The sequence below is a fragment of the Alloyangia pacifica genome, assembly GCF_003111685.1.
Taxonomy (GTDB): Bacteria; Pseudomonadota; Alphaproteobacteria; order Rhodobacterales; family Rhodobacteraceae; genus Salipiger; species Salipiger pacificus_A.
This window is the reverse complement of the sequence record NZ_CP022193.1, coordinates 57672-113775: the sequence shown is the minus strand read 5'-3', so window position 1 is coordinate 113775 and position 56104 is coordinate 57672. Positions and strand designations below refer to the sequence as shown.

53 protein-coding genes (2 of these 53 only partly in view) are annotated in these 56104 nt (G+C 65.2%); 41 read left to right on the top strand and 12 right to left on the bottom strand.

Annotated elements, in window-relative coordinates:
* The 6 genes in view from CEW88_RS23035 to CEW88_RS23010 are tightly spaced (at most 12 nt apart) and all read left to right on the top strand, a layout consistent with a single transcriptional unit that may run on beyond the window.
* Nucleotides 1–87 carry the final stretch of a carbohydrate ABC transporter permease gene (locus tag CEW88_RS23035; protein ID WP_108970727.1) on the top strand. It extends 861 nt beyond the left edge of the window, so 87 of the gene's 948 nt are visible here — the last part of the coding sequence; its start codon lies beyond the left edge, outside the window; its stop codon occupies nucleotides 85–87.
* Entirely contained in the window at nucleotides 84–1022 is a 939-nt protein-coding gene (locus tag CEW88_RS23030) for a carbohydrate ABC transporter permease (RefSeq protein WP_108970726.1), read from the top strand. The genes CEW88_RS23035 and CEW88_RS23030 overlap by 4 nt, the downstream gene beginning before the upstream one ends.
* A complete protein-coding gene (locus CEW88_RS23025; RefSeq protein ID WP_108970725.1) occupies nucleotides 1019–1231 on the top strand; it encodes a hypothetical protein in 213 nt (70 codons plus the stop codon). The genes CEW88_RS23030 and CEW88_RS23025 overlap by 4 nt, the downstream gene beginning before the upstream one ends.
* 12 nt (nucleotides 1232–1243) lie before the next feature.
* Nucleotides 1244–2341, top strand: a complete 1098-nt coding sequence (locus CEW88_RS23020) for an ABC transporter ATP-binding protein (RefSeq protein WP_108970724.1) — start codon at nucleotides 1244–1246, stop codon at nucleotides 2339–2341.
* Nucleotides 2334–3329, top strand: coding sequence for an ABC transporter ATP-binding protein (locus CEW88_RS23015; RefSeq protein ID WP_108970723.1), 996 nt, complete (start codon nucleotides 2334–2336; stop codon nucleotides 3327–3329). The genes CEW88_RS23020 and CEW88_RS23015 overlap by 8 nt, the downstream gene beginning before the upstream one ends.
* 10 nt (nucleotides 3330–3339) lie before the next feature.
* A complete protein-coding gene (locus CEW88_RS23010) occupies nucleotides 3340–4962 on the top strand; it encodes a dihydroxyacetone kinase subunit DhaK (protein WP_108970722.1) in 1623 nt (540 codons plus the stop codon).
* 252 nt (nucleotides 4963–5214) lie between these two features.
* Here CEW88_RS23010 and CEW88_RS23005 read toward each other — a convergent pair whose 3' ends face one another.
* Complete coding sequence (locus CEW88_RS23005) at nucleotides 5215–6138, bottom strand: LysR family transcriptional regulator (RefSeq protein ID WP_159099710.1); 924 nt, start codon at nucleotides 6136–6138, stop codon at nucleotides 5215–5217.
* Between the two features lie 95 nt (nucleotides 6139–6233).
* On the opposite strand from CEW88_RS23005, the gene CEW88_RS23000 reads away from it, so the two are divergent.
* Genes CEW88_RS23000 through CEW88_RS22985 form a run of 4 tightly spaced genes read left to right on the top strand, consistent with a single transcriptional unit; the run spans nucleotide 6234 to nucleotide 10725 of the window.
* Nucleotides 6234–7196 (top strand): TAXI family TRAP transporter solute-binding subunit, encoded by a 963-nt coding sequence (locus CEW88_RS23000; protein WP_108970720.1) that lies wholly within the window; start codon nucleotides 6234–6236, stop codon nucleotides 7194–7196.
* A gap of 1 nt (nucleotide 7197) precedes the next feature.
* A complete protein-coding gene (locus CEW88_RS22995) occupies nucleotides 7198–9057 on the top strand; it encodes a TRAP transporter permease (RefSeq protein WP_108970719.1) in 1860 nt (619 codons plus the stop codon).
* Entirely contained in the window at nucleotides 9054–10391 is a 1338-nt protein-coding gene (locus CEW88_RS22990; RefSeq protein WP_108970718.1) for an acyclic terpene utilization AtuA family protein, read from the top strand. The genes CEW88_RS22995 and CEW88_RS22990 overlap by 4 nt, the downstream gene beginning before the upstream one ends.
* A 34-nt stretch (nucleotides 10392–10425) precedes the next feature.
* Complete coding sequence (locus CEW88_RS22985; protein ID WP_108970717.1) at nucleotides 10426–10725, top strand: AtuA-related protein; 300 nt, start codon at nucleotides 10426–10428, stop codon at nucleotides 10723–10725.
* Nucleotides 10726–10919: 194 nt separating this feature from the next.
* On the opposite strand, the gene CEW88_RS22980 is transcribed toward CEW88_RS22985, so the two are convergent.
* Both CEW88_RS22980 and CEW88_RS22975 read right to left on the bottom strand, forming a co-directional pair.
* Nucleotides 10920–11849: a substrate-binding domain-containing protein gene (locus tag CEW88_RS22980; protein WP_108970785.1), complete on the bottom strand. Its 930-nt coding sequence runs from the start codon at nucleotides 11847–11849 to the stop codon at nucleotides 10920–10922.
* Nucleotides 11850–11960: 111 nt separating this feature from the next.
* On the bottom strand, nucleotides 11961–12323 hold the full coding sequence (locus CEW88_RS22975; protein ID WP_108970716.1) for an NAD(P)-dependent oxidoreductase: 363 nt from the start codon (nucleotides 12321–12323) through the stop codon (nucleotides 11961–11963).
* Between the two features lie 160 nt (nucleotides 12324–12483).
* On the opposite strand from CEW88_RS22975, the gene CEW88_RS22970 reads away from it, so the two are divergent.
* The 9 genes from CEW88_RS22970 to CEW88_RS22930 all read left to right on the top strand — a co-directional run bounded on the left by CEW88_RS22970 (nucleotide 12484) and on the right by CEW88_RS22930 (nucleotide 22372).
* Nucleotides 12484–13224 (top strand): ATP-binding cassette domain-containing protein, encoded by a 741-nt coding sequence (locus CEW88_RS22970; RefSeq protein WP_108970715.1) that lies wholly within the window; start codon nucleotides 12484–12486, stop codon nucleotides 13222–13224.
* 12 nt (nucleotides 13225–13236) lie between these two features.
* Nucleotides 13237–14229, top strand: coding sequence for an ABC transporter permease (locus CEW88_RS22965; protein WP_108970714.1), 993 nt, complete (start codon nucleotides 13237–13239; stop codon nucleotides 14227–14229).
* A 60-nt stretch (nucleotides 14230–14289) separates the two neighbouring features.
* Entirely contained in the window at nucleotides 14290–15324 is a 1035-nt protein-coding gene (locus CEW88_RS22960) for a LacI family DNA-binding transcriptional regulator (protein ID WP_254694590.1), read from the top strand.
* Nucleotides 15325–15600: 276 nt separating this feature from the next.
* Nucleotides 15601–16521 (top strand): ArsR/SmtB family transcription factor, encoded by a 921-nt coding sequence (locus tag CEW88_RS22955; RefSeq protein WP_108970712.1) that lies wholly within the window; start codon nucleotides 15601–15603, stop codon nucleotides 16519–16521.
* Between the two features lie 96 nt (nucleotides 16522–16617).
* The gene (arfA, locus tag CEW88_RS22950; RefSeq protein ID WP_108970711.1) at nucleotides 16618–18126 is read left to right on the top strand and encodes an arabinosylfuranosidase ArfA; all 1509 of its coding nucleotides are present in this window, start codon (nucleotides 16618–16620) and stop codon (nucleotides 18124–18126) included.
* Nucleotides 18127–18235: 109 nt separating this feature from the next.
* Entirely contained in the window at nucleotides 18236–19495 is a 1260-nt protein-coding gene (locus CEW88_RS22945) for an extracellular solute-binding protein (RefSeq protein ID WP_108970710.1), read from the top strand.
* A 67-nt stretch (nucleotides 19496–19562) separates the two neighbouring features.
* Entirely contained in the window at nucleotides 19563–20456 is an 894-nt protein-coding gene (locus tag CEW88_RS22940; protein WP_108970709.1) for a carbohydrate ABC transporter permease, read from the top strand.
* Entirely contained in the window at nucleotides 20453–21295 is an 843-nt protein-coding gene (locus tag CEW88_RS22935; protein ID WP_108970708.1) for a carbohydrate ABC transporter permease, read from the top strand. Before CEW88_RS22940 ends, CEW88_RS22935 begins: the two co-directional genes overlap by 4 nt.
* Before the next feature lie 3 nt (nucleotides 21296–21298).
* The gene (locus CEW88_RS22930; RefSeq protein WP_108970707.1) at nucleotides 21299–22372 is read left to right on the top strand and encodes an ABC transporter ATP-binding protein; all 1074 of its coding nucleotides are present in this window, start codon (nucleotides 21299–21301) and stop codon (nucleotides 22370–22372) included.
* A 272-nt stretch (nucleotides 22373–22644) separates the two neighbouring features.
* On the opposite strand, the gene CEW88_RS22925 is transcribed toward CEW88_RS22930, so the two are convergent.
* The 5 genes from CEW88_RS22925 to CEW88_RS22905 all read right to left on the bottom strand — a co-directional run bounded on the left by CEW88_RS22925 (nucleotide 22645) and on the right by CEW88_RS22905 (nucleotide 26935).
* Nucleotides 22645–23952: a TrkH family potassium uptake protein gene (locus tag CEW88_RS22925; protein ID WP_108970706.1), complete on the bottom strand. Its 1308-nt coding sequence runs from the start codon at nucleotides 23950–23952 to the stop codon at nucleotides 22645–22647.
* Nucleotides 23953–23991: 39 nt separating this feature from the next.
* The gene (locus CEW88_RS22920) at nucleotides 23992–24657 is read right to left on the bottom strand and encodes a potassium channel family protein (protein ID WP_108970705.1); all 666 of its coding nucleotides are present in this window, start codon (nucleotides 24655–24657) and stop codon (nucleotides 23992–23994) included.
* A 430-nt stretch (nucleotides 24658–25087) separates the two neighbouring features.
* A complete protein-coding gene (locus CEW88_RS22915) occupies nucleotides 25088–25624 on the bottom strand; it encodes a lipocalin family protein (RefSeq protein ID WP_254694599.1) in 537 nt (178 codons plus the stop codon).
* 164 nt (nucleotides 25625–25788) lie between these two features.
* Nucleotides 25789–26112, bottom strand: a complete 324-nt coding sequence (locus CEW88_RS22910; RefSeq protein ID WP_108970703.1) for a PRC-barrel domain-containing protein — start codon at nucleotides 26110–26112, stop codon at nucleotides 25789–25791.
* A 361-nt stretch (nucleotides 26113–26473) separates the two neighbouring features.
* Nucleotides 26474–26935: an Lrp/AsnC family transcriptional regulator gene (locus CEW88_RS22905; RefSeq protein WP_108970702.1), complete on the bottom strand. Its 462-nt coding sequence runs from the start codon at nucleotides 26933–26935 to the stop codon at nucleotides 26474–26476.
* Nucleotides 26936–27078: 143 nt separating this feature from the next.
* Here CEW88_RS22905 and CEW88_RS22900 point away from each other — a divergent pair, with 143 nt between their 5' ends.
* The 11 genes from CEW88_RS22900 (at nucleotide 27079) to CEW88_RS22850 (ending at nucleotide 40156) form a co-directional block, all read left to right on the top strand.
* Nucleotides 27079–30540, top strand: coding sequence for an indolepyruvate ferredoxin oxidoreductase family protein (locus CEW88_RS22900; RefSeq protein WP_108970701.1), 3462 nt, complete (start codon nucleotides 27079–27081; stop codon nucleotides 30538–30540).
* 68 nt (nucleotides 30541–30608) lie between these two features.
* Complete coding sequence (locus tag CEW88_RS22895) at nucleotides 30609–31505, top strand: PaaX family transcriptional regulator C-terminal domain-containing protein (RefSeq protein ID WP_108970700.1); 897 nt, start codon at nucleotides 30609–30611, stop codon at nucleotides 31503–31505.
* 139 nt (nucleotides 31506–31644) lie between these two features.
* Nucleotides 31645–32850: a 3-oxoadipyl-CoA thiolase gene (gene pcaF / locus CEW88_RS22890; protein WP_108970699.1), complete on the top strand. Its 1206-nt coding sequence runs from the start codon at nucleotides 31645–31647 to the stop codon at nucleotides 32848–32850.
* 22 nt (nucleotides 32851–32872) lie between these two features.
* On the top strand, nucleotides 32873–33871 hold the full coding sequence (paaA, locus tag CEW88_RS22885; protein WP_108970698.1) for a 1,2-phenylacetyl-CoA epoxidase subunit PaaA: 999 nt from the start codon (nucleotides 32873–32875) through the stop codon (nucleotides 33869–33871).
* 25 nt (nucleotides 33872–33896) lie between these two features.
* On the top strand, nucleotides 33897–34184 hold the full coding sequence (paaB, locus tag CEW88_RS22880; protein WP_092428283.1) for a 1,2-phenylacetyl-CoA epoxidase subunit PaaB: 288 nt from the start codon (nucleotides 33897–33899) through the stop codon (nucleotides 34182–34184).
* The gene (paaC, locus tag CEW88_RS22875) at nucleotides 34184–35038 is read left to right on the top strand and encodes a 1,2-phenylacetyl-CoA epoxidase subunit PaaC (RefSeq protein WP_108970697.1); all 855 of its coding nucleotides are present in this window, start codon (nucleotides 34184–34186) and stop codon (nucleotides 35036–35038) included. Before paaB ends, paaC begins: the two co-directional genes overlap by 1 nt.
* Nucleotides 35039–35042: 4 nt before the next feature.
* Complete coding sequence (paaD, locus tag CEW88_RS22870; protein ID WP_108970696.1) at nucleotides 35043–35564, top strand: 1,2-phenylacetyl-CoA epoxidase subunit PaaD; 522 nt, start codon at nucleotides 35043–35045, stop codon at nucleotides 35562–35564.
* A 66-nt stretch (nucleotides 35565–35630) separates the two neighbouring features.
* Nucleotides 35631–36707 (top strand): 1,2-phenylacetyl-CoA epoxidase subunit PaaE, encoded by a 1077-nt coding sequence (gene paaE, locus CEW88_RS22865; protein WP_108970695.1) that lies wholly within the window; start codon nucleotides 35631–35633, stop codon nucleotides 36705–36707.
* The gene (locus CEW88_RS22860; RefSeq protein WP_108970694.1) at nucleotides 36697–37449 is read left to right on the top strand and encodes a Phenylacetic acid catabolic protein; all 753 of its coding nucleotides are present in this window, start codon (nucleotides 36697–36699) and stop codon (nucleotides 37447–37449) included. Before paaE ends, CEW88_RS22860 begins: the two co-directional genes overlap by 11 nt.
* Nucleotides 37450–37466: 17 nt before the next feature.
* Nucleotides 37467–39536 carry a phenylacetic acid degradation bifunctional protein PaaZ gene (gene paaZ, locus CEW88_RS22855; RefSeq protein WP_108970693.1) on the top strand — a complete coding sequence of 690 codons (2070 nt, stop codon included), beginning with the start codon at nucleotides 37467–37469 and terminating at the stop codon, nucleotides 39534–39536.
* 2 nt (nucleotides 39537–39538) lie between these two features.
* Nucleotides 39539–40156, top strand: a complete 618-nt coding sequence (locus tag CEW88_RS22850; protein WP_108970692.1) for a transferase hexapeptide repeat family protein — start codon at nucleotides 39539–39541, stop codon at nucleotides 40154–40156.
* Here CEW88_RS22850 and CEW88_RS22845 read toward each other — a convergent pair.
* The 4 genes from CEW88_RS22845 to paaG all read right to left on the bottom strand — a co-directional run bounded on the left by CEW88_RS22845 (nucleotide 40140) and on the right by paaG (nucleotide 43415).
* Nucleotides 40140–40739: a TetR/AcrR family transcriptional regulator gene (locus CEW88_RS22845; protein WP_108970691.1), complete on the bottom strand. Its 600-nt coding sequence runs from the start codon at nucleotides 40737–40739 to the stop codon at nucleotides 40140–40142. The genes CEW88_RS22850 and CEW88_RS22845 overlap by 17 nt on opposite strands.
* A 90-nt stretch (nucleotides 40740–40829) precedes the next feature.
* Nucleotides 40830–42137: a phenylacetate--CoA ligase PaaK gene (gene paaK, locus CEW88_RS22840; RefSeq protein ID WP_108970690.1), complete on the bottom strand. Its 1308-nt coding sequence runs from the start codon at nucleotides 42135–42137 to the stop codon at nucleotides 40830–40832.
* A 21-nt stretch (nucleotides 42138–42158) separates the two neighbouring features.
* Nucleotides 42159–42617: a hydroxyphenylacetyl-CoA thioesterase PaaI gene (paaI, locus tag CEW88_RS22835; protein ID WP_254694598.1), complete on the bottom strand. Its 459-nt coding sequence runs from the start codon at nucleotides 42615–42617 to the stop codon at nucleotides 42159–42161.
* A 3-nt stretch (nucleotides 42618–42620) separates the two neighbouring features.
* Nucleotides 42621–43415 (bottom strand): 2-(1,2-epoxy-1,2-dihydrophenyl)acetyl-CoA isomerase PaaG, encoded by a 795-nt coding sequence (gene paaG, locus CEW88_RS22830; RefSeq protein ID WP_108970689.1) that lies wholly within the window; start codon nucleotides 43413–43415, stop codon nucleotides 42621–42623.
* A 97-nt stretch (nucleotides 43416–43512) separates the two neighbouring features.
* Between paaG and paaN the strand changes: the two genes are divergently transcribed.
* From paaN to CEW88_RS22775, 11 genes are all read left to right on the top strand, one after another.
* Nucleotides 43513–45159, top strand: a complete 1647-nt coding sequence (gene paaN, locus CEW88_RS22825; protein WP_108970688.1) for a phenylacetic acid degradation protein PaaN — start codon at nucleotides 43513–43515, stop codon at nucleotides 45157–45159.
* 63 nt (nucleotides 45160–45222) lie between these two features.
* A complete protein-coding gene (locus CEW88_RS22820) occupies nucleotides 45223–46368 on the top strand; it encodes an ABC transporter substrate-binding protein (RefSeq protein ID WP_438839494.1) in 1146 nt (381 codons plus the stop codon).
* A 66-nt stretch (nucleotides 46369–46434) separates the two neighbouring features.
* Complete coding sequence (locus CEW88_RS22815; protein WP_108970686.1) at nucleotides 46435–47307, top strand: branched-chain amino acid ABC transporter permease; 873 nt, start codon at nucleotides 46435–46437, stop codon at nucleotides 47305–47307.
* Nucleotides 47307–48263, top strand: coding sequence for a branched-chain amino acid ABC transporter permease (locus CEW88_RS22810; RefSeq protein ID WP_108970685.1), 957 nt, complete (start codon nucleotides 47307–47309; stop codon nucleotides 48261–48263). The genes CEW88_RS22815 and CEW88_RS22810 overlap by 1 nt, the downstream gene beginning before the upstream one ends.
* A complete protein-coding gene (locus tag CEW88_RS22805; RefSeq protein WP_108970684.1) occupies nucleotides 48260–49045 on the top strand; it encodes an ABC transporter ATP-binding protein in 786 nt (261 codons plus the stop codon). Before CEW88_RS22810 ends, CEW88_RS22805 begins: the two co-directional genes overlap by 4 nt.
* Entirely contained in the window at nucleotides 49032–49733 is a 702-nt protein-coding gene (locus CEW88_RS22800) for an ABC transporter ATP-binding protein (RefSeq protein ID WP_108970683.1), read from the top strand. Before CEW88_RS22805 ends, CEW88_RS22800 begins: the two co-directional genes overlap by 14 nt.
* Before the next feature lie 3 nt (nucleotides 49734–49736).
* Nucleotides 49737–51668 (top strand): 3-hydroxyacyl-CoA dehydrogenase NAD-binding domain-containing protein, encoded by a 1932-nt coding sequence (locus tag CEW88_RS22795; RefSeq protein ID WP_108970682.1) that lies wholly within the window; start codon nucleotides 49737–49739, stop codon nucleotides 51666–51668.
* 328 nt (nucleotides 51669–51996) lie between these two features.
* Nucleotides 51997–52977, top strand: coding sequence for a LacI family DNA-binding transcriptional regulator (locus CEW88_RS22790; protein ID WP_108970681.1), 981 nt, complete (start codon nucleotides 51997–51999; stop codon nucleotides 52975–52977).
* A 111-nt stretch (nucleotides 52978–53088) separates the two neighbouring features.
* Nucleotides 53089–54057, top strand: a complete 969-nt coding sequence (locus CEW88_RS22785) for a TAXI family TRAP transporter solute-binding subunit (RefSeq protein ID WP_108970680.1) — start codon at nucleotides 53089–53091, stop codon at nucleotides 54055–54057.
* A gap of 85 nt (nucleotides 54058–54142) precedes the next feature.
* On the top strand, nucleotides 54143–56059 hold the full coding sequence (locus CEW88_RS22780; RefSeq protein ID WP_108970679.1) for a TRAP transporter permease: 1917 nt from the start codon (nucleotides 54143–54145) through the stop codon (nucleotides 56057–56059).
* A gap of 23 nt (nucleotides 56060–56082) precedes the next feature.
* A protein-coding gene (locus CEW88_RS22775; protein WP_108970678.1) for an HpcH/HpaI aldolase family protein crosses the window boundary here: on the top strand, nucleotides 56083–56104 show its 5' end (the start). The gene runs 743 nt beyond the window's last position; the window shows 22 of its 765 coding nt (coding positions 1–22); it begins with the start codon at nucleotides 56083–56085; its stop codon lies beyond the right edge, outside the window.

The following is a 56104-nucleotide window of genomic DNA, read 5'->3' as shown; positions in this document are numbered from 1 at the left end:
TCGGCCTATGCGATCATCCTCTTCGTGACCGTTTTCGGCCTCGCCTCGATCTACGTGAAGGCGCTGAACAAGGTGAAGGAAAGATGAGCGGCTATTCGATCACCGAACCCTCGCCGCGGCAGAAGTGGGTCGCGGGCGCACTGGTGGCGCTCTATGCCATCGTCACCATCCTGCCGCTGGTCTGGATCATCGCGACAGGCTTCAAGTCCTCGGCCGATGCCATCGCCTACCCGCCGAAGGTGGTCTTCACCCCTTCGCTCGAGGGCTACGTGAACCTCTTCACCACGCAGACCCGCCAGACCGCCGAGTACTTCGCGGCCAACCCGCCCGAGACCTGGTACGAGCGCATCGTGCAGTCCAAGGGGCTGACCATCGCCGGCCCGTCGCGCTTTGGCGAGCGGTTCATGAACTCGGTGATCATCGGTTTTGGCTCGACCTTTCTCAGCGTCTCCCTGGGCACGCTGGCTGCCTATGCCTTCTCGCGCTTCAAGGTGCCGCTGAAGGATGACCTCATGTTCTTCATCCTCTCGACACGGATGATGCCGCCCATCGCCGTGGCAATCCCGATCTTCCTGATGTTCCGCTCGCTCGGCCTGTCGGACACCCATGCCGGGATGATCCTGCTCTACACGGCGGTGAACCTCTCGCTCTCGGTCTGGTTGCTCAAGGGCTTCATCGACGAGATCCCGCAGGAATACGAGGAAGCGGCCCTGATCGACGGCTACACGCGCTTCCAGGCCTTCTACAAGGTGGTCCTGCCGCAGGCCGCAACGGGCATCGCCTCGACCGCGATCTTCTGCCTGATCTTCGCCTGGAACGAATACGCCTTCGCGGTGCTGCTCACCTCGGGGACCGCCCAGACCGCGCCGCCCTTCATCCCCACGATCATCGGCAACGCCGGGCAAGACTGGCCCGCTGTGGCGGCGGGGGCCACGCTGTTCCTGCTGCCGGTCATGGTCTTCACCATCCTGCTGCGCAAGCACCTGTTGCGCGGGATCACCTTCGGAGCGGTGCGCAAATGAGCAAGGCCCCCACGATCCCCGAAAGCCCCGCCCCCGCCAAGCGCCGCATTTTCCGGCGCGGCCCCTGGGAGATGGCCGCCTCGATCCTGATCGCCCTCGGCGTGGTGATGCTGATGCAGCCTTTCGTTCTCTGGGCCTACTCGTGGTCCTTTCCCGTCACGCTGATTGGCACGGTGATGTTCATCGTCGTCAGCCATTTTCCCGACTGAAGCGGAGACCCCATGGCCCAGATACGCATCGACAGCCTGCGCAAGGACTTCGGAGCCTTCACCGCCGTGCACTCCTCGAGCTTCACCATCGAGGACGGCGAGTTCTTCATGTTGCTCGGCCCCTCGGGTTGCGGCAAGACCACCACGCTGCGGATGATGGCGGGGCTCGAGATGCCGAGCGCCGGGCAGATCTACATCGACGGCGAGGAGGTGGGCCGGAGGCCCGCCAGCCAGCGCGACATCGCCTTCGTTTTCCAGATGTTCGCGCTCTACCCGCATATGAACGTGCGCAAGAATATCTCCTACCCGCTGATCAGCCAGGGCATGTCGCGCAGGGCGGCGCGGGCCAAGGTCGAGGAGGTATCGCGCATCCTCGGGATCACCGACATTCTCGAAAAGCCGGTGGGCGGGCTCTCGGGCGGTGACCGGCAGCGCGTGGCCTTGGGGCGGGCGATCGTGCGCGCGCCCAAGGCGTTCTTCATGGATGAGCCGCTGGGGGCGCTCGATGCGGAGTTCCGCGAACACATGGCCGAGGAGCTGCGCGCCCTGCACGATCGCATGGGGGCGACGACGGTCTATGTCACCCATGACCAGCTCGAGGCGATGCAGATGGGCGACAAGATCGTGGTGATGAACCAAGGCGTTGTCGAACAATTCGGCGTGCCGCAGGAGATCTACGATTGGCCTGCGACCCTCTTCGTGGCGAAGTTCATTGGCTCGCCCCCGATGAATTTCCTGAGCTTCGAGGGCAGCGCTGCGCCGGGCGATGCCTCGGTCGCGCTCGGCTCCTTCGCGCAAGCCATACCGCAGCTTCGCGAGGGCCATGCCGGGAAGCTGGTGCTGGGCGCGCGCCCCGAGCACGTGCGGCTGGACGACACATCGGACTACCGCGCCGTGGTGCGGGCGGTCGAATACCTCGGCACCACGCAGATCATCACGCTCGAGGCTGCACAAGGCGAAGTGAAGGCCCGTATCTCCAGCCGCGATCCGGTGCGGGTGGACCAGACCACGGGGCTCAGCTTCAACGACCGTACGCTGACACTGTTCGACGCCGGAACCGGCCGTGCGCTTCGCTCGGCCGCCAACGAGAAGGTGCTGCGCCATGGCTGAGGTCACGCTCCGGAACCTGACCAAGCGTTTCGGCGATACCTTGGCGCTCGACGATGTGACGATGACCGTTCCGAACGGCGCCTTCGTGGTTCTGCTCGGGCCAACCGGCGCGGGCAAGACCACGACGCTGCGGCTCGTCTCGGGGCTGGACCGGCCCGACGCAGGCAGCATCGCCATCGGCGGCGTCGACGTCACCCGCATGACCCCGGCGCAGCGCAACGTGGCGATGGTCTTCCAGCAGTATTCGCTCTACCCGCATATGACGGTGCGCGAGAACCTCGCCTTCCCGCTGAAGTCCCCGCTTCTGCGCTACGATGACGCGCAGGTTGTCCGCAAGGTGAGCGAGGTGGCGCAAATGCTGCAGATCACCCACAAGCTGGACAACAAGGCCACCGCGCTTTCGGGCGGCGAGATGCAACGGGTCTCGATTGGCCGCGCGTTGGTGCGCCGTCCCGAGGTTTACTTGATGGACGAGCCGCTCAGCTCGCTCGACGCCAAGCTGCGCGCCGATCTCAGGGTCGAATTGAAGAACATACAAGCGCACTCCGGGGTGCCCTTCCTCTATGTGACCCACGACCAGATCGAGGCGATGACCATGGCCAGCCACGTCGGCGTTCTGGACCACGGCAGGCTCGTTCAGTTCGGCACCCCGCGCGAGATCTACGAGGATCCGGTCAGCATCTATGCCGCAAGCCGCCTTGGCCTGCCGCGCATCAACATCCTGCCCGCTGACCTTTTTGCCGGCGCCCCTTCGGACGCGCGCTACATCGGCCTGCGGCCCGAGCAGATCCGGCAGGGGGATGGTGCCGAGAGCCGGGTCGTCCGGGTCGAGCATCTTGGCGACCAGACCCGGCTGCATCTGACTGTTCGCAACCACGACCTGATCACCGTGACCGACGCCCATACCGGCCTGCGCGCGGGAGACATCGTGCAGATCACCCCCGACGCCCCGTTTTATTTCGACGCCTCCGGCGCGCGCGTCCATTGAGGAGAGCCCCATGACCCAGTTCATCAACTTGAAGGAAGACATCGTCGCCGAGGCGGTGGATGGCGTGGTCGCGGCCTCGGGAGGACGCTTGGCACGGCTGGACGGCTACCCGCACATCCGCGTGGTGCTGCGCGCGAGCTGGGACAAGTCCAAGGTCGCGCTGGTCTCGGGCGGTGGCTCGGGGCACGAACCTGCGCATGCTGGCTTCGTCGGCGAAGGGATGCTGACCGCCGCGATCTGCGGCGACGTCTTCGCCTCGCCCTCGGTCGACGCGGTGCTGGCCGGGATCCTCGCGGTCACCGGCCCGGCGGGCTGCCTGCTGATCGTCAAGAACTACACCGGTGATCGGCTGAACTTCGGTCTCGCCGCCGAGCGGGCGCGGGCCTTTGGCCTCAACGTCGCGATGGTGGTGGTGGATGATGACATCGCGCTTCCGCATCTGCCGCAGGCGCGGGGGGTGGCTGGCACCCTTCTCGTGCACAAGATCGCCGGGGCTCTGGCCGAAAACGGCGCCGATCTTGCCAGCGTGCGCGCGGCGGCGGAACGGGTCATCGCGGGCACGCGCACCATCGGCATGTCGCTCGATACCTGTACAGTGCCGGGCGCGCCAAAGGAGGCGCGCATCCAGCCCGGCAAGGCCGAACTCGGCCTCGGCATCCATGGCGAGGCCGGGGCGCAGCAGGTCGATTATGTCCACGCGTGCGGGGCGATGGAGATGGTTGCCGGGCGTCTGGCCGACCACATGCAGCCGGGCAAGCCGCATGTGGCTCTGCTCAACAACCTCGGCGGGGCCTCGGTGCTCGAGATGCAGATTCTCGCCTACGAGCTGGGCAAGTCTGCCATCGGCGACAGGCTGTATCACATCATCGGTCCGGCCGCGATGATGACCTCGCTCGAAATGCGTGGTTTTTCGGTCTCGGTCTACCCGGCGGGCACCGAGGATCTGATGGCGCTGAAATCTCCGGTGCCGCTGCCGGCCTGGCCGGGTCTTTCGGCGCTCGGCCCGGTCGAGGTGATCGATCTGCCCGACGGGCTGCGCCCGATCCGACCGCTGCCGTCCGACCACCCCGAGACCCGACGCTTCCTGCAACGCTGCTGCGAGGTGTTCATTGGCGCCGAGGCCGATCTCAACGCGCTCGACGCGAGGGCGGGCGACGGCGACACAGGCTCCACGCTGGCCGGGGCGGCGCGGGCGCTGCTAGGTGCAATGGATCGCCTGCCGCTGGCGGACCACACGCAACTCTACCGGGCCATCGGGCTGGAGCTGAGCCAGACGATGGGAGGCTCGTCGGGCGTGTTGCTGGCGATCTTCTTCGCCGCCGCCGGGGACGCCGCCTCGAGCGGGCAATCGCTTCGCGAGGCGTTGAACGCGGGGCTCGACCGAATGCAGGAAATCGGCGGTGCGCGTCCCGGCGACCGCACGATGATCGATGCGCTGAAACCAGCGCTGGACCATCTGGCGGGCGGGCTTGACGAGGCTGCGCGCGCCGCTCGGGAGGGGGCAAACCGAACCGCCGAGATGGACACCGCCAAGGCCGGCCGTGCGGCCTACATCAACGCCGACCAGCTAAAGGGACAGGTCGATCCTGGAGCCGAAGCCGTGGCGCGCCTGTTCGAGAGCCTGTCGGCGTAGAAGGCACGCGGCAGACGGTGGCCAGAGCCCGGCCCGACGGGTAGGGGCCGCAGATCTCCGCGACCCCTTTCGTGTTGTCGCGAGACGCCGGCGATCACCCTGACCGGTGCAGCGGGCCTCCAGCCCGGCCCGGACGCGCGGTCATGCGGCTTCTTGTTGTCAATCCAAGCCTGACAGGCGCGATGACCGACAGCATGGCGGCGATCCTCCGGGCTGGGGGGCTGTCCAGAAGATGGCAACATGCCGGGCAATCTAGGGGCGCGAGAGCTCCCGCCTTGGCAGGCTCGACTCGCGGACGTGGGCCAGAAAGGCCTGTGCCGCGGGCGACAGCGACTGGCCTGACCGGCGAACGAGGCCGATGCGGCGCCGGGCTCCGAAGCCGATGATCTCTCGCTGCACGAGCGCATCGGTACGCAACACCGGCAGCGTGAGCGTCGGCAGCGCGGTGATCCCCAATCCCTCGGCCACGAGTGCGCCCGCCGTGGCGAGATGCGCCACCTCGAAACGCGGCGCCAGCGTATGGCCGATGCGCAGGCAGGCGCCGTCAATCAACTCGCGCACGCTGGTGCCCTGTGCCATCGCGATGAAGGGCATTTCTACGAGTTCTTCCCAAGTGTAGTCCCGTTCGATGTGCAAGGGTCCTTCCGGCGCGCTGATCGCCACAAAACGATCGTCCATCAGCGGCTGAAAGGTGAGCCGGCTGCGCGCCGAGAGCGTACCGGCGGTGAAGCCGATCTCCGCGATCCCGGCCTCGACCGCCTCGATCACGCTGCCCGAAAGCGCGTCGACAATGCGCAGGTCGATGTCGGGATGGGTGGCCGAGAAGCTGCGCAGCAACCCCGGAAGCAGGCCCGCGGTCACCGAAGGCAGTCCGGCGATGGTCAGTCGGCCATTTCGCGCCGACAGATGCGCCTCGAATTCCGCCATGCCGTCCTCGGCGGTGTTGATCATCCGTTCGGCCACGCGCCCGAAAGCCAGTCCCGAGGCGGTGGGCGCGACGTTGCGCGTGTCGCGGTCGAAGAGCCGCGCGCCGAGCCGCGCCTCGAGCCCGGTGATCTGCCGCGACAGCGCCGAGGGCGAGAGCGCCAGCACCTCGGCGGCCGCGCGAAACGAGCCGCAGCGCAGCAGGACGAGCACCGCGTTGAAATCGGCAAAAGACGGATTGCTGCGTTCCATGCACGAATTATGCCAAAATTCGCACTTCAGGCAACAAACAACTTCGGTCATGGTGCATTCCACGATCCCGAAGCCGGGGTCCAAGGGAGGACACCATGAAAACAACGCTCTACGCCCTCATGGGCGCAACCCTGCTTGCCGGTCCGGCGCTGGCGCAGGACAAGGATCTGCTCATCGGATCGACCTCGGCCTCGTCGAGCCACTACGGGTATTTCGTCGCCGTCGGCCAGCTGATCAACGAGAAGGCCGAGGGGCTGAAGGCCTCTGTGGTCGAGACCGGCGCGACCATGGACAATATCCGCCGCATGGCGCGCGGGCAGGTCGACCTAGGCCTCGTGACCACCAACACCGCACAGCACGCGGTGTCGGGGACCAATGACTTCGAGGGCAATGCGCAGGACCTGCGACTTCTGTGGGTCTACACCAACGCACCGCAGAATGTGATCCTGCGCAAAGACGCGGGCGTCGACAGCCTGGAGGGCCTCTCGGGCGTGCGCTTCAACCCGGGCATCAAGGGGTCTAGCACCGAGTCGACAACCGAGGCGGTCTTTGCCACGCTCGGTCTCGATGCCGACTACGTGCGCGGCTCGACCACCGACATCGTCGGCGCGATCAAGGACAACCGGGTGGCGGGTTACGTGAAATCGGGGTCGGGCCTGAAGCTCGACGGCTCGACCATGGACATCGCCACCTCGACCGACATCACCGTGGTCGGCCTCTCGGACGCCCAGGCAGACACCCTGCGCGAGAAAATGCCCGACATCTCGGTGATCGACATCCCCGAAGGCGCCGCCGACGGCATCCCCGCCTATACCACCTGGAGCTTCGGCGTCGGCGTCGCGGCAACCGCGTCGATGGACGACGAGACCGCCTACAAGATCGTCTCGGCGATCATGGCCGATGACAGCGCGCAGGCCAATGCCATGGCCAGTCTGAAGGGCGCGGATCTTGCGCAGATGACGCTCGACTACGGCACCGTCCCGCTGCATCCGGGCGCGGCGCGCTGGTTCGAGGAGCAGGGGCTCGAGATTCCCGCCAAGCTGCAGCCGGGGAGCTGACATGACACTGGAGCGCGTCCAGAAGGGGCTGGCGATCCTCGTCGGGGCCTTCGTCTTCTACACCGCCGCCACCGGCCCATTCGAAGGGCTGATCCAGCGGGCGATCTTCCTCGCCCTCGTGGCCTCCCTCGGCTTCGCGCTCTACCCGCTGGGCGCCGGGAAATCCTGGCGCCCGCTCGGGCTCGCCATCGACCTCGTGCTCTGCGCGGTGACGGTGGGGGCCTGCGGCTACGTGGTCTGGAACTACGATGAAATCATGACCTCGCTGCCCTGGGCGACGACGCTCGACATGGCGCTGACCGTCGGTCTGGTGCTGTCGGTGCTCGAGCTCGGGCGGCGTACAGTCGGGCTGATCTTCCCCGTGTTGGTGCTGATCGGCATCGGCTACGCGCTGTTCGGCAACCTGCTGCCCGGCGCGCTGAGCCACCGCGGCTTCGACGCGGCCTTCGTGACCGAGACCATCTTTCTCGGCGATCTCGGCATCTGGGGGATGCTGACCGGCGTCGCTGCAACGGTGATCGCGGCCTTCGTGCTTTTCGGGGCGCTGCTGCTGCATTCGGGCGGCGGGCAGGCCTTCATGGACCTGGCGATGCGTCTCGGCGGTCGCCAACCGGGCGGCGCGGCGAAGATCGCCACCATCGCCTCGGGGCTCTTCGGAATGATCTCGGGCTCTGCCGTGGCCAATGTCGCCACCACCGGCAATTTCACAATCCCGATGATGATCCGCCTCGGCTACCCGCGCCCCTTCGCAGCGGCGGTCGAAGCCGTGGCCTCGACCGGTGGGCAGATCGCGCCGCCGATCATGGGTGCCGCCGCCTTCGTCATGGCCGAGATCCTCGGCGTGCCCTACACCACCATCATCGTCGGCGCGATCCTTCCGGCCGTGCTCTTTTACGTCTCGGTCTTCGTCACCGTGCATTTCGTCGCGCAGCAGCGCGGGCTTGCCGTTGTGCCCGAGGACGAGATGCCCGACTGGAAAACCATCACCGCGCCGCGCCGGGTGTTGCCGATCCTCGCCGCGCTTGGCGGTCTTGGCATCGGCATATGGCTCGGCCGGTCGATCGCCACCGCCGCCTTCTACGGGGTCGTCGGCCTGCTGATCGCCTTCGTCGCCACCCAGGCCGGACGGCTGAACCCGCGCGAAATGGCCGGGCGGGTGATCGACGGGCTCGAGGACGCGGGCAAGGGCATGGTGATCATCGGCGTTCTGCTCGCCGGGGCGCAGGTGCTGGTCTCGATGATCAACATGACCGGCATCGGCGTGACGCTGTCTTCGCTGATCGTCACCATGGCCGGCGACTCGGTCGTGCTGGTGGCGATCATCGTCGGGCTGGTCTGCCTGATCATGGGCATGGGCCTGCCGACCACCGCCGCCTATGTGCTGGTGGCCGCGGTGCTCGCCCCGGCGATGACCGCCGTGGGGGTCGATCCGCTCGCGGCGCATCTCTTCGTGTTCTACTTCGCCACGATCTCGGTGATCACCCCGCCCGTCTGCGTCGCGGTCTTCGTGGGCTCGGGGATCGCGAACACCAACTGGCTGCCCGCCGCGGGCGAGGCGGTGCGGCTTGGCGCGGTGACCTACCTCGTGCCCTTCCTGCTTCTGCTCTATCCCGGCATGACCATGTCGGGCGGCATCGTCGGAATCATCGAAGCTGTGGCTGCGGGCATGGCGCTGGTGCTGGCGGTTCCGGCGCTGCTGAGCGGCGCGCCCCTCACCGGAAAGCGCGGTCTCGACATTCTATTGCTGCTGGTCATCATCGCGCTGGCGATCTGGCCGATGCTGGCCACGCCATTCGTTGCCCTGGCGATCTTCTTCGGCGCCCGCGCGGTGGGCCGCGCACAGGGGAGGGCCGTAGCATGAGCGTGGTGCGCATCGGTACCGGCGCGGGCTTCCAGGGAGACCGCATCGCCCCGGCCGTCGATCTGGCCGAGCGTGGAGAGCTGGATTTCCTGATCTTCGAATGCCTTGCGGAGCGCACCATTGCGCTCGCCCAGCAGGCGCGGCTTGCCGATCCCGCGGCCGGGTACGACCCGCTGCTCGAGCGCCGCATGCGCGCCGTGCTGCCCGCCTGTGCCCGCAATGGCACGCGGATCGTCACCAATATGGGTGCGGCCAACCCCCGCGCCGCTGCAGAGCGCACCCGCGCCGTGGTGCGCGAGCTTGGCCTGCCCTTGACCGTGGCAGCCGTCACCGGGGACGATGTGCTGGGCCTCGTCGGCGACAGCCTGCTGACCGAAACCGGCGCGCCGGCGCGGGCCCTCGAAGATCGGCTGATCTCAGCCAACGCCTATATCGGCGTCGCAGGCATCGTCGAGGCGCTCGACGCCGGAGCCGACATCGTGATCTGCGGGCGCGCCTCGGACCCGGCGCTCTTCCTCGCCCCGCTGGTACACCGCTTCGGATGGGCGATGGACGACTGGGCGCGGCTCGGACGTGGCACGCTGATCGGCCACCTGTTGGAATGCTCGGCGCAGATCACCGGCGGCTATTTTGCCGATCCCGGGGTGAAAGAGGTGCCCGATCTCGCGGAGGTGGGCTTCCCGCTGGCAGAGGTATCGGAGGATGGTACCGCGGTGATCACCAAGCTGCCGGGCACCGGCGGCCTGGTCACCCGTGCCACCTGCACCGAGCAGCTGCTCTACGAGATCCATGATCCGGCACGCTACATCCAGCCGGATGTGGTCGCGGATTTTTCGCAGGTTGAGCTCGAAGAAGTCGGCCCCGACCGAGTGCTGGTCACCGGTGGCTCGGGGCATCCTGCGAGCGGGCAGCTCAAGGTTTCGGTGGGCTACCGCGACGGTTGGCGCGGCGAGGGGCAGATCTCCTATGCGGGGGCCAATTGCGTGGCGCGCGGACGGCTGGCAGCCGAGGTGGTGCATCGGCGCCTGGCGGATTTGGGAGGGCGCATCCTCGAGGAGAGGTCAGAGCTCATTGGACTGGACGCGGTTGCGCCCGCGGCGGCGCGCGGCGCAGCGGATCCTTCCGAGGTCCGGCTCCGGATCGCTGCACGCTGCGCCGACGAGGAGGCCGCGGAACGGATCGGCGAGGAGGTCGAGAGCCTTTATCTCTGCGGCCCGGCCGGTGGCGGAGGTGTCAGCCGTTCCAGCCGCGAGATCATTGCCGTCGCCTCGACGCTCATTCCCGCCGCATCGGTCTCGGTGCGCGTCGAACTCACCGAGAGGATCGAGGCCTGAGCGCCTCGGATCCCGGTATCCGAAGGAGGACGCCATGAAACTGCACGAGATTGCGCATGCCCGTACGGGCGACAAGGGCGACACTTCGAACATCTCGGTGATTGCCTACAGGGTCGAAGACTGGCCGCTGATCGATCGCGAGGTGACGCCCGAGCGGGTGGCGCGGCACCTCGGCGGCGTGATGGCGTCGGACGTGACACGCTACGCGTTGCCTCAACTGTGCGCATTGAACTTCGTGATCCGCGGTGCGCTCACCGGTGGCGTCACCCGCTCGCTCGCGCTCGATGCCCACGGCAAGTGCCTGGCTTCGGTTCTCCTGGAGATGCGGCTTTGAGCATTCCGAGGTCTCGCTAGTCCTGCGCGTCCGCTGCGCCCGCGCTCACGGCGACCGCCGCAGCAAGAAGGGTTCGGGGTCAGAACATTGTCTTCCGTCCCGTATGCCGCCAGATGCGCGGAGATGCTCTCTTGACGACCGGCCGCCACGACGGGTGGCGACCAGTCCGGTCTGGTGCGGCAAGGCTGCGCCGATCAATTGTCGGCGCAGAAGCCGGGATCGTCCGCGTTGCAGACGTCGAGGCCCGTGAAGAGCGGATCGTCCACCGTTTCGCCATTGATCAGCTGGATCATGACGTCCGGCGCCCGTAGCCCCATTTCGAAGGGACGTTGTCCGACCTGGGCGTGGCTGCGCCCATCGCGGAAGGCCTTGGTCTGCGGCGGCAGGGTGTCGCCGGCGATGATGACCAACTCCTTGCTCTGCAGCTTGTCCATCACCTGGTCTGTCACCTGCGCGTATGCCTGCGGCGCGAATTGCGCCCATCCGCCGATGAGGATGAAGGCGTCGAGATCCGGGTTCGCGGTGAAGACGTCCGACATCTGCTGGTTCGCGAGGTCGGCCTGATCATTTGTGAAGACCGGGCATCCCTCGATTTCGGTCCAGCCATTCTGGCCGGTGAGCCGGTCTACGCCTTTCTCACCCGCGGCGGTGTCACGGAATCCCTGCGCCCGGGCGTTGATGTTGTCCGCCGCGACGTTGCCGAGCTGCAAGCAGACGGTGCCGCCTTCGGTCTTCAGCTTGGCCGCCTCTTCCGCCATCTTGACGCCCATCAGGTAGTTGTCGGTTCCGAGGTAGGTTGCACGCAGATCTCGGTCTTCGGCAATGAAATCGGCGTCGATGGTCATCACTGGCACCTCCGGAGCGATCGCGCGGACCCTGTTGGCCATGGCAGGTGCATTGGAGGGCGAGATGGCGATGGCCGCGACCCCGCTGGTCAGAAGGTCATCGACGATCTGTACCTCGCCGGCCTCGTCGGTCGAAGAGGCCGGACCGGTGTAGAGGCACTCGTACTCGCTGTCCGCGTGCTCCTTCATCCACTGCTGGCAGCCGAGGTTGATCTGCTCGAAGAAGGGGTTGTCGAGCCCCTTCACCACGATGGCCAGTGTCTTGCTGTCCTGCGCCATGACGGCGCTGGTGGAGAGTGCCACAAGGGCTGTCGTCGCCAGAATTGCGATGTCACGTTTCAATTTCAGTCCTCCCTGGGGTTGCGCGTTTCCTCTCGCCAGGTCCCGGGTTCAGCCCGGGTACCAGGTGTGACGAGGGTCGTCGGAGCTTCGCTCGAAGCTCCATGCTCGCTCGATCAGGACCTCAAGATCAGTAAGGGGGTGCCAGACCAGTTCCGCCCATGCCCGTGCGTTGCTGATCCAGTTGCTGCGAAATGAGATGGCGATGTCGACACGTTCCAGTCCGCCGGTCTGCGTCAGCAATGCGGCGACGCGGCCATAGTCCATGGGCTGGTTCATCGAGATATTGAAGAGCCTGCGTGTTGCGGACGGGGTGTCGAGCGCGGCGAGTCTTGCGGAGACCAGATCGTCGACACGCAAGAAATCCCTGCGCAGCGGCCCGCCGTACCGACCAAGCATCAAAGGAACCCGCATCTCCTCCTCCACGCGAATAATAAAAGTAATAATATTTGCAGCTAATAATTGGTCAAGTATGATTATCGCAATCGCAGCCTGGATCCGCCGAGTGCTTCGGCGCGGGCTGCGGACGCCGGAAGGTGACAGATTCCATAGGAGCCAGGGAGGAGACCGAAGGGTGTCACGTCTGCAATTGAATGGAATATCGAAGCATTTCGGGGCCATCAGGGCGCTCGAAAATGTCTCGCTCGAGATAGGCCCTGGCGAGGTCCTGGGGCTCATGGGCGACAACGGTGCAGGGAAATCGACGCTGGTTAAGATCATCGCCGGAAATTTCCGCCCATCCTCGGGAGAGATGCGAGTCGACGGCCAGGCGGTCGCCTTCCACCAGCCGGTCGAAGCGCAGCGCGCCGGGGTCGAGGTGGTCTACCAGGATCTTGCGCTCTGCGATCACATGACCGCCGCGTCGAACGTCTTTCTGGGGCGCGAGCCGACACGGAGGCTCGGCCCAATCCGCGTGATTGACTACCCGCGGATGCATGCCCGGGCCGGCGAACTCTTCCAGCAGCTGAAGTCGGAGACCCGGCCGCGCGACGTGGTGCGCCGGATGTCAGGAGGGCAGCGGCAGGCGGTGGCCATCGCCCGCACGCTGCTGTCGAAGGCCAAGCTGGTCTTGCTCGACGAGCCCACTGCGGCAATCTCCGTGCGGCAGGTGGCCGAGGTGCTCGACCTGATCCGGCACCTGCGGGACGAGGGGATCAGCGTTCTCCTGATCAGCCACCGCATGCCCGATGTCTTCGCGGTCGCCGACAACATCGCCGTCCTGCGCCGTGGCGCTCTGGTCGCGAGCAAACCGGTCGGCTCGAGCTCGCCAGAAGAGGTCACCGGCCTCATCACCGGCGCGATCGACAAGGCCTGAGAAAGGAAGCCCATGTCCTCATCAATCGAAGATGTCATCGATCTGGCCCAGCATCGAAGTGCCGTGGCCCGTGTTGCCAACATGCAGGTGTTCTGGGTCTTTCTAGCAGCGGTGATCGCCTGCGTCGCGCTCAGTTTGGCTACAGATTCCTTTGCCACCTCGCGCAACCTGTTCAACGTCTCGCGCAACTTCGCCTTCGTCGCGATCATCGCCATCGGCATGACTGCGGTGATCGCCTCGGGCGGGATCGACCTCTCGGTAGGCTCGACGGTCGTCCTTACGGCGATGGTCATCAGCGTCCTGATGGCGGCGGGCCATACCTTTTGGCTTTCGGCGCTCGCCGCCCTTGGCGTGGCGCTGCTGGTCGGATTCATCAACGGGGTGTTGATCGCCTACGCCGGGATGCCCCCCTTCGTGGTCACGCTCGGCATGCTCTCGGCCGCGCGCTCGGCCGCGATGGTCCTGTCCGACAACAAGATGATCTGGGAGTTCGGACCCGACCACGACCTCTTGCTCTGGATCGGCGGCGGGGCGACGTTCGGGCTGCCTCATCCGCTTTTTGCGCTGATCGCTCTGACGCTGGTGATGACCTTCGTGTTCCGCTGGACCCGCTGGGGGCAGCATTTGTTCGCCATCGGCTCGAACGAGCAGGCGGCAACGCTTACCGGCATTCCGGTGTCGCGGCTCAAGGTCTCGGTCTACATGTTCTCGGCATTCACCGCCGGGTTGACGGGTATTCTGATGGCCGGATGGCTGGGCAGCGTGACGACGAACCTTGGCAATGCGATGGAGTTGACGGTGATCGCAGCGGCGGTGATCGGCGGCGCCAACCTCAACGGCGGAGAGGGAACGGCGCTTGGCGCGGTTGTCGGTGCCCTGCTGATCGAGGTCATCCGGAACTCGCTGATCCTGCTGGGAGTTTCGACGTTTTGGCAAGGCATGTTCATAGGGACGTTTATCGTGATCGCCGTGGCATTCGACCGCATCCGCCACATGCAGCGATGAGCTAGACCTTGCTCGGGGCGCCGGTATACAGACGCCCGGGGGCCAACAGGAGGGCGGCATTTGCGACCGACGATGATGGATGTGGCGGCGCGGGCGGGGGTCTCGCAGGCGACGGTATCGCTGGTCCTGAACGGCAGCGCGGGCGCGCGGCTCAGCCAAGCCACCCGCGAGCGGGTCCGCATGGCCGCGGAAGAGTTGGGCTACCACCTCGCGGCGCGCGGCCAGCCGAAGATGCCGGTTGAGTCGAAGATGATCGGCTTCGTTGTGGACGAGCTCACCTCCGATCCCTGGATGTCCCTGGCGTTCGATGGCGCGCGGGAGAAGGCGCTCGAACAGGGCATCGCGGTGACCTTGGCGGTGCTGCGCGGCGAAGAGGCACTCGAAGACCAGATCCTCGAGCAGATGGCGCATCAGCAGGTCTTGGGTTTTTTATACGGCACCATCCTGACGCGGCAGATCAGCCCGCCCAAGGTCTTCTTCAACACGCCGACTGTGTTGGTCAATTGCTATGATCCGAAGCGCAAACTGCCCTCTGTCTTGCCGGGCGACCTCGTCGGCGGGCGGACAGCGACCCAGCGGTTGATCGAGGCAGGCTGCCGGCAGATCGCGTTTATCAATGGCGAGGAGGGTATCGACGCGTCCCGCGACCGGCTCCGCGGCTACCGGCAGGCATTGTCGAGCAACGATCTTCCCTTCGATCCCAGGCTCGTCGTTCCGGGCAACTGGGAGCCCTCGGCCGGATACGATGGGACGATGGCGCTGTTCGCGTCGGACACGCCTCCCGACGGGATTTTCTGTGCCAACGACATGATGGCCCTCGGCTGCTATGACGCGCTTCGCGAGTTGGGATTGCGGGTTCCTGAAGACGTCGCCGTAGTGGGCTTCGACGATCGAGAGATCGCCCAGTTCATGCGGCCTCCGCTGACCACATTGGTCCTGCCCCACGCGGAAATGGGGGCGATCGCGGCAGAGATGCTTCTGGACATGGCTGGGGGCATGCCCAACAGGCATGACCAGATCAAGGTGGAGTGCCCGCTGATCGAGCGGAACTCTGTTCAATCCTCGGCAGACGGTTCACGAGAAACCGGCCGCTGACCTCTGAGCCGTGCATGGTCTGCGCCGATCGCCTCGTCGTGCAGCGTGGCCGTTGATCTGCCCCCACCGATCGGCCCAAGTTGATTGCTGACCCATGGTCGGCCTGCGATCTCCGGGTATGGAGATCTCTGCGGCCGGGGCTCTGAATCGAGGCGCGCTGATAGGCCAAGCCATGCGGACATGCCCTGCTCATGAAGGAGCAAGGTGCATTGGCTCTTTTTTTATACCCGATGTTCGGATATATATGACCAGTGTTCGCCGGAAAAGGCCATCCAGATGACCAACAAGCTGCTCGTCGTCGATCCGATTGCTCAGTTCGATGTTCTGAAAGGTCTGGCGAGCGAGGTACGTATCTCGATCCTGAAACTTCTGGCGAAGACCGGCCCAATGAACGTCAATCAGGTCGCGGCCGAACTCTCTCTCCCGCAGTCCACGATTTCTTCGAACATGCAGATTCTCGAGAGCGTGGGCCTTGTCGCCACCGACATCCAGAAGGCCCGCAAGGGCAACCAGAAGGTCTGTCAGCCAGTCTATACCGAGATCCTCGTGGCTCTTGGCGACCAGAGACCGGAGGTGCGCGACGACGAGATCGAGGTATCCATGCCGCTCGGTCTCTATTCGCAAGTCGAAGTGACCGCTCCCTGCGGGCTGTGCTCTGCCGAGGGGGTGATCGGCCTGCTCGACGTGCCCGATACCTTTCTCGATCCCGAACGCATGAGGGCAGGGCTCCTCTGGTTCACCAGGGGCTTTGTTGAGTATCAGTTTCCCAACAATGCCAAACTGTTGAACAAGCCGGTTCAGTCTCTCGAGTTCTCTATGGAGCTGAGCTCCGAAGTGCCGGGCACCTCCGCCGACTGGCCCTCCGACATCTCGCTGAGTGTGAACGGGACTCATGTCGCCACCTGGACTTCGCCCGGCGATTTCGGCGACAAGCGGGGGGTTTTCACACCCGCCTGGTGGAAACTGGCGGGGTCTCAATACGGCAAGCTCAAGACGTGGCGGATCAACGGCGAAGGTACCTACGTTGACGGCTTGCGGGTTTCGGATGTGACGTTGACGGATCTGGAGGTCGACAGGCACCGTTCGATCCGGGTCCGCATCGGCGTGCGAGATGATGCCGAGCATCCCGGAGGGTTGAACATCTTCGGGCGCGGTTTTGGAAACTATGATCAGGACATCACCATGCGCCTGCGGTGAGCCCCCAGAAAACACTTGACGGAGCCCCCGTCCCTCGCAACCATATCGGCATACACGGTACAAACCGGAAGATAGGGTACATTAGGGAGAGATCGCATGAGGGCTCGTGTCACCGCGCATGCGCGCTACACCATCGCGGATATCGACAAACGGCTTTACGGCTCTTTCCTCGAGCATCTGGGTCGGGCCGTGTATACCGGCATATATGAACCCGATCACCCCAGCGCCGATGCCAGCGGGATGCGGCAGGACGTGATCGACCTCGTCCGCGAACTTGACACGCCGATTTGCCGCTATCCGGGGGGCAACTTTGTCTCTGCCTACAACTGGGAGGATGGTATCGGCCCGAAGGAGGATCGGCCGACCCGGCTCGATCTCGCGTGGAAGACGCTCGAGAACAACCATGTGGGCATTCACGAATATGCCGACTGGGCCGAGAAGTCCAACATCGAGATGATGCTTGCCGTCAATCTCGGCTCACGCGGCCTCGATGAGGCCCGGAGCTTCGTTGAATACGTGAACCACCCCGGCGGCAGCTATTGGTCCGACCTGCGTCGCAAGAACGGGCGGGCAGAGCCTTGGGCGGTGAAAACGTGGTGTCTGGGGAACGAGATGGACGGGCCCTGGCAGGTCGGCCACAAGACGGCCCGCCAATACGGCCAACTTGCCAATGAAACGGCCAAAGCGCTGCGGGCCTTCGACAGCGATCTCGAACTGGTGGTCTGCGGATCTTCCCACTCGGACATGCCGACCTACCCGCAATGGGAGGCCACCGTGCTCGAGGAGACCTACGACAATATCGACCACATTTCGCTGCACATGTATTTCGAGAACTACGAGAAGAACACGGCGAACTTCCTTGCTCTCCCGGAAAAGCTGGATCGCTATATCGGCACGGTGAGTGGCGTGATCGACTTCGTGAAGGGCAAGAAGCGGTCGAAGAAGGATGTGACGATCTCGTTCGATGAATGGAACGTCTGGTATCACACCAGAAAGCAGGATCAGCTCTACCTGCAAGGCAAGGATTGGAAGTACTGGCCGCCGATCCTGGAGGATGTGTACAATTTCGAGGATGTGCTTCAAGTGGGCTGCATCCTGAACACCTTCATCCGTCGTTCTGATCGGGTGCGCATCGCCTGCATCGCGCAGCTCGTGAACGTGATCGCTCCCATCATGACCAGCCCGGGCGGTCCGGCCTGGCGTCAGACGATCTACTATCCGTTCAAGCTCGCCTCGCTCCACGGTCGCGGCACCGCGCTGCAATTGGATGTCGATTGTCCGACCTATGACGCGGATATGGCAGCAGGGGTCAGCTACCTCGATATTGCCGGCGTGCACGACGCCGACTTGGGCAGCGTGACCTTCTTCGCCGTCAACCGGAACGGGAGCGAGCCAATGGAGGTCGAGCTGTCGCTCGAGAGGTTCGGCACACCGAAGACCGCAAGCCATACCCTGATCCACCACGACTATCTGGAGGCGCGGAACACGATGGAGGCGCCCGACACGGTGGTGCCGCAAGAGGGTAGCGGTGCCAAGATAGATGGAAACACTCTCAGCCTGACCCTCCCGCCCTACAGCTATTCTGTGATCCGGGTCACACTGTGACGACTGTATCGGAATATCGGGTATATACCGCCAAAATCGTTGATAGGAACCGGCAGTAGTGTAGAGTTGATCTGCGGCCGGGGTCCGGCCTTTCTTTGGGAGGAGAAAAATGAAACAAGTGTTGAGTATGGTCCTCGGGGCCACGCTTGCGACGGCTGCCCAGGCGCAGGAGACCGTCGTCTGGTGGGATTTCCTGAGTGGCGGCGACGGCGTACGGTTGAAGTCGATGATCGAGGACTTCAACACGGCACACGAGGGCGAGATCGCCATCGATGCGACCACGCTCGAATGGGGCGTACCTTTCTACACGAAAGTTCAGACATCGGTCGCCGTGGGCGAAGCCCCCGACATCATGGCCTACCACGCCAGCCGCATCCCGCTCGCCGTAAGCCAAGGCTTGCTGCAGCCGATCACTGATGCGGACTGGGAGAAGATGGGACTGAGCCAGGAGGATTTCGCAGAGTCCACCTGGAACGCGGTGACGGTCGACGGCAAGCAATACGCCGTGCCGCTCGATACGCATCCCATCGTGCTCTACTACAACCGAGAGCTTCTCAAGCAAGCCGGCCGGCTCAACGAGGATGGCACGCCCATGGGGCTCGACAGTCGCGAGGGCTTCGAAGAAACCCTTGCCGCGCTCAAGGATGCGGGCGTCGAGTATCCGCTGGCCTCGGTGACAGCCGACGGCAACTTCATGTACCGCACGATATACTCGCTCATGGGCCAGCAAGACGGCGAGCTTCTGACCGACGGCGAATTCCTGGCCGGTGACAACGCTGAGAAACTGCAGAATGCACTGTCCGTGCTGCAGGATTGGACCAATAAGAAGTGGCAGTCGACCTATACCGACTATCCCGCGACGGTTGCGCTTTTCACCTCGGGCGAAGCGGGGATGATGATCAACGGCGTTTGGGAAGTCCCGACGATGAAGGATCTGAGCGACGAAGGCAGGCTCTTCGACTGGGGCGCGGTCGAACTGCCGGTGATCTTCGACCATCCCTCGACCTATGCCGATAGCCATGCCTTCGCGATCCCGGCGAACAACGGCGTGGATGATGGCACCGCCAAGCGCGACGCGGTGCTCGAAGTCATGTCCTGGATGTCGAAGAACTCGCTGTTCTGGGCCACCGCGGGCCACATTCCGGCCAATTCGCGCGTGACGGCATCCGAGGAATATTCCCAGATGGAGCCGAATGCGACCTACTCCTCGCTGACCAAGAACATGATATTCGACCCTCAGAGCACATTCGCGGGCGTCGCTGGTCCGATGTTCGACGTGATGTCCACCTACTTTGTTCCGACGCTGAACGGAGAGATGGATCCGGCCGAGGCAGTCGAGGAAATCCAGTACGAACTCAACGACATGTAATGGTTCCGGGAGGGGCGCGCGTGCCCCTCCTTTCGTCTGACCAAAGGTTCGAATTGGAGGACCCGGCGTGATCCGCAACGCGAGAAAAGACACGCTGATCGCCTATGTCCTGATCGCACCCTTCGTGGCGATCTACGGGCTGATCTTCGTCTACCCGACGATCGACATGTTCATCCTGTCCTTTCAGGATGCGCCGCTGATCAGCTTCGGGCCGCAGACCGCAGAATGGACCGGTCTCGACAACTATACCCGTCTGCCAGATGACCGGCGCTTCGACACGGCCTTTTGGAACACGGCCTATTTCGTGCTGCTCAGCGTGGTTCCGGGGACGCTCGTGGCGCTTGCCATCGCCTTGGGCATCACGCGGCTCTCGGGGCGTCTTCAAGCACTCGTGCTGGCCTTGTTCTTCCTGCCCTACATCCTGCCGGTCTCTGTGGTCTACCGGATCTGGGACTGGACGCTGAATTTCCAATTCGGCATCGCCATGCATCTGTTCGATGCCTTGGGCATCGATCGTGTGCCGATCTTCAAGACCTCGACCTGGTTCATGCCCGCCGTGGCCTTCGTGACGATCTGGTGGACCTGCGGGTTCTCCATCCTGTTGTTTCTCGCGGGTCTGAGGGCGATCCCGACCGAAATCTACGAGGCGGCGGAACTGGATAATGCCGGACGCTGGACCGTCTTCCGGAAACTGACGTGGCCGCTGTTGTGGCCCGTCACGGCGCTGGTCCTGACGATCCAGCTGATCCTTCAGCTCAAGATCTTCGACCAAGTTTACCTGTTTTCCATAGGGGGGCGACCGAACGACAATCTGGTGATGGTTTACTACATCTACCAGCGCGCGTTCCAGAGTGACGACGGCGGGCGCGCTGCAGCCATCGCGGTGGTGCTCTTCCTGGTCGTCATCGTGGTTTCGGTGCTGAACTTCCAGCTTCTGCGCCTCGCGGAGCGCAAGACATGACCCCGACCACGACGCGACGCTACAACATCGCCGGAGCGATCATCACGATCCTGACGGTGATCGCCGCGATCATCTGGGCCTTCCCGATTTACTGGGGCATCGTCTCGTCCTTCAAGCTCGAGGACGAGGTCGTGCGCCCCTATATCGAACTCTGGCCCGAGAACCCAACTTTACGGCACTACTGGTTCGCCTTGACCGAGACGCAGATCGGCAGCTGGTACATGAATTCGGTGGCCACGGCCCTTGGGGTAACGGTGCTGACCGTCTCCACCTCGCTCTTGGTGGGCTATGCCATCAGCCAGCTCCGGTTTCCCGGTCGGAGCCTGCTGTGGTGGCTGATCCTGGCCAGCTTCATGGTCCCCACGCAGGTTCTTATCATCAACCATTTCGTGCTGATCGCGAATATGGGCCTGTTGAACACCTGGGCGGGGATCATCCTGCCGCAACTCATCCACCCGGTGATCATCATCGTCTATAAGCAGTTCTTCGACCAGGTTCCGAAAGAATTCCGCGAGGCGGCCGTGATGGACAACGCCTCTGAGTTCCGGATCCTGACCAAGGTCTACATTCCGATGAACTGGGGCGTGACCACGGCGCTTTCCATCGTCACCTTCATCTGGGCCTGGAACGCCTTCCTTTGGCCGTTCCTGGCGGTCACGCGGACCGAGATGATGACCATCACGGTCGGCATCACCCAAGTTAGTGACGCCTTCGGCGTCTATTACGCGCGGCAGCTGGCCTCGGCCGTGCTCGCCGGTTTCCCTGTCGCGCTCGCTTACCTGCTCTTTCAGCGGCGGGTAACGCAGGCCATCACGCTCAGTGCGGGGATCAAGGGGTAAGACATGGCAGATATCGCACTGCAGAACGTCTCGAAGAGCTTCGGCGCCGTCGAGGTCATCAAAGACATCAGTCTCGAGGTAAAGCAGGGAGAATTCATGGCCTTTCTCGGGCCGTCTGGTTCGGGAAAGTCCACCCTGCTGCGCATGATCGCTGGTCTCGAGTCCATCGACCGCGGCAAGCTTCTGATCGGCGGTCGAGAGTGCCAGGCTCTCGCCCCGGGCCAACGAAACGTGGCGATGGTCTTCCAGAACTACGCCCTTTATCCCCACATGACCGTGCGCGACAACATGGCCTTCGGACTGCGCAATATCGGGATGAAGGAGAAGGACATCGCCGCCCGGGTCGCGGATGCCGGGCGTATCCTCGAGATGGAGTCGCTTCTCGACCGCCGCCCGAGCCAGCTGTCGGGCGGGCAGCGCCAGCGGGTGGCCATTGGCAGGGCGATCGTCAAGGAGCCCGCGGCGTTTCTCTTCGACGAACCGCTGTCAAATCTCGACGCTGCGCTCCGGGTGCGCACGCGGGTCGAGCTCGCGCAGCTGCACCAGCGCATCGCGGCCACGATGATCTATGTCACCCACGACCAGACCGAGGCCATGACGCTCGCCGACCGGATTGTCATCCTCAACAATTGCCGGATCGAGCAGATCGGCACACCGATGGAGGTCTACACTTATCCTGCCTCGCGCTTTGTCGCCGGTTTTGTCGGAAGTCCGGGCATGAACTTCATGAAAGCGGACGTGGCGATTTCTGGCAGAGAGGCTGTTGCCGTCCTCGGCGACGGATCGCGCGTGACGATGAACATTTCGATCCCGGATGGCGGCACATACGAGCTGGGGATACGCCCCGAAGCGGTGCACGTCACAACAGGCGAAGGTGACACGAAGGGTGAGGCCACTGTGGTGGAGCACCTTGGGGACAGGACGCTGGTCCATACCCGCCTAAGCGACGGCACCTCGGTCATCGCGCTCGACGGCGGACGCTCGCAGGTCGCGCCAGGGGACAGCGTGGCCCTCCGCTTCGATACCACCCAGTTGCATCTTTTCGATTCCACCGGTCGCGCCCACCACGCAGATTGACGGGGATTCGCCTCTGTCCGGAAGCACGGCATAAGCGATGCCACGTTCTGCAAAGTGGCGGTGAAAGTATGGCGCCGTGGAAGTGTCCGAGACCAAGCGGCTGAAAACGTCCGTGACCGAGACTGCAGAGCTGAAGAAGGTGCTGCCGGAGCAGGTGCTGGCGACGTCCCAATGCGTCAACCTCTCGTCGTTCGTCAAGAGGCCCGTGTGATCGCAGTCTCGACGATAAAGCGGCTCGGTCAGGGTCAGTGTGAGCAAGCTCTCGCACAGGGCTACCCGAGATAAACTTTGCTCGCAGGGTACCCAACCCGGGGCTTGGATCGTGTTGCAAGGAAAAAGCCCAGGGTCAGTGGTCCAACCCTGCCGACAAACATGACGGCGATGATCACCGCGCGACCGAAGCCGTCCAGCTCTCCGGTGGTCCCCCGTGACAATCCGACCGTACCGAAGGCCGAGGTGACCTCGAATGCAAGATCGATGAAGTCCCCATCGTGGGACAGGGTCACGAGGAAGATCGCGACCAGAACGGTCAGCAGGCTTACCATGGTCAGCGCCAGAACCTTCATGATCTCTTCGGCACCGATACTCCGCCCGAAGACGTGCAGCTGCTGACTACGCCGGAAGAAGGCGACGGTCGCAAGAAGAAGGACGATAAAGGTTGTCACCTTGATGCCTCCGGCCGTCGAGGTGCTGCCTCCACCGATCACCATGAGGGACATGAACATCATGGAGGTGCTGTCATGGATGCCGCCGATGTCGACGGTGTTGAAGCCAGCGGTGCGGGTCGTCACCCCCTGGAACCAGCTGGCCCACAGCCTGTCACCGGTACTGGCAAGCCCGCCGAGCGTCGCAGGGTTGGTCCATTCCAGTGCAGCGAAGGTCAGCACGGACCAGACGATCAGAGCCAGAGTGCCGACCAACATGAGCTTTGTGTGCAGCGAGAACGCTTGCCAGCGGCGCTTGCCGTAGGCCTCGGTCACCACGATGAACCCCAGCCCGCCGAAGATGAACAGCGCCGGGATCGTGAGGTTGACTACAGGGTTGCCCACATAGCGCGACAAACTGTCGGGAAAGAGCGCAAAGCCCGCGTTGTTGAACGCCGAGACAGTATGGAAAAGCGCCTGCCACAGCCCCTCGCCCCAGCCGAATTCGGGCACGAAGACGGCGGACAGCAGCGCCACTCCCAAGAGTTCGCAGGCCAGCACAGTCTTGAGGATCCCACGAACGAGGACCAGCAGGTCGCTGATCGAAGTCTGGTTGAGATCCTCACGCAGGAAGATGCGCTGCGAGATCGTCACCGGAAGACCCAGCATCGACAGCAACAGCACGGCAAAGGTCATCAACCCCAGCCCACCCAGCTGGATCAGCACCATAATGACCCCCTGACCGAAGAGGGTGAACTGGCTGCCGGTGTCCGAGACCACGAGGCCGGTCACCGTCACGGCCGAGGCGGCGGTGAAGATCGCGTCCGACCAGGTAATCGGCATCGCCGTCGCTGCGGGCACCATCAGCAGAGCGCCACCCAGGACGATCAGCACCGCATAGAGACCGGCGAGGATCGCGGGCGGGGGCAACTGCATGCGCCATACCCCCTTTGACCATACGGGCCGCATCGGCGCTCAGAGCCCGTCCGCGAAGCGGCGCAGGTTTTCCCTGCGTCCGAGGAGCAGCAGCTTGTCGTCCGCCTTGAGTTCGGTCGCCCCGGCCCGGCAGTCCACATAGTCGCTGCCGCGCATGAGCCCCAAGGTCCAAAGCTCGAACTTCTCGGACAGGCCGATCTTGTCGATGGGCGTACCGTCGAGACTTTGGGGCACGCGGAAGTCCACCACGTGGAAGCCGTTACCGAGGCTCACGTAGTCGCGGACCAGCGGGTTGTGCAGCATCTGGGCGATATGGCGACCGATCTCCTGCTCGGGCAGGATCACCCGGTCGGCACCAAGCTTGGACAGAATCCGATGATGCGTGCGGTTCATCGCCTTCACCCAGACCGTGGGCACGCCAAGCATCTTGACGTTCATGGTGCAAAGGATGTTGGCGTCGAGCTCTTCGCCGATGGCGACGACGGCAACATCGTAGCTGCCCACTCCGACCTCGCGCAGAGCCTGGTCGTCGCGGCCATCGGCGATCACCGCTTCGGCAATCGTGTCGGCGACGCGTGAGACGTTGCGTTCCTGCAGGTCGATCCCAAGCACGTGGTTGCCGAACCGGGCCAACTCAGACGCGACGGTTGTGCCGAAGGTTCCGAGGCCGATGACGGCGAAACTGCGAGACTTCGGTTTGGGCATGATGGCCTCCTTGCAGAAATCAGGAGGTAGAGCCGGGCATCAGAACTGTCAATTGGCAGCGTAGCCGGGAGCCAGCCTTTAAAATCAGTATCATCGACAAGGGGACCGCAGGTCGCGGCCAGGACTTGCCGCTGATGGAAGAGCGCGTCGCTGCCGTGCTGCTTCCCCGAAACGCTCTTGGAATCGTGAGGCATCGTCGGGCAGGCCAAGGTCAGCAAAGGCCGGCCAAGCTATGGACGGGTGCCCACGCATTCTGTCCCCTCGAGGTGAGGTCACTGTTCAGTGACGAACGCTCAGGCCCACTCGAGCAAATAGTCGCCTCGCCCGAGCTGGCCCGGTCGGAGACAAACAATCTGGCACTTTTCGACCGGCATGCTGAGGAAAGCCTGAACAGGAAGCCCCTCGATCAGATGTCGGAGGGCGAAGTCAATCACTCTTCAATCTGCCTAACCCGGATGAGGCCCGTCAAATCGTATCCCATTTCACGCGCCTTGCCTTTGAGCATGTCAATCGTCGGCTCATCCACCGACATCTTGCGCGTAAGGAACCATAAATAACGGCCACTCGGTTCGCCGACAATCGACCAAGAGTAGTCGTCCGAGTGATCCAGGATCCAATAGTCGCCTTTGAATGGCCAGAAGAAGGTCACTTCAAGTTTCGCGGGGTCCCCTGCGATCGAAGCGGTTCCTTTAGTAGTCGATGTCTCGCCGTTTCTTTGGCATCGATTTGTAACCCCGATCAACCCGTCGTCGCGCAGCTCATATTTCGCGGTTACGTTCATGCAATCACGTTCAAAGGAATGGTCGAAGCGCGCCTGTTCGTACCAAACGCCGAGGTACCTGCTCAGCTCAACCGGTTTCTTCGGCTCCGGCACGTTCGGGTTGGCGACCTCTGGGCGCTGGATCGCAGCACACCCGGCGAGGAGTATTGCAACGACGGCTGAGGTGAGCGTAAGTCTTTTATTCAAAATGGCTTTCCTTCAACGCCGCTCTGCAACGTTCGTTCATAGGTCAATATTCCGAGTGCGTGTTTCTTGCCGAACGTATCCGGGCCGCACGGTGCTATCAAAGCGACAGGCGACGCGCAGCCTGTGCGCGCCGCCACGGTAGCGTTGTCCAAGCTACGAGGCGATCAATCCTCCCACTTGGGAAGGTTCTTCAGTTCCTCCTCGGTCATGGAGGTGGTGAAATCACCGTTATCGAAGGTGAGCTCGTCGAGCGAGACAACAATATCGTCGTCGCCAATGTTCAGAAAGCCTCCGGCTTCGACGACAGCTGCGACGGGCTCGCCGGAATCGTTGACCAAGATCTCCTCGATTTCACCGATTTTTTTGCCATCTGCCCCCATGATGTCGGCGTCGTCGATGCTGTGAAGCGAGGACACGTCCATCGTTTGTGCCGATGCTGCGCCGGCCATGAGGATGAGCGAAAGAGCGGGCAAAGTGATGTGGCGCATGATGCCTCCGATTTATTGCGGTTCACACCGACAATGTTCGTCGATCCTTGAGGTTCCATTCTAAAAGCTGGAAGGCGCCCCAGGGGCCGGAGCACCTGCTGTGACAAGAAACGCCACCCGAAGGCAGGGCGAAGCGAATACCCTGGACGTCCGAGTCAGCACCTCACTGAACCTCACCGAGGAGCTTTGGCGAAAAGCGCCGGCCGCGTGCGCGACACCGCCGAGACCGAAGCTGAAAGTGGGGCGCAAATCGAATACACCATCTGAGCCTAGGCACGCTGGCTGGGGCAAGGGGAGAACGGTGACGCCTTGTCGCGTATATGGAACGATCCGAGGTGCCACCGAAGCGACTGTTCGAGGTTCAGACCGGGATGCGCGTGGTGTGCTTCACGCGGCGTAGCACGAACATGGTCGAGGCAGTGGCAACGCAATCCAGTTCGTGGATGCGGGTCATCAGGATATTCTCGAGATCTGGGATATCCTTCACCACGATATGCAGCAGGTAATCCCAGTCGCCCGAGATCGAGTAGACCTCGACGATCGCGGGCTCAAGGTCCATCGCCCTTTGGAAGGCCGAGCGCGCGTCGGCGTCCTGCGCCTTCATCCGCACCTGGCAGAAGGCGTCCATGCCCCGCCCGACCTTGGCCGGATCGACCAGGCGCACCGGCGTGCTGACCACGCCGGCCTCTTCCAGTTCACGCAGGCGTCGCCAGCAGGTGGCGCTCGAACTGCTCGTCTGCCGCGCGAGCTCGCTCATGCTGATCGAGGCGTCGGATTGCAGGATGGCAAGCATTCGGGCTTCGAGCGGCGATATCTTTGTCATGGCGTTCGCAATTATTGTGAATCTGAAACATGTGTTTCAAGAAGTGCGTGAACGTGATCCTATTAGAGATGGGGTTTCACCCGCAAGGCCTATTCTATGCGCGGAGGACGCGGCCCGGCCGCGACGAGCTTTGGGAGGAGCCGATGACCGATCAGACACCCATTCTGGGCGACTACGAACTGTCGGACCGCTACACCCGAACCGAGGGCCGAGTCTTTCTGACCGGCACGCAGGCGATCCTGCGCATTGCACTCGACCAGGCTCGTCGCGACGAGGCCGCAGGCCTCGACACGCGCGGCTTCATCTCGGGCTACCGCGGCTCGCCGGTCGGCGGGATCGACCTCGAGGTGGCGCGGAACCGCGCACTGGTGGATGCCGAGGGGATCGGCTTCGTACCCGCCGTCAACGAGGAACTCGCAGCCACTCAGATCATTGGCACGCAGCAGGTCGAAACGGATCCGGACCGCACATGCGCCGGGGTCTTCGGCCTGTGGTACGGCAAGGGACCCGGGGTCGACCGGGCCGCAGATGCGCTCAAGCACGGCAACGCCTACGGGTCCTCGCCGCATGGCGGGGTGCTGGTGGTGGCGGGGGACGACCATGGCTGCGTCTCGTCCTCGATGCCGCACCAGTCCGACGTCGCCTTCATGAATTTCTTCATGCCGACGATCAATCCGGCCAACGTGGCCGAGTTCCTGAGCTTCGCCGAATGGGGTTACGCGCTGTCGCGCTTCTCGGGCATGTGGGTGGGGTTCAAGGCAATCTCGGAGACCGTCGAGTCGGGCATGTCCTTCGAGCTGCCAAATCCCCGCTCTTTTGTGGCGCCCGACTACGAGCCGCCCAAGAGCGGATTGCACTACCGATGGCCGGACCTTCCGGGACCGCAGATCGAGGAGCGGATGGAAGCCAAGAAGGCTGCGGTCCTTGCCTTTGCGCGCGCCAATCCGATCGATCGCAGCGAATGGGGGCACGAGGCGCATTTCGGCATCGTCACCACCGGCAAGTCGCATCTCGATGTGCTCGAGGCGCTGCGGCTGCTGGGCATCGACGAGGCGCGCGCGGCCGAGATCGGCCTCGACATCTACAAGGTCGGCATGGTCTGGCCGCTGGAGCACCACGGCGCCTTGGCCTTTGCAAAGGACAAGCGCGAGTTGCTGGTCATCGAAGAGAAGCGGGGCATCATCGAAAGCCAGCTCAAGGAGTATTTCTACGACTTCCCGGGACAGAAGCCCGAGCGGATGGTCGGCAAGCGCGACGAGACGGGCAACCGTCTCATCCCCTGGACGCACGAACTCGGCGCAGTCATGCTCGCCCGGCACATCGCGGCGCGGCTGGAGCGCAACTTTCCCGACCTTGACCTTGTGAGCAAGGCCGCGCACGCGGTACCCGACCCCGCGCCGATCCTCGTAGAGGGGGCCGCCCGCACGCCCTACTTCTGCTCGGGATGCCCGCACAACACCTCGACCAAGGTGCCCGAGGGCAGTCAGGCGCTGGCCGGGATCGGCTGCCATTTCATGGCCAGCTGGATGAACCGCAACACGACCTCGCTGATCCAGATGGGCGGTGAGGGGGTGAACTGGGTCTCCCGCTCCAGGTTCAACGGCAACAAGCACGTCTTCCAGAACCTCGGCGACGGCACCTATTACCATTCCGGCTCTCTGGCTGTCCGGCAGGCGATCGCCGCAGGGACCAACATCACCTACAAGATCCTCTACAATGACGCCGTGGCGATGACCGGCGGGCAGCACGTGGATGGCCCGCTGAGCGTCGCGGCCATCGCGCAGTCGATGGTGTCTGAAGGCGCCAAGAAGGTGGTCGTGGTCTCGGACGACCCCGACGCGCTGCGCCGCGAAGGGCTGCCGGCGGGTGTGCCGGTGGAGCATCGCCGCGATCTCGACCGGGTGCAGCGCGAGCTGCGCGACATCCCCGGTACCACCGTGCTCATCTACCAGCAGACCTGCGCCACCGAGAAGCGCCGGCTGCGCAAGCGCGGCAAGATGGAGGACCCGAAGAAATTCGCGGTGATCAACCCGCTGGTCTGCGAGGGCTGTGGCGATTGCTCGGTGGAATCCAACTGCCTGAGCGTCGAGCCATTGGAGGCCGAGTTCGGCCACAAGCGGAAGATCAATCTCAACACCTGCAACAAGGATTTCACCTGTCTCAACGGCTTCTGCCCGAGCTTCGTGACCGTCGAGGGGGCGACGCTGAAAAAAACCGATGCGGCCGGGAAGGAGGCACTCGCCCAGCTGCAGGCGGCTCTGCCGGAGCCTGAGCTGCCCTCTCTCTCCCAGCCTTGGGACATTCTCGTCACCGGGGTCGGCGGCACGGGGGTGGTCACCGTCGGCCAGCTCATCGCAATGGCGGCGAACCTTGAGCAAAAGGGGGCCTCGGTGCTCGACTTCATGGGGTTCGCCCAGAAATTCGGCCCGGTGCTGAGCTACCTGCGCGTGGCGGCCTCCGAAGCGGTGCTGAACCAGGTGAAGATCGAGCCGAGCTCGGCCCATGCGCTGATTGGCTGCGATCTGGTGGTCAGCTCCTCGCCAAAGGCCTCTGCCACTTATCGCAAGGGCGAGACGCGGGCGGTGATCAATACCGCCATTATGCCCACCGGCGATCTGGTGCAGAACCGCGACGCCGATCTCAACGCGGGCGCGCGGCTGGAGGCGATCCGCGCCACCGTCGATGCGGCGTCGCTGCAGAGCTTCGACGCCAACACGCTGGCCGAAGCGCTGCTCGGCGACAGCGTCTTTGCCAACGTGATGATCCTTGGCGCGGCCTGGCAGGCCGGGCTGGTGCCGCTGGGACTCGAGGCCTTGATGCGGGCAATCGAACTCAACGGCGTGAAGCCGGCGCAGAACAAGGACGCCTTCACCTGGGGGCGGGTGCTGGTGCATGACCGTGGGGCGGTCGAGCGCGTCGCCGACCTGCCCGCCAGCCCGGTTCTGACGCTGGACGAGATGATCGCGCGGCGGGCCGAGTTCCTGACGGGCTACCAGAATGCCGCCTGGGCGCAGGAGTACCTGTGCGAGATCGGCAAGGTCCGCAAGGCCGAGACCGCCGCCACCGGCGCAGGCGGGGCATTGACCGAGGCGGCGGCCAAGGGACTCTTCAAGCTCATGTCCTACAAGGACGAATATGAAGTGGCGCGGCTGCATACGCAGACCGGCTTCCAAGACGACCTTGCCGCGCGTTTCGACGGGCCGTTCAAGCTGGTCCACCACATGGCACCGCCGGTTCTCGCCGGGGGACGGGATGCGCGCGGGCGGCCCCTCAAGCGCGCTTTCGGGCCCTGGATACGCCCTGCGATGCGCCTGCTCGCGAAGATGAAACCGCTGCGCGGCACCGCGCTCGATCCCTTCGGCTACAGTGTCGAGCGAAAGATGGAGCGCGCTCTGATCGCCGAGTACCGCGCCTTGCTGGACCACCTCACCGCCGGGCTGACCTTCGAGAACCGCGATGAGCGCGCCGCAAAGGCGGCGCTGGTGATGGACATCCGCGGCTTCGGGCCGGTGAAACGGGCCGCGGCGATGGGGGTCAGGGCGCAAATGGCCGAGATCTCCGCTGATAACGGCACGCAAAGTGACAGAAGCTCTGCAATCATGTGACATATCGCGGAGGCTGGCGTAGACTGGGGTCGTGCGCCGCATCGGGCGCCGCCGCAGGAGGGCGTTTAATGAACAAGGCCGTGATATCAGAGGTGCGCGATCTGACCGGTGATCCGCTGGCGCTTGCCGAACTGTCGGCCACAGATGCCCCGCGCGCCCCGGCTTTCATCGTCACGATCTACGGCGACGTGGTCGAGCCGCGCGGCGGCATGCTCTGGATGGGCACGCTGATCGAGTGTTGCGCGCGCCACGGGTTGAACGAAAGCCTCGTCCGCACCGCGGTCTCTCGCCTCGTGGGGGCCGGGCGACTCGAGGGTGTGCGGATCGGGCGGCGCAGCTTTTACCGCTTGTCCGAACCCGCGCGGGCCGAGTTCCGCGAGGCGGCCCGTCTGCTGTTTGCACCGCCGCCCGAGCCCGAAGACTGGCTGCTGTGCCTGTCGGACGCGCTGCGCGACGTCGATCTGCCGCTGCCCTGGGCCCGGCTTGCGCCCACCGTCGCGCTCGCGCCCAATCGCGAGGACATTGCGCCGGTGGCGGGTGTCCTGCTGCGCGCGAAGCAGCTTGACGGACATGGTGATCTTGGCCAGCTCGCTTCGGAACGCTGGGGCCTGTCCGGGGTTGCCGAGGCCTATGCCAGCTTCCTCGCCCGCCATGGTGCGTTGCGCGATCTGCTGTCCGCAACTGTCCCGCTTTCGCCGGAGGACGCGCTCGCCCTGCGTTTGCGACTGGTGCATGACTACCGCCATGCGGCACTCAGCGACCCGCGTCTGCCACGTGCCGCTTATCCTCACGACTGGCGCGCCGACGAAGCCCGTAGGCTCTTTGTCGCGGCCTATGTCGGATTGTCGAAGCACGCGGAAAGCCATGTAAGTGCGAGATTTCTCAGCCCCGAGGGACATCTTGCGCCCTGCAATGAGGAAACCGAACGCCGGCTGTTCCAGCTGCGGCGCGAAGCAGCTGCGTGATCCGCGGGGCAGGGGGTCTGTCGATACATCACGCAGAAACTCAATTGATGCTTAACATGTGCTGTATGTCGTGCTATTTGTTTGACCGATCGGTCGATCATTGATGGTCGACCTCGATTCTCGAGGGAGGAGGATACGGATGTCCGAGGCATTCATCTGCGACGCGATACGCACACCCGTCGGTCGCTATGGCGGCGCGCTTTCGGCTGTCCGCGCCGACGATCTGGCGGCCGTACCGCTGGCCGCCCTGATGGCGCGCAATGCCTCGGTCGACTGGGCCAGCGTCGATGACATCATTCTCGGCTGCGCCAACCAGGCCGGCGAAGACAACCGCAACGTCGCGCGCATGGCCGGGCTGCTGGCAGGCCTGCCGATCGAGGTGCCGGGCACCACGGTCAATCGCCTCTGCGGCTCTGGCATGGATGCGATCGGCCTCGCCGCGCGCACCATCCGCGCCGGCGATGGCGACCTTCTGCTGGCGGGCGGCGTCGAGAGCATGAGCCGCGCGCCCTTCGTGGTGGGCAAGGCGAGCTCGGCTTTCTCGCGGAATGCCGAGATGTACGACACCACCATCGGTTGGCGCTTCAAGAACCCCAAGCTCGACAAGGCGTTCGGCACCCATTCGATGCCCGAGACCGCCGACAACGTGGCCGAAGACTACGGTGTCAGCCGTGCTGACCAGGACGCCTTTGCCATGCGCTCTCAAGATCGTTGGGAAGCGGCTCAGAAGGCCGGCGTCTTCGCCGAGGAGATGGTTCCGGTGACGATCCCGCAGCGGAAGGGCGATCCGCTGGTGGTGGACACCGACGAGCACCCGCGCCCTGGCACGACGGTCGACAAGCTGGCCAAGCTGCGTGGCGTGAATGGCCCGGACCTCAGCGTCACCGCCGGCAATGCCTCGGGCGTGAACGACGGCGCGGCGGGGGTGATCGTCGCCTCCGAGGCGGCGGCGACCAGGAATGGCCTGACGCCGCAGGCGCGCATCGTCGCCATGGCGGCGGCAGGCGTCGCGCCCCGCGTGATGGGCATCGGTCCGGTCCCCGCGACCCGCAAGGTGCTCGCCCGCGCCGGCCTGACGCTCGACCAGATGGATGTCATCGAGCTCAATGAGGCCTTTGCGGCGCAGGGGCTCGCGGTGCTGCGCGAGCTTGGCCTGCCGGATGACGCCCCCCGTGTGAATGCCAACGGCGGCGCCATCGCCATGGGCCACCCGCTCGGCATGTCCGGCGCGCGGCTGGTCCTGACCGCGACCCGGCAGCTCCACCGCACCGGCGGCCGCTACGCCCTTTGCACCATGTGCGTGGGCGTGGGGCAGGGGATCGCGATGATCCTCGAACGTATCTGACCCCCTAGGAGGAGGCACGACCATGTATGCACAGATGGTGAAATCGGAAGGCATGAAGTCGCTCGAGGAGATGACTCCCGAGGAGCGCGCCTTTCAGGAGCGGGTCGACCGCGGCGAGAAGATCGAACCCAAGGAGTGGATGCCCGAGGGCTACCGCAAGACGCTGATCCGCCAGATCGGCCAGCACGCGCACTCGGAAATCGTCGGTCAGCTGCCCGAGGGCAACTGGATCACCCGGGCGCCGACGCTCGAGCGCAAGGCGATCCTGCTGGCCAAGGTGCAGGACGAGGCCGGGCACGGGCTCTACCTCTACTCCGCCGCCGAGACGCTGGGCGTGTCGCGCGACGAGCTGTTCGAAAAGCTGAACTCGGGCGCGATGAAATACAGCTCGATCTTCAACTACCCCACGCTGACCTGGGCCGACATGGGCGCGGTGGGCTGGCTGGTCGACGGCGCGGCGATCATGAACCAGGTGCCGCTGCAGCGCACCTCCTACGGCCCCTACAGCCGCGCGATGATCCGCATCTGCAAGGAAGAGAGCTTCCACCAGCGGCAAGGCTACGCGATCATGATGAAGATGGCGCGGGGCACGCCCGAGCAGAAGGAAATGGCGCAGGATGCGCTCAACCGCTTCTGGTACCCCTCGCTGATGATGTTCGGCCCGTCCGACAAGGACTCGGTGCACTCCGCGCAGTCGATGGCGTGGAAGATCAAGATGAACACCAACGATGAGCTGCGCCAGAAATTCGTCGACGAGACGGTGCCGCAGGCCGAGTACCTTGGCCTCACCGTCCCCGACGAGACCCTCAAGTGGAACGAGGAGCGCGGTCATTACGATTTCGCCGAGCCCGACTGGAACGAGTTCTTCGAAGTGATCAAGGGCAACGGCCCCTGCAACGAGGAGCGTCTCGGCGCCCGCCGCGAGGCCTGGGACAAGGGCGCGTGGTTCCGTGACGGGCTGACCGCCTATGCCGAGAAGGCCGCCGCGCGCCGCGCGGCATCGAACGTGGCCGCCGAGTAAGCGCTCGCATTGAGGAGGATGTGACATGACCAAGAAAGAATGGCCGCTCTGGGAGATCTTCATCCGGGGCCAGCACGGGCTGAACCACCGCCACGTCGGCAGCCTACACGCACCGGACGCCGAGATGGCGATCAAGAACGCCCGCGACGTCTACACCCGCCGCAAGGAAGGCGTGTCGATCTGGGTGGTGCCCTCGGCGGCGATCACCGCTTCGGCGCCCTCCGAGAAGGGCCCGCTCTTCGATCCGGCGGAGAGCAAGGTCTACCGCCACCCGACCTTCTTCGACATCCCGGACGAAGTGGGGCACATGTGATGCCCTCGCTTCCCGATGCCGCAACGCCGGATGTGGCCCGGCTCGCCGAGCGTGCCGCTGCCGCGCAGACGCATGATCCGCACATCGCGGACGTGGCGCTGAAGCCCGCCTTCTTCGACTGGCTCTGCCGGATGGGGGACAATTCGCTCATCCTCGGCCACCGCATCTCTGAATGGTGTGGCCACGGCCCGGTGCTGGAAGAGGACATCGCGCTGGCCAACACCGCGCTCGACCTCATCGGCCACACCCAGATGTGGCTCGGCCTTGCTGCCGAGGTAGAAGGGGCGGGGCGCAGCGCCGATGACCTGGCCTTCCTGCGCGACGCGATGAAGTTCCGCAACCTCAAGCTGGTCGAGCTGCCGAACGGCGACATGGCGGTGACGCTGATGCGCGAGTTCCTCTTCGATGCCTTCCACTACGAGCTGCTGACCGCCCTGACCAAGTCGTCGAGCCCGCGCGTGGCCGAGATCGCCGCCAAGGCACTCAAGGAGGTGTCCTACCACCTCGAGCGGTCGTCGGATCTCGTGGTCAGGCTGGGCGACGGCACCGAGGAAAGCCACGCCCGGATGCAGGCGGCGCTGAACAAGGTCTGGCCCTACACCGGCGAGATGTTCGCCGCCGACGCGGTGGACGAGGCGGTGGCCGAGGCCGGCATCGCGCCCGCGCTCGCCGACCTGCTGCCACTCTGGCAGCAAACCGTCGGCGAGGTGCTGGACGAGGCGACGCTGGTGCAGCCCGAGCAGCGCTTCGACGCGCAGACCGGTGGCAAGCTGGGGCGGCACACCGAGCACCTCGGTTACATCCTTGCCGATATGCAGTTCCTGCAGCGCGCCTACCCGGGCGCAAGCTGGTAAGCCGATGAGCGCGGTTCTGCCATCCACCCAGCAGGTCTGGGACTGGCTGGGCGAGGTGCCCGACCCCGAGATCCCGGTGGTCTCGGTCACCGAGCTGGGCATCGTGCGCGAGGTCCGCTGGGACGGGGACACGCTGGTTGTGGCGGTGACGCCGACCTATTCCGGCTGTCCGGCGACCGGGGTGATCGACCTGATGATCGAGACGCAGCTGCGCGAGAAAGGCATCACCGATTTGCGGCTGGAACGCCGCCTGTCGCCGCCCTGGACCACGGACTGGGTGACCGAGGCGGCGCGCGACAAGCTGCGCGCCTATGGCATCGCCCCGCCGGTCGACGGCACCGCCTCGGACGGTCTGATGGCGGGCCGTGCGACGCGGCTGTCGGGGCGGTCGAACCTGGTGATCGCCTGCCCGCGCTGCGGCTCGTCCCACACCGAACGGGTCAGCCAGTACGGCTCGACCCCCTGCAAGGCCAGCTACCGCTGCCGCGACTGCCTCGAGCCCTTCGACTACTTCAAGTGCCACTGAGCCATTCCGGTGCCCCGGCGGGGCACCCCCGACGCATTTCCCTGTCCAGACAGGAGGAGGTCTGACATGCCCCGTTTCCATCCCCTCGAAGTGACCGATGTCCGCCGCGAGACCCGCGATGCGGTGGTGGTCACCCTCAAGCCGCGCGCCGAGGACGCCGAGAGTTTCGGCTTCACCCAGGGCCAGTACCTGACCTTCCGACGCGAGTTCGACGGCGAGGAGTTGCGGCGGTCCTACTCGATCTGCGCCGGGCTCGACGAGGGCTGCCTCAAGGTCGGCATCAAGCGCGTCGACGGCGGCGCCTTCTCGACCTGGGCCAACGAAAACCTGAAACCCGGCGACACGCTCGACGCGATGGTGCCGCAGGGGCGGTTCTTCACCGTGCTCGATCCGTCGAGCGCCAAGAGCTACCTCGGCTTTGCCGGGGGCTCGGGCATCACCCCGGTGCTGTCGATCATCAAGACCGTTCTGTCGCGCGAACCCAACGCCACCTTCACGCTGGTCTACGCCAACCGCCAGGTCGGCTCGATCATGTTCCGCGAAGAGCTGGAGGATCTCAAGAACACCTATCTCGGGCGCTTCGCGGTGATCCACATCCTCGAGAGCGAGGGGCAGGAGATAGACCTCTTCACCGGGCGCATCGACGCCGAGAAGATGGAGATGCTGTTCCGCCTCTGGATCGATGCCGAGGGCGTGGACACCGCCTTCATCTGCGGCCCCGAGCCGATGATGCTGACGATTGCCGAGAGCCTGCGCCAGGCCGGGCTGACCGACGCGCAGATCAAGTTCGAGCTTTTCGCATCTTCGCAGCCGGGCCGCGCCAAGACGCGGGCTGTCTCGCAGCAGGCCGCCTCCGCGGGGAACACCTGCGAGGTTTCGGTCACGCTCGACGGCGCGACCCGCACCTTCCAGATGCCGAAGGACGGCACTGCCGTGCTGGACGCCGCCATCGAGAACAACATGGACGCGCCCTATTCGTGCAAGGCGGGCGTCTGCTCGACCTGCCGCGCCAAGGTGCTCGAGGGAGAGGTCGAGATGGAGATCAACCACGCGCTCGAGGACTACGAGGTGCGCGCCGGCTACGTGCTGTCGTGCCAGTGCATTCCGCTCTCCGACAAGGTGGTGCTCAGCTATGACGAATGACACCGATACCATGCCCATCGCCGAGTATCTCGCGCAGGGCGGCAAGCTGACCTCTCCCGAGAACGTGCCGCCGCGCTATCGCGGCGAGCTGTTGCGGCTGATGTCCTCCTTCGTCGACAGTGAATTGGCGGGGTCTGCGGGCTTTGCCGGGGCGATCAACTGGGCGCCGGGGATCAAGGCGCGCATCGCCGCCAGCCGGATCACGCTCGAGAAGGCCGACCATGCCGAGCGCGTGCTCGAGCTGATGGAGGGCTTCGGCACCGACAAGGCGCTCTACGAGCGGGCCCACGACTGGGCCGCGCGCGAGAGCCGTGAAAGTGCGCTCGAGGCGAAGCGCCACGGCGGCGACATGCGGCTTTCAGTCTTTCACTACCCGCTGACCGGCTGGACCGACGCGGTGGTGATGAACGTGCTCATGGGCCTCGCGACGCAGCATGCCGTGGGCGAGCTGGCGCGCAGTTCGTACCAGCCGCTGGCCGAGGTGCTGCGGGAGATCCTGCCGCGCGAGAAGCGGCACATGAAGCTGGGGATCGAAGGGCTCGAGCGGATTGGGGCGACGGACGAGGCCAGAGCCTCGGTCGCCTACTGGATGCCGCGCGTTGCCGAGACCTTCGGCCCGGCAACATCGGAGCGCTTCGAGAAGCAAAAGGCCATGGGCCTGCGCCACACCGACAACGAGACGCTGCGTGCTGCGTGGCGCGCCGAGGCGGAAAGCGTGCTTTCCGGTCTTGGCCTGAACTGAACAGGAAGGACGAGCAAATGCTGGATACGGGACGCACCGCGCGCCGCCTCGAGAGCTATATGCAGGGTGCCTGGCGCGCCGGCGACGGGGAGGGCAAGCCGCTCGCCAATGCCGGGACCGGCTCTGTCCATGCCTATATCGGCTCGGAGGGGCTCGATTTTGCCGGGGCCTTGGCCTGGGGCCGCGAGGTTGGCGGCAAGGCGATGCGCCAGTACACCATCCACGAGCGAGCGCTGATGTTGAAGGCGATCGGCCTCAAGCTGATGGAGATGAAGGACGAGTTCTACGCCGAGAGCCTCGCCACCGGCGCCACGGCTCGCGATGCCTGGCCGGACATTGATGGTGGTATCGGTACCATGCTCACTTTCGCCTCGAAGGCACGGCGCGAGCTTCCCAACGCCAAGGTCATCCCCGAGGGCGCGGTCGAGGGTCTGTCGCGCGACGGCAGCTTTGTCGCTCAGCACATTCTCGTGCCGGTGCACGGTGTGGCGATCCACATCAACGCCTTCAACTTCCCGGTCTGGGGGATGCTGGAAAAGATCGCCCCCGCGCTGATCGCTGGCATGCCGTGTCTCGTGAAGCCCGCCTCGGCCACGGCCTATCTCACCGAGCTGGTGGTGCGGCGGATCCTTGAGATGGGCATCCTGCCGGACGGCGCGCTGCAGATTGTCTGCGGCGGCGTCGGCGACCTGCTGGACCACGTGACCGGGCAGGATATCGTCACCTTCACCGGCTCGGCCACCACCGGGTGCAAGCTGAAGTCGCACCCTACGATCGTCGAGAACTCGGTGCGCTTCACCATGGAGGCCGACAGCCTCAACGCCGCGATCCTCGGCCCGGACGCCGTGCCGGGCACGCCGGAGTTCGATCTTTTCGTCAAGGAGGTGCACCGCGAGATGACCGCCAAGGCGGGGCAGAAATGCACCGCGATCCGCCGCGTCCTGGTGCCCAAGGCGCAGGAGCGGGCGGTGATCGAGGCGCTTTCGCAGCGGTTGGCGCAGACCCCGGCGGGTCTACCGGACGATGCCAATGCCCGAATGGGAGCACTGGCCTCGCTCGGGGATCGCGACGGCGTGCGCGAGAAGATCGCCGAGATCGCCCGCGAGGCGGAGATCGTCTTCGGCGATCCGGAAAAGGTCGAACTGGTCTCGGGGGATGCCGAGAAAGGCGCGTTCATGAACCCGGTTCTGCTGCGCTGCGCCGACCCGATGACGGCCACGGCTCCGCACGATATCGAGGCCTTTGGCCCGGTGGCGACGGTGATGGGCTACGAGGCTCTCGATGAGGCGGTCGTTCTGGCGATGAAGGGCAAGGGCTCGCTGGTCTCGTCGGTCTTCACCAATGATGCTGAGGTGGCGTCGGAATTGGTGCTGGGCATCGCGCCCTTCCACGGGCGGGTGATGCTTGGCAACCGCGACAGCGCCAAGAGCTCGACCGGCCACGGGGCGCCGCTGGCACCTCTGGTGCACGGCGGGCCGGGTCGCGCGGGTGGCGGCGAGGAGATGGGCGGCATGCGCGGGGTGAAGCATTTCATGATGCGCACCGCCGTGCAGGGCACGCCGAGGCTGCTGTCTTCTGTGACTGGCGAATGGGTCGCGGGCGCACCGGCCGAGCAGGGAACACACCCGTTCCGCAAGTCGCTGGCCGAGCTGAACATCGGCGACCAACTCGTCACCGAGCGCCGGGTCATCACAGAAGAGGACGTGGAGCATTTCGCCCATTTCACCGGCGACACCTTCTATGCGCACATGGACAGCGGCGCGGCGAAAGCCAACCCGTTCTTCGACGACCGCGTGGCGCATGGCTACCTTATCGCGTCGTTCGCGGCGGGGCTTTTCGTGCAGCCCGATCCGGGCCCGGTGCTGGCCAACTACGGCGTCGACAACATGCGCTTCCTGACACCCGTGTATTTCGGCGACAGCCTGCAGGTGCAGCTGACGTGCAAGCAGATCAACCCCCGCGAGGGGACGGTTTACGGCGAGGTGCGCTGGGATTGCCGCGTCACCAACCAGAACGACGAGGTGGTGGCCGAGTACGACGTGCTGACCATGGTGGCCAAGAGCTGGCCGCTGCCGCAGGAGGGCTGAACATGGCGATCTGGTCCTGGGACGGGGTGGTGCCGGTGGTGGCCCCCTCGGCCTTTGTGCATCCCGAGGCAGTGCTCATCGGGGACGTGATCGTGGGGCCCGGCTGCTATGTCGGCCCCGGTGCGGTCCTGCGCGGCGACTTCGGGCGGATCACGCTGCAGCCCGGCTCGAATGTGCAGGAGACCTGCGTCGCCCATGCCTTTCCCGGCAAGGATGTCGTGGTCGAGGAGCGCGGTCATGTCGGTCACGGCGCGGTGCTGCACGGCTGCCACATCGGGCGCAATGCGCTGATCGGGATGAATGCCGTGGTGATGGACGAGGCGCGGATCGGCGAGAACACAATCCTCGGCGCCATGGCCTTCGTGCGGGCGGGGAGCGAGATCCCGGCCAACGTCATGGCGGTGGGCTCACCCGCGAAGGTGCTGCGCGCGCTGACCGAGCAGGAAATCGACTGGAAGTCGCGCGGCACCGACGTCTACCGCCAGCTCGCGGTGGATGCCAAGACCAAGCTCGCCCCGGCGCAGCCGCTGGCGGAGGTGGAAGAGGGGCGCCGCCGCGTGACGGCGCCCGAGTATGATCCGCTGGTGGTCGAGCGCACGGCGCTCAGCGAACGCCCTTGACCCCTTCGAGGATCAGGGTCGTCGCCACGCGGGCATAGTCCTCGCGGCTGATCTTGCCGCCGTCGCGGAACCACATGTAGACCCAGTTCATCATGCCGAAGAGCGACATGGTGACGGGCATCAGCAGCGGCCTCTCAGGCGTGTCGAGCTGCGGGTGGATCTCAGTCAGCACGGCGGAGAAGTGCTTGACGATGCGCCGCTCGATCTTGGTGATCGCGGCTTTCTGCTCGTCCGACAGCGCGGGACCGGCGTTGAGCTGGACCTTATGCTGGTCATCGGCGCCCTTGTAGGCGTCGAGCACGGTCATCACCAGCTGCTCGAGCCGCGCGCGCGGGGGCAGGGCGGGATCGTCCGCCTCGACCAGCGCGGCGTCGAGCTCATCGAGATGGGTCTCGATGATCGCGAAGATCAGCGCGTCCTTCGACGGGTAGTAGTGGTAGAGCAGCGACTTCGACACCCCGGCTTCGGATGCGATCTGGGACATGGAGGCTTTCTCCATCCCCTGCGTCGCAAAGACGTTGGCGGCGGTGAGAAGTAGCTGGTGCTGCTTCTCCTCGAAGTCGCTGGCGCGCGTTCTTGCCATATGCGCGAATGCTCCTCTTGGTCCGGTGGGGGATTGGCGGCGCGCCAGTTCTTAGCCGCCGGACGGGGTATTTTCTAGCCTGCCCGTAGGTTACTTCGGGCGGTTGTCGACGACTCGCTTGGCTTTGCCTTCGGATCGAGCAACGCCCTCACGGTCATGCACCTCGATCTTGGTCGAGACACCAACCACCGATTTGATGTGATGCGACAGCTCCTTCGCCGAGGCGGCTCGGGCATCGGCATCGCAGCGGGCCGGGGTGCATTCGACGTGCACGGTCATAACGTCCATGCGGTCCTTGCGGCCAAGCTCGATCTGGAAGTGCGGGGCGAGGCCCTCGCATTTCAGGATCTGCTCTTCGATCTGGGTCGGGAAGACATTGACGCCGCGCAGGATGATCATGTCGTCGCTGCGGCCGGTGATCTTCTCGATCCGGCGCATCGAGCGCGCGGTGCCGGGCAGGATGCGTGTGAGATCGCGGGTGCGGTAGCGCACCATCGGCAGGCCTTCCTTGGTGAGCGTGGTGAACACCAGCTCGCCCATCTCGCCGTCGGGCAGCACATCGCCCGTCGTGGGATCGATGATCTCGGGGTAGAAGTGGTCTTCCCAGACGTGCAGCCCATCCTTGGTCTCGACGCATTCGTTGGCGACGCCGGGGCCCATGATCTCGGATAGGCCGTAGATGTCGACCGCGTGCATGTCGAAGGCCTGCTCGATCTCCTCGCGCATGGCGTTGGTCCATGGCTCGGCGCCGAAGATGCCGACCTTGAGCGAGCTCTGCCGCGGGTCGAGGCCCTGGCGGCGGAACTCGTCGAGGATCGAGAGCATGTAGGAAGGCGTGACCATGATGATCTGGGGTTGGAAGTCCTGCATCAGGGTGACCTGGCGCTCGGTCATGCCGCCGGAGATCGGCACCACGGTGCAGCCGAGCCGCTCGGCGCCGTAGTGGGCCCCGAGCCCGCCGGTGAAGAGACCGTAGCCGTAGGCGACGTGGCAGATATCGCCCTTGCGGCCGCCGGAGGCCCGGATCGAGCGCGCCATGCAGTCCGCCCAGATGTCGATATCCTTCTGTGTGTAGCCGACGACGGTGGGCTTGCCGGTGGTGCCCGAAGAGCCGTGGATGCGCACCAGCTGCTCACGCGGGACGGCGAACATGCCGAATGGGTAGGTGTCGCGCAGATCCTGCTTCATGGTGAAGGGGAACTTGGCGAGATCGGCGAGGGTCTTGAAGTCGTCCGGATGCGCGCCGTGCTCGTCGAAGCGTTTGCGATAGAAGGGGGAATTCTCGTAGGCGTGGCGGAGCGACCAGGCCATGCGCTTTCTCTGAAGCGCGGAAATTTCGTCACGGCTGGCGATCTCGATCGGGTCGAGGATCTCCTTCATCGGGGTCATGTCTGTCATGGTCTCTCCTCCCTTCATGGGTCAGCCCTCCGCCCGCGCTTCAGGCAGCAGGGGCCGGTTGAGCGTCCGCGAATGGCCGCGGAATTCTGCGATGACGGTCCCGTCCTCCCGGGTGATCGTCACGTCGTAGATGCCCGAGCGGCCCTTGCGCGAGATCTCGCGGGCGGTGGCCGTGAGCCGATCCCCGAGCGCGCCCGGGGTGATGTAGGTGACCGAGCAATGCTGCGCGACGGTCATCTCGTTGTAGGTGTTGCAGGCGAAGGCAAAGGCGCTGTCGGCCAGCGTGAAGAGATAGCCGCCGTGGGCGTTGCCGTGGCCGTTGGTCATCTGCTCGCTCAGCTCCATCTCGAGCGTCGCATGGCCGGGCGCGATGTGGGCCAGCGTCATGCCGAGCCGCTGCGAGGCGCTGTCGGCGTTCCACATTTCCTTGGCGCAGGCCTCGGCGAGATCCTGAGGGGTCATGCTCTGAATGTCCTTCATGGCTCACTTCCCCCGGAAGCTGGCAGGACGTTTCTCGAGAAAGGCCGTGACGCCCTCGGCGTAGTCGTCGGATCGGCCTGCCTCGCGCTGACAGTCTCGCTCGCGATCGAGATGCGTGTCGAGATCGTTTGTCGCGGCCTCATGGATGAGACGCTTGGTAAGGCCCAGCCCCAGCGTCGGCCCGGCGGCCAGTTTTGCCGCCAGCGCCTCGGCCTCGGGGATCAGGGCCTCGTCGTCGAGCGCCTTCCAGATCAGCCCCCAATCGGCGGCGGTCTCGGCCATCAGCGGCTCGGCGGTCATGGTCAGGGCCTTGGCGCGCGGCTCGCCGAGAATGCGGGTCAGCGACCAGCTTCCGCCCGCGTCGGGGATTAGCCCGATCTTGGAAAAGGCCTGAATGAACTTCGCCGATTTCGCCGCAAGCACGATGTCGCACGCAAAGGCGATATTGGCCCCGGCGCCCGCCGCCACGCCGTTCACCGCGCAGATCACCGGCTTTTCCAGCGCGCGGATGAGCCGGAGGGTGGGGTTGTAGAAGGTCTCGATGGTCTGGCCGAGGTCCGGCTTGGGGCCGCCTTTGCGCGGGTCGCGGTCGCCGAGGTCCTGCCCGGCGCAGAAGCCGCGCCCTGCACCGGTGAGCAGCACGGCGCGAATCGCGTCGTCATCATGCGCCCGCTGGATTTGAGCGCGCAGAGCAAGGTGCATCTCCTCGTTGAAGGAGTTGAGCTTTTCCGGGCGGTTGAGCGTCAGCTTCAGAACGCCGGACTCCAGCTCCGCCAGCACGGTTTGCGATGTCGTCATGTGATCCTCCGAGCCCCCCTCCACGGGGCCTGTGAGATTTACTGTTGCATAAACCGACCGGACGGTCAATGATACTTGTCAAGCTTTGGGAGGAGCCATGACAGACCTGTTCACCCGCCATAAACCGCTGCTGGAAAGTGCCCTGAAGGCGCTGGAAACGCGCGAATTCTGGACCCCGTTTCCCGAGGTCCCGAGCGGGAAGATCTACGGCGAAACCGCGAAGGCAGAGGGCGAATCGTCCTATGCTCGCCTGCTGGGCGCCGCCTTCGATCTGCCCGGCCATCCCGAGGAGGGGCGCGTCGGGTCCGAGGTTTCTCCCTGGGGCCCCGAGCTTGGCATCCGCTATCCCGCCGCCGCGCCCGAGGCGCTGCTCGCGGCCGCCGAGGCTGCCGCGCCCGCGTTCGCCGAGGCCACGGTCGAGGCGCGGATCGGGGCACTGCTCGAGGCCTTGGTGCGGCTCAACAAGATGAGCTTCCTGCTCGGCCACGCCACCATGCACACCACCGGCCAGGCCTTTGCCATGGCTTTCCAGGCGGGCGGGCCGCACGCGCAGGATCGCGGGCTCGAGGCGCTGGCAATGGCCTATTCCGAGCTGACCCGCAGCGCCCGCGACGCGGTCTGGGAAAAGCCGCAGGGCAAGCATGCGCCGCTGGTGATCGAGAAGCACTGGTCGCTGGTGCCGCGCGGCATCGCGCTCACCGTGGGCTGCAACACCTTTCCGACCTGGAACGGCTACCCGGGAATTTTTGCCAGCCTCGCCACCGGCAACCCGGTGATCGTCAAGCCGCACCCGCGTGCCATCCTGCCACTGGCGCTGACCGTGCGCGTGCTGCGCGAGGTCTTCGCCGAGATCGGGCTGCCGCAGGACGCCGTGCTGCTGGCCGCCGACGCGCCGGAGGCCCAGATCACCAAGGATCTGGCGGCGCACGAGAAAGTGGCGCTGATCGACTACACCGGGTCCACCGCCTTTGCCGCCTGGATCCGCGCGCACAGCCAAGCGATGCTGTTCACCGAGGAGGCCGGGGTCAACTCGGTCACCATCACCGGCACCGATGATTTCTCCGGGATGTGCGCCAACCTCGCCTTCTCGCTGTCGCTCTATTCGGGGCAGATGTGCACCTCGCCGCAGAACCTTTATATTCCGCGCGGCGGGATCGAGACCGATCAGGGGCGCAAGAGCTTTGACGAGGTGGCCGAGGGGATCAAGCAGGCGATCGACGCGCTGCTCTCCGATCCGGCGCGCGCCGCCGGGATCTGCGGCACCATCGTCAATCCCAACACGTTGCAGCGCATCGAGACCGCCCTCGGCGCAGGCCGGGTAATCCGCGACAGCGCCGAAACCGGCCATGGCCGCAGCGCCACACCACTCATGGTCGCGGTCGAAGGCGCCGAGGGTCCGCAGAACGACGAGTGCTTCGGCCCGGTCTCGTTCCTCGTGCCCTGCGATGGCGCCGAGGATGCCATCGCCCGCGCCGCAGGGATCGCCCGCAGTAAGGGCGCGATCACCGCGGCGCTCTACGCAATAGATGAGGCGCTGATCAAACGGGCGGCGAAGGCTTTTGCACAGGCGGGCGTGAACCTCTCGGTGAATCTCACCGGCAATATCTACGTGAACCAGTCGGCGGCCTTCTCCGACTTTCACGTCACCGGGGCGAACCCGGCGGGCAATGCCAGCCTGACCGACGCCGCCTTCGTCGCGCCCCGCTTCCGGCGCGTGATGATCCGCTGGCCCAAGGCGGCCTGAGCGCCTGACCGGAGCCCCGGCACCCGACTTTCGACGGACACCAATCTGGGAGGAGTTACCATGATGTCCAAGACCACCACCGCGCTTGCCACCTTCGCCGCTCTCGGCGTCCTCGCCGGCGCCGCGCAGGCCGAGATCCGTCTCGGCGTCAGCGTCTCGGCGACCGGCCCCGCGGCCTTCCTCGGCGACCCCGAGGCCAAGACCATCGAGATGCTGGTCGAACAGCTGAACGAGGAAGGGGGGATCAATGGGGAGGAGATCGCCCTCACGCTCTACGACGACGGCGGCGATCCCAACAAGGCGCGCACCTTCGCCACCCGCCTCGTCGAAGATGACGAGGTCGTCGCGATCATCGGCGGCTCGACCACCGGCACCACCATGTCGATCCTGTCCGTGGCCGAGGACGAGGGCATTCCCTTCATCTCGCTGGCCGGCGCGATCTCGATCATCGACCCGGTGCGTGAGTATGTCTTCAAGACCCCGCACACCGACCGCATGGCCTGCGAGAAGATCTTCACCGACATGCAGGCGCAGGGCATCACCAAGATCGGCATGATCTCGGGCACCGACGGCTTCGGCGCGTCGATGCAGGCGCAGTGCAAGGAGGTCGCGGGCGAGCACGGCATCGAGATCCTTGCCGATGAGACCTATGGCCCGCAGGACGCCGACATGACCCCGCAGCTCACGCGCATCCGCAATACGGGCGGCGTGCAGGCGGTGCTGAACCCGGGCTTCGGCCAGGGCCCTGCGATTGTCACCCGCAACGTCGCGCAGCTCGGCTTCGAGATCCCGCTCTACCAGAGCCACGGGGTTGCCTCGGACGCCTTCATCGAGCTAGCCGGGGCCGAGGCCGCCGAGGGGCTGCGCCTGCCGGGGACCGCGCTGCTGATCGCCGACAAGCTGGCCGAAGATGACGCGCAATACGAGGTGGTGACCACCTACACCGAGGCCTACAAGGCCAGGTACGACCAGGAGGTCTCGACCTTCGGCGGCTATGCGCATGATGCCTTTGCGCTGATCGTCGATGCCATCACCCGCGCCGGTGACAGCGAGGATCCGCAGGCGATCCGCGACGCGCTGGAGGCGACCGACGGCCTCGTCGGCACCACCGGCACCTACAGCTTCTCGCCCGAGGATCACCTCGGCCTCGATCTCAGCGCCTTCCGGATGCTGGAGATCAAGGACGGCGACTGGCTGCCCGTCGAGTAACCCGCTTCGGCTCCGGGCCTCGCGCCCGGAGCCGCACCCCAATCCGCCAAAGCCTTGGGAGCCCCGATGGACGCCCTGCTGCAATTCCTGTTCTCCGGTCTGACCGTGGGCGCCGTCTACGCGCTCGTGGCGCTGGGATTCACCATCATCTACAACGCCTCCGACGTGGTGAACTTCGCCCAGGGCGAATTCGTCATGCTGGGCGGGATGATTACCGTCTTCGCCTTCGAGGCCGGACTGCCGCTGCCGCTCGCCGCCGTGGTCGCCATCCTGATCACATCGGCCATCGGCGTGGCGCTCAACAAGCTGGCCATCGAGCCGGCGCGCGGCGCGCCCGTGGTCTCGCTCATCATCATCACCATCGGGGCCTCAATCGTCATCCGCGGCGCGACGCAGCTGGTTTTCGACAAGCAGCTGCACCGCTTCCCGTCCTTCTCGGGCGATGATCCGATCCACGTTCTGGGCGCGACGATCCTGCCGCAGAGCCTGTGGGTGATCGGTGGCGCGCTGGCGGTCTTCGTGGGTCTCTGGATATTCTTCACCCTCACGCTGACCGGCAAGGCGGTGCTCGCCACCGCAAACAACCGCGTCGCGGCGCAGCTCGTCGGGATCAACACCGGCTGGGTGATGACGCTCTCGTTCGGGCTTTCGGCGGCCATCGGTGCCTTCGCGGGCGTGCTGGTCACCCCGATCACGCTGGTCGGCTACGACGTGGGCGTCGCGCTGGCGCTCAAGGGCTTTGCCGCCGCCATGCTGGGCGGCATGGGCAACCCCAAGGGCGCGCTGGTTGGCGGGCTGCTGCTCGGCTGTTTCGAGGCGCTGACTGCGGGCTATCTCAGTTCGCAGTACAAAGAGGCGGTGGCCTTCATCGTCATCCTCGGTGTGCTCTTCGTGATGCCGCAGGGGCTCTTCGGCAGCAAATCGACGGAGCGCGTGTGATGACCGGACGCAACAAATGGATTTCGCTCGGCGTGCTGGCGCTGCTCATCGCGCTGCTGCCGCTGTTCTTCCCCTCGGGCTATTACTACCGCGTCGGTGCGCTGATCTTCGTCAACGCGCTGTCGGTGGTCGGGCTGGTGATCCTGATCGGCTATGCCGGGCAGATCAGCCTCGGGCACGCGGGCTTCGCCGGGATCGGCGCCTATGCCTGTGCACTGGCGCCCGAGCACCTCGGGCTGCATCCGGCGCTGGCACTGGTGCTGGGCGCGGTGGTCTCGGGCGTGATGGCGGCGCTGATCGGCAAGCCCATCCTGCGGCTCAAGGGCTACTACCTCGCGGTGGCGACGCTGGGCTTCGGTATCCTCGTGTCGATGGTGCTGACCAACGAGCGCGGATTGACCGGCGGCCCGGACGGGATGAACGTCGCCGATCTTGGCCTGCGCAGCCTGCTGCGCGACATGGGCTGGCGGCTTTCGGGCGGCGAGTTCTGGTACATGGTCTGCGGCGTTGTGCTGCTTGTCGGGGCGTGGCTAGCGCTGAACCTCTTCGACAGCCCCTCGGGCCGCGCCATGCGGGCGCTGCACGGCTCGGAAGTGGCGGCCGCGACCGTCGGCGTGGACGTGCCGCGCCAGAAACTGCGCGCCTTCGTGATCTCGGCGGTCTACGCCTCGGTCGCGGGCTCGCTGCTGGCACTGCAGAACGGCTACATCACGCCGGACGTCGCGGGCTTCATGCACTCGGTCGAGATGGTCACCATGGCGGTGCTTGGCGGTGTCGGCTCGGTGCTGGGCGCCACCTTCGGCGCGGCGATCCTGACACTGCTGCCGCAGGTGCTGACGGTATTTGCCGAATATGAGCAGCTGGTGCTGGGCCTTGTCATGGTGCTGGTGATGATCTTCCTGCCGCAGGGGCTGCTGCCCTCGATCGCGCGGCGCCTGAAGGGGAGGGACGAATGAGCCTTCTGGACGTACAGGGCCTCGGCATCAGCTTCGGCGGGCTGAAGGCGGTCAACGACGTGAGCTTCAAGGTCGCGCCCGGCGAGATCGTCTCGGTCATCGGGCCGAACGGGGCGGGCAAGACCACGCTCTTCAACATGATCTCGGGCGTCTACCAGCCCGGGCGCGGCTCGGTCTCGCTGAACGGGACCGAGGTGACCGGGGTGGCCCCCAACCGGCTGGCCGAGATGGGCCTGTCGCGCACCTTCCAGAACCTGCAGATCTTCCAGGAGATGACGGTGCTCGACAACGTGCTGGCGGGGTACCACCTTTCAGAGCGCGGCTCGGTCTGGGCCGACCTGCTCTCGCTGCCCGGCATGAAGCGGCGTGCGGCCGAGGCGCGGGCCGGGGCGCGCAAGCTGCTGGAACGGGTGCGGCTCGACAAGGCCGCCGAGCAGATCGCCGGAAACCTCAGCTACGGCGCTTTGAAGCGGCTGGAGATCGCCCGCGCGCTGGCGCTCAACCCGAAGATCCTGCTGCTGGATGAACCGGCGGCGGGCTGCAACGCCGTCGAGACCGAGGAGATCGACCATCTGATCGCCGAGCTGGCCGCCTCGGGCATCGCCATCCTGCTGGTCGAGCACGACATGAAGCTGGTGATGCGGATCTCGAACCACATCGTCGTGCTCGACCACGGCGAGAAGATCGCCGAGGGCGACCCGGCCACCGTCTCGCGCGACCCGGCGGTGATCGCCGCCTATCTCGGCACCGAAGAGGAGGAGCCTGCCCATGCTGACGGTTGAGGGGCTGCGCTCGCGCTACGGGCGCATCGAGGTGCTGCACGGGCTCGACCTCGAGGTCAGCTCGGGCGAGATCGTGACCGTGGTGGGTGCCAACGGCGCCGGCAAGACCACGCTGCTGAAGTGCCTCTCGGGCACCCAGCCGGTGAGCGACGGGAGCATCGTCTTCCGCGGCGAGAGTTTCGCCTCGGTGCCCGCCCACAAGCGGCTGAAGCGGGGGCTGGCGCAATCGCCCGAGGGGCGGCAGATCTTCACCAATCTCACGGTCGAGGAGAACCTGCGCCTTGGCGCCTTCCTCTTCACCGACGAGCGGGTGGACCGCGACATGGCCGACGCCTTTGCCATGTTCCCGATCCTCAAGGAAAAGCGCAATCTCGCGGCGGGCGGACTCTCGGGCGGGCAGCAGCAGATGCTGGCCATCGCCCGCGCACTGATGGGCCGGCCGCATTGCCTGCTGCTCGACGAGCCCTCGATGGGTCTGGCGCCGCTTCTGGTGGCGCAGATCTTCGAGGTGGTCAAATCGCTCAAGGAGCGCGACGTGACGGTGCTGCTGGTCGAGCAGAATGCCTATGGTGCGCTCAAGATCGCCGACCGCGGCTACGTGATGGAAACCGGGCGGATCACCATGACCGGTGCCGCGCCCGATCTCATCGCCGATCCGCGCATCCGTGAAGCCTATCTGGGACTCTGAACCATGACACTCCTGACTGTCCGCCGCGACGGCGAGATCGCCGTCGTCACCCTCGACAACCCGCCGGTGAACGCGATCTCCGAGGCCGTGCGCAAGGGGCTCTACGAGATGGTGGGCCACCTCGACGCCGACCCCGAGGTGAAGGCCGTTGTGCTGATCTGCGCCGGGCGGACCTTCCTCGCCGGGGCGGACGTGAGCGAGTTCGGCAAGCCGCCGGTCGAGCCGCATCTGCCCGACGTGGTGGACAGGATCGAGGCGGCGGAAAAGCCCTGGGTCGCGGCGATCCACGGCGCGGCGCTCGGCGGCGGGTTCGAGATCGCCATGGGCTGCCGCTTTCGCGTCGCCGTCGAAAGCGCCAAGGTGGGGCTGCCCGAAGTCACGCTCGGCGTCATACCCGGCGCTTCGGGCACGGTGCGTACACCTCGCCTGGCCGGCGTCGAGGCGGCAGTGGATCTAGTGACGGGCGGGCGTCCGATGTCCGCCGGCAGGGCGCTGAAGACGGGGCTCATCGACGCGGTGGTGAGCGATCTGGAAAGCGACGCGGTGGCCTTCGCCCGCAAGGCGTTGGGGGCGGACCTGCCGGTGCCGGCGTCAAAACGCCCGCTGGACCAAATGCCGGAAGAATTCTGGCAGGCGGCCCTCAAGTCCGCCTCCAAGGCCGGGCATCAAGCGCCGCTGCGCGCGCTGGACAGCCTACGCTTCGCCACCGAGAACGGCTTCGCCGAGGCTATGGCGCATGAGCGCGAGACCTTCCTCGACCTGCGAGGCTCGGAAGAGGCGGCGGCGCTGCGGCATGTCTTCTTCGCCGAGCGCGCCGCGCCGAAACCCGCCGCGCTCAAGGGCGTCGAGCCGCGCCCGTTCAGGACGGTCGGCGTCATCGGCGGCGGCACCATGGGCGCTGGCATCGCCGGGGCGTGCCGCGAGGCGGGGATGGAGATCATCCTCATTGAGCGCGATGCCGAGGCAGTGGCGCGGGGTCTCGACAACATGGGCAAGATCTTCGACGGCGCGGTCAAGCGCGGCAAGCTCACCCAAGAGGGCCGGGCCGAGCGGATGGCTGGCGTGCGCGGCAGCACCGACTATGCCGAATTGGCGCAGGTCGATCTGGTGATCGAAGCGGTGTTCGAGGAGATCGGCGTGAAGCGCGCCGTATTCGCCGCACTCGGCCGCGTCTGCCGGAGCGATGCGGTGCTGGCGACCAACACCTCGTACCTCGATCCGCGTGCCATCGCCGAGGGGCTGCCGAACCCCGAGCGCTTCATCGGGCTGCATTTTTTCAGCCCGGCCCACATCATGAAGCTGCTCGAGATCGTGCCGACGCCGGACACCGCGCCCGACGTGCTGGCCACCGGCTTCGCGCTCGGGCGAGCGCTGAACAAGGTGCCGGTGCGGGCGGGCATCTGCGAGGGCTTCATCGGCAATCGTATTCTCAAGCGCTACCGTGCCGAGGCCGAGGCGCTGGTCATTCAGGGCGTGCCGATCGCCGAGATCGACGCGGCGATGCGGGACTACGGCTTCCGGATGGGGCCTTTCGAGGCGCAGGATCTTGGCGGGCTCGACATTGCCTTCTTGCAGCGCGAGGGCGCGCGGGCGGCGGGGCAGGAGGTGCCCGAGACGCTGGGCGACACCCTCGTGCGGGCCGGGCGCAAGGGCCAGAAGACGGCAGGCGGCTGGTACGACTACGCCGAGGGTGACCGGACACCGCAGCCCTCCGCCGCGGTGACGGAGCTGCTCGCCGGGTGGACCGCTGGATCGCTCGATCTCCCGCGTACCGAGATCGCCGAGCGGCTCGTCGGCGCAATGGCGGCGGAAGGCCAGGCGATCCTAGATGAAGGCATCGCGCAGACCCCGCAGGACATCGACCTGGTCGAGGTGCACGGCTACGGCTTTCCGCGCTGGAAGGGCGGGCCGATGTTCGCGACAGGTGCATCTTAGGGTATGCCCGGCGATAGCGTGTCCTTGGCGCTCGGAGGCTTGACCGCATTGGGATTTCCGGGACTGCCTGCGCTGGTACGGGCCTAGAGCCCTGCCTCGCGATACTGTCGCGACCGCCGTGCTCTTTGATATCCGTCAGCCGCCTAGGACTCGTTCTGCTCCGCCTTGCGCGCGAGGGTTCTCAGGGCTCAACTCGCCCTTCGCCGAAGCAGGACTCAGGCTGCGACTCTTTTGTCTGTCGAAAGAAATGGCCAGATCCGGCGAATAAGGAAGTCTGCCTAAAGTGAAACTTTTTCACTTATCGTGAAAATATGTTTATACCGCAGGCATGACAAAGATCACAGCAAAAGACGTCGCGACGGAAGCCGGCGTTTCCGTGTCCGCGGTGTCGCGGGCATATCGGGGCAATGCCCCGATATCTGAGGACAAGCGCAAGGCAATCTTCGCGGTCGCCGCGCGACTGGGCTACGTCAGCAAGGTCGACCAGGTGCGCGCGACACAGGCGACCGACACGATCGCCATGGTGGTGAGCGAGATGCAAAATCCGTTCTACCCGATTGCCGTGGACGAGATGACGCGGCTCTTGCCGGAACGCGGGCTGAAAGCGATCGTGCATGTGGTCCCCTCGGCCGAGGATGTAGACACCGCCATTCGGCAGGTTCTCGACTTTCGGACCGAGGGCGTCATCCTGGCCAATTCGACCCTGACGTCTGGGCTCGCGCGGGCCTGCCGGCAAAATGGCATTCCAGCGGTGCTGCTGAATCGCGTTCAAACGGACAGTCGGATGATGGCGGTCTGCTGCGACAATTACGGCGGCGCGCAGCAGATCGCGGAGCGTTTCCTGACGGGGGGCCGTCAGCGCATCGCCTTCATGGGAGGGCGGCGGGACACATCCACGCATCTCGAACGAATGCGCGGTTTCCGCGACCGGCTGGAGGATGCAGGTCGCGTCTTCGCGCAGCAGTTGGACGGGGAGTTCGACTACCGTCGCGCCTATGCCGCGGCGCAGGAAATGCTGGCACGGCGACCGCTGCCAGATGCCGTCTTCTGTGCAAATGACATCATGGCCATCGCGGTGCTCGACGCTGCACGGATCGCCGGCGCTTCGGTCCCCGACGACCTGGCGGTGGTGGGGTTCGACGATATCCCGATGGCCGCATGGGAATCCTACCGTCTGACCACGGTGCGTCAACCGCTGCGCAGGATGCTCGACCAGGCCGTGGACATCATTCTCGCCTCCGATGGGTCCGAAGAGATTGGTGACATCCGAATCCTGCCCGGCGAGTTGCAGGTGCGCGAAAGCGGGTAGTGAAATAATTTCATATTTTATGGCAAGAGTTGCATAGCGTTCCAGTTCTGTGGCTACTCCTTTCCCAGCACCCGTTCGTGGGTGACTCAGAATTCTTTGGGAGGAGAATCCATGAAATTCCGTTGCCTGGCGGCGACGGCGATCCTTTCGCTGTCCGCCCTCACCACCACGGCGCCTGCCTGGGCCGAAACCCGTCTTGCCTTCGGGGCAACCAATTCGCAAAGCGCGCATTACGCCTATTTCGCCTCGTTGTCGCAGATCGTGAACGCCAGCTTCCCTGACACCTACCTGGCCTCGGTGGTCGAGACAGGTGCGACGGTCGACAACCTCAAGCGGATGGCCCGCTCGCAGCTCGACATCGGCTTGATCACCACCTCGACGCTCTACCAGGCCTACAACGGTGTGAAGTCCTTTGAGGGGCGGCCGGTCGAGTCGAAACTGCTCTGGGCCTATTCTCTGGCGCCGCAGAATGTCGTGGTCCGCCGCGATTCCGGCATCACCGAGCTTGCCGGGCTCGACGGGCAGAAGTTCGGCCCGGGCATGCGCGGTTCCTCGACCGAGGCGACCTCGCAGGAGGTGTTCGACCTCTTGGGGATCACCCCGGATTGGGTTCGCGGCACCAATGGCGAACAGGCCAATGCCATCAAGGATGACCGTTCGGAGGGCTTCGTGAAAAGCGCAGTGGGCACCAGCTTCGACGCGCTAACAACCGATATCGCTGCCTTCACCCCGCTGCAGGTCCTGGGGATCGACGACACACAAGAAGCCCAGATCCGCGAGTCGCTGCCGGAACTCTCGATCGTCGAGATGCCGGGCGGCAAGATGGAAAACTCCGGGCCCTACACGGCCTGGGGGTTCATGATCGGCGTCTCCGCTCGGCCCGACATGGACGAGCAAACCGCCTATGGCATCACCAAGGCGGTGATGGAGAACATGGACGAGCAGGCCGCGGCATTCCCGGCGGTCAAGGGGCTGAACCTGCCGGAGCTGACGCTCCAATACGCGACCAGCCCGCTGCACCCCGGCGCGATCCGCTACTACGAGGAAATCGGCCTGACCGTGCCCGAGCGCCTGAAGTAAGGGCTCGCCCGAGGCAACCATCTGTCCTGTGACCGGTGCAGCTCGAGGCTGCCCGGTCCACCCCTCATTCCGCGAAGGTGCCGCGATGACCGTTCCCTCCGACGCTCCCCCGTTCCCGACCAGGCTACGACAGACGGCGATCGCCGTGCTTGCCGTTCTTCTCGGTGCGTTCGTCTTCTACACATCGTTCAACGGACCGTTTGAGTCTCTGGTCCAGAGGGCGCTTTTCGTCATGACGATCAGTGCGCTGGCCGTGCTGATGCATCCGCTCTTTGAGGGCAGCCGCTGGCGCCCGCTCGGAATGTTCATCGACGCCGCGATCGTCGCCGTGGTGACCGTCTCGGGGTGCTACATCATCGGCAACTACCAGGACATCATGACCGATCTTCCCTGGGCCACCGGCTGGGACAAGCTGATGGGGTTCGGCACCTTGCTCTGTGTCCTGGAACTGGCGCGGCGCACTTCAAACTGGGTGTTTCCGCTGATCGTGCTCATCTCGGTCGGGTATGCGTTCTTCGGTTATCTCATCCCCGGGCAGTTCGGGCACCGCGGTTTCGATACCGGCTATCTGACCGAGATCATCTTCCTGTCGGACCGCGGCCTGTGGGGCATGCTGGTCAACGTGGCGTCGACGACCCTGGCAGCCTTCGTGCTATTCGGGGCGATCCTGCTTCACACTGGCGCGGGCGAAACCTTCTTCGACCTCTCCGCACGCCTCGGCGGCTCGCGGCCGGGCGGTGCGGCGAAAATCGCGACCTTTGCTTCGGGCTTCTTCGGCGCGATCAATGGATCGACCGTGGCCAATGTCGCGACCACCGGCAACTTCACCATCCCCCTGATGAAGCGCCTGAAATACCCGCCTGCCTATGCGGGTGCGGTCGAGGCGATCGCATCCACGGGCGGCCAGCTTGCGCCGCCGATCATGGGCACCGCCGCCTTCGTCATGGCCGAGCTCGTCGGGCTGAACTACTGGTCGATCGCCCTTGCGGGCGTGGTGCCGGCGCTGCTCTTCTACCTCGGCATCTACAGCACCGTGCACGTCATCGCGCTGCGCCAGGGGTTCCGGCCGGTCACCGACGATACGCTTCCGGACTGGCGCGGTGCCATGAGCTTCGCGCGGCTGGCGCCGATCGTCGCCGGGCTGCTCGGCCTGTCCTTCGGGGTGATCAACGGAAACTCGGTCGAGCTGACCGCCTGTTACGGGATGATTGCCATGCTGATCGCAGTGCTCGTGGCACGCATCAGCAAGGGCGAGGATCCGCGTGCCGTGCTCGGCATCATCCTTCGCGCCCTGGAAGCTGGCGGCAAGGGCGTGGTCATCGTGGGCATCCTTCTGGTCGGCGCGCAGGTCTTTGTGGCGATGATCAACCTCACCGGATTCGGCGTCGCGGTGACAGCGGCGGTGCTGAGCGTCGGGCAGGGGCAGCTCTGGCTGATTGCCGGCCTGATGGCGGTGGTCTGCTTGATCGCGGGCATGGGGCTTCCGACCTCCGCCGCCTACGTGATGGTCGCCGCGGTGTTTGCGCCGGCGCTGATCCAGCAGGGGATCGACCCGCTGGTCGTGCACATGTTCGTCCTCTACTACGCGGCGCTGTCGGTGATCACCCCGCCGGTCTGCCTTGGCGTCTTCGTCGCCGCCACAATCGCGCAGGCGCCCTGGATGAAGGTCGCCGGCCAGACGCTGCGGCTCGGCGCCACCGCCTATGCCTTGCCGATGCTGTTCATCGCCTATCCCGGCATGCTGGGCGGCGGCGGGGCCGAACGCATTGCCCGCGCCGTGATCTCGGGTGCCGTCTTCGTCCTGTCGACGGCGCATCTTCTGGGCGGGGCCCGGCTTCCCTGGGGTGCAGTGTCACGTCTGCTCTGGGTGCTGCCGGCGATCCTCGCGCTGATGTCGCCCTGGTGGGCCACGCTGGGTGGCGCACTGCTCTTTGGCGCGCTGGTCCTGAGCTCGCGCAAGATCAATCTGTCGCATGAGACCGGCGAAACGCAGCCCGCGTGACCATGGCAAAAGGAGTTCAGACGATGACGACCAATGCAGACTTCA

What these genes read in the sequence shown, in the direction of transcription:
- paaE (WP_108970695.1), top strand. Translation starts at nt 35,631, where the DNA reads ATGCCCCGTTTCCATCCCCTCGAAGTGACCGATGTCCGCCGCGAGACC.
- CEW88_RS22850 (WP_108970692.1), top strand. Translation starts at nt 39,539, where the DNA reads ATGGCGATCTGGTCCTGGGACGGGGTGGTGCCGGTGGTGGCCCCCTCG.
- paaI (WP_254694598.1), bottom strand. Translation starts at nt 42,617, where the DNA reads ATGAAGGACATTCAGAGCATGACCCCTCAGGATCTCGCCGAGGCCTGC.
- CEW88_RS22860 (WP_108970694.1), top strand. Translation starts at nt 36,697, where the DNA reads ATGACGAATGACACCGATACCATGCCCATCGCCGAGTATCTCGCGCAG.
- CEW88_RS22780 (WP_108970679.1), top strand. Translation starts at nt 54,143, where the DNA reads ATGACCGTTCCCTCCGACGCTCCCCCGTTCCCGACCAGGCTACGACAG.
- CEW88_RS22955 (WP_108970712.1), top strand. Translation starts at nt 15,601, where the DNA reads ATGACCAACAAGCTGCTCGTCGTCGATCCGATTGCTCAGTTCGATGTT.
- paaB (WP_092428283.1), top strand. Translation starts at nt 33,897, where the DNA reads ATGACCAAGAAAGAATGGCCGCTCTGGGAGATCTTCATCCGGGGCCAG.
- CEW88_RS22975 (WP_108970716.1), bottom strand. Translation starts at nt 12,323, where the DNA reads ATGCGGGTTCCTTTGATGCTTGGTCGGTACGGCGGGCCGCTGCGCAGG.
- CEW88_RS22910 (WP_108970703.1), bottom strand. Translation starts at nt 26,112, where the DNA reads ATGCGCCACATCACTTTGCCCGCTCTTTCGCTCATCCTCATGGCCGGC.
- paaC (WP_108970697.1), top strand. Translation starts at nt 34,184, where the DNA reads ATGCCCTCGCTTCCCGATGCCGCAACGCCGGATGTGGCCCGGCTCGCC.
- CEW88_RS22930 (WP_108970707.1), top strand. Translation starts at nt 21,299, where the DNA reads ATGGCAGATATCGCACTGCAGAACGTCTCGAAGAGCTTCGGCGCCGTC.
- CEW88_RS22790 (WP_108970681.1), top strand. Translation starts at nt 51,997, where the DNA reads ATGACAAAGATCACAGCAAAAGACGTCGCGACGGAAGCCGGCGTTTCC.
- CEW88_RS23030 (WP_108970726.1), top strand. Translation starts at nt 84, where the DNA reads ATGAGCGGCTATTCGATCACCGAACCCTCGCCGCGGCAGAAGTGGGTC.
- CEW88_RS23005 (WP_159099710.1), bottom strand. Translation starts at nt 6,138, where the DNA reads ATGGAACGCAGCAATCCGTCTTTTGCCGATTTCAACGCGGTGCTCGTC.
- CEW88_RS22920 (WP_108970705.1), bottom strand. Translation starts at nt 24,657, where the DNA reads ATGCCCAAACCGAAGTCTCGCAGTTTCGCCGTCATCGGCCTCGGAACC.
- CEW88_RS22985 (WP_108970717.1), top strand. Translation starts at nt 10,426, where the DNA reads ATGAAACTGCACGAGATTGCGCATGCCCGTACGGGCGACAAGGGCGAC.
- CEW88_RS23000 (WP_108970720.1), top strand. Translation starts at nt 6,234, where the DNA reads ATGAAAACAACGCTCTACGCCCTCATGGGCGCAACCCTGCTTGCCGGT.
- CEW88_RS22945 (WP_108970710.1), top strand. Translation starts at nt 18,236, where the DNA reads ATGAAACAAGTGTTGAGTATGGTCCTCGGGGCCACGCTTGCGACGGCT.
- pcaF (WP_108970699.1), top strand. Translation starts at nt 31,645, where the DNA reads ATGTCCGAGGCATTCATCTGCGACGCGATACGCACACCCGTCGGTCGC.
- CEW88_RS22845 (WP_108970691.1), bottom strand. Translation starts at nt 40,739, where the DNA reads ATGGCAAGAACGCGCGCCAGCGACTTCGAGGAGAAGCAGCACCAGCTA.
- CEW88_RS22805 (WP_108970684.1), top strand. Translation starts at nt 48,260, where the DNA reads ATGAGCCTTCTGGACGTACAGGGCCTCGGCATCAGCTTCGGCGGGCTG.
- CEW88_RS22905 (WP_108970702.1), bottom strand. Translation starts at nt 26,935, where the DNA reads ATGACAAAGATATCGCCGCTCGAAGCCCGAATGCTTGCCATCCTGCAA.
- CEW88_RS22925 (WP_108970706.1), bottom strand. Translation starts at nt 23,952, where the DNA reads ATGCAGTTGCCCCCGCCCGCGATCCTCGCCGGTCTCTATGCGGTGCTG.
- CEW88_RS22785 (WP_108970680.1), top strand. Translation starts at nt 53,089, where the DNA reads ATGAAATTCCGTTGCCTGGCGGCGACGGCGATCCTTTCGCTGTCCGCC.
- CEW88_RS23010 (WP_108970722.1), top strand. Translation starts at nt 3,340, where the DNA reads ATGACCCAGTTCATCAACTTGAAGGAAGACATCGTCGCCGAGGCGGTG.
- paaG (WP_108970689.1), bottom strand. Translation starts at nt 43,415, where the DNA reads ATGACGACATCGCAAACCGTGCTGGCGGAGCTGGAGTCCGGCGTTCTG.
- arfA (WP_108970711.1), top strand. Translation starts at nt 16,618, where the DNA reads ATGAGGGCTCGTGTCACCGCGCATGCGCGCTACACCATCGCGGATATC.
- paaZ (WP_108970693.1), top strand. Translation starts at nt 37,467, where the DNA reads ATGCTGGATACGGGACGCACCGCGCGCCGCCTCGAGAGCTATATGCAG.
- CEW88_RS22810 (WP_108970685.1), top strand. Translation starts at nt 47,307, where the DNA reads ATGACCGGACGCAACAAATGGATTTCGCTCGGCGTGCTGGCGCTGCTC.
- CEW88_RS22820 (WP_438839494.1), top strand. Translation starts at nt 45,223, where the DNA reads ATGTCCAAGACCACCACCGCGCTTGCCACCTTCGCCGCTCTCGGCGTC.
- paaA (WP_108970698.1), top strand. Translation starts at nt 32,873, where the DNA reads ATGTATGCACAGATGGTGAAATCGGAAGGCATGAAGTCGCTCGAGGAG.
- CEW88_RS23020 (WP_108970724.1), top strand. Translation starts at nt 1,244, where the DNA reads ATGGCCCAGATACGCATCGACAGCCTGCGCAAGGACTTCGGAGCCTTC.
- CEW88_RS22795 (WP_108970682.1), top strand. Translation starts at nt 49,737, where the DNA reads ATGACACTCCTGACTGTCCGCCGCGACGGCGAGATCGCCGTCGTCACC.
- paaD (WP_108970696.1), top strand. Translation starts at nt 35,043, where the DNA reads ATGAGCGCGGTTCTGCCATCCACCCAGCAGGTCTGGGACTGGCTGGGC.
- CEW88_RS22990 (WP_108970718.1), top strand. Translation starts at nt 9,054, where the DNA reads ATGAGCGTGGTGCGCATCGGTACCGGCGCGGGCTTCCAGGGAGACCGC.
- CEW88_RS22965 (WP_108970714.1), top strand. Translation starts at nt 13,237, where the DNA reads ATGTCCTCATCAATCGAAGATGTCATCGATCTGGCCCAGCATCGAAGT.
- CEW88_RS22800 (WP_108970683.1), top strand. Translation starts at nt 49,032, where the DNA reads ATGCTGACGGTTGAGGGGCTGCGCTCGCGCTACGGGCGCATCGAGGTG.
- CEW88_RS23015 (WP_108970723.1), top strand. Translation starts at nt 2,334, where the DNA reads ATGGCTGAGGTCACGCTCCGGAACCTGACCAAGCGTTTCGGCGATACC.
- CEW88_RS22935 (WP_108970708.1), top strand. Translation starts at nt 20,453, where the DNA reads ATGACCCCGACCACGACGCGACGCTACAACATCGCCGGAGCGATCATC.
- CEW88_RS23025 (WP_108970725.1), top strand. Translation starts at nt 1,019, where the DNA reads ATGAGCAAGGCCCCCACGATCCCCGAAAGCCCCGCCCCCGCCAAGCGC.
- CEW88_RS22900 (WP_108970701.1), top strand. Translation starts at nt 27,079, where the DNA reads ATGACCGATCAGACACCCATTCTGGGCGACTACGAACTGTCGGACCGC.
- paaN (WP_108970688.1), top strand. Translation starts at nt 43,513, where the DNA reads ATGACAGACCTGTTCACCCGCCATAAACCGCTGCTGGAAAGTGCCCTG.
- CEW88_RS22980 (WP_108970785.1), bottom strand. Translation starts at nt 11,849, where the DNA reads ATGGCGCAGGACAGCAAGACACTGGCCATCGTGGTGAAGGGGCTCGAC.
- CEW88_RS22895 (WP_108970700.1), top strand. Translation starts at nt 30,609, where the DNA reads ATGAACAAGGCCGTGATATCAGAGGTGCGCGATCTGACCGGTGATCCG.
- CEW88_RS22815 (WP_108970686.1), top strand. Translation starts at nt 46,435, where the DNA reads ATGGACGCCCTGCTGCAATTCCTGTTCTCCGGTCTGACCGTGGGCGCC.
- CEW88_RS22995 (WP_108970719.1), top strand. Translation starts at nt 7,198, where the DNA reads ATGACACTGGAGCGCGTCCAGAAGGGGCTGGCGATCCTCGTCGGGGCC.
- paaK (WP_108970690.1), bottom strand. Translation starts at nt 42,137, where the DNA reads ATGACAGACATGACCCCGATGAAGGAGATCCTCGACCCGATCGAGATC.